Below are 57,671 nucleotides of genomic sequence, written 5' to 3'. Positions count from 1 at the left end.
ACACGGCCTTCGTCGCGGGTACGGCGGGCCTGCACGCCCTTGCGGATCCACACTTCTTCCTGGGCCAGCACCTTGTCGAACTTGGCGTTCTCGACTTCCTCGTTGGCCAGCAGCTCGGCCTTGCGTTCCTGGTACTTGCTGAAGTTGCCGGGGAAGGACAGCAGCTTGCCGCGGTCCAGTTCGACGATGCGGGTCGCCACGTTGTCGAGGAAGCGGCGGTCGTGGGTAATGAACAGCACGGAGCCGCGGAATTCGCGCAGCAAGCCTTCCAGCCACTGGATCGACGTGAAGTCGAGGTGGTTGGTCGGTTCGTCGAGCAGCAGCACGTCCGGCCCGGACACGAGGGCGACTGCGAGCGCCACGCGCTTCTGCATGCCGCCGGACAGGGTGCCCATTGCCGCCTCGCCCGCGAGGCCCAGGCGGCCCAGCGTCGTCTCGACCTTGTTGCCGAGGTTCCAGGCATCGGTGGCGTCGAGCTTGACCTGCAGCTCGTGCATTCGCTCCATCAGCGCATCGTCATTGCCCTGTCCAAACTGGCCCGTCAGCGACTCGTACTCGGCCAGCATCGCCTTCTGCTCGCCCATGCCGGCGGCAACGGCGTCGAACACGCTCATGGCGGGATCGAACACGGGCTCCTGCTCGACGTAGGCGATCTTGAGGCCCTGCTGCATGACGAGCAGGCCGTCGTCCAGCCTGGAGCGGCCGGAAATGATTTTCAGCAGCGAGGACTTGCCGGTACCGTTACGGCCGATGAGACCGACGCGTTCGCCCGTTTCCAGCGAAAAGTCCGCATGGTCGAGCAGCGCGACGTGGCCGAATGCCAGTTGCGCGGAAGAGAGGGAGATGACTGCCATGTTCTGTAAGCGAAGCCGCGGCGCGCGAGGGCGGCGGACGAAAGGGTCGAAGAAGCGAGCATTGTACCGACTGGGACGGCGTTCGACCCAGAGATCGCGGTAAAGCGCGGATGGAAATGCGTGCGGAATGCGGGAACGGGGGGAAGTGGTGTCGCCAGCAGGAATCGAACCTGCATCTAAGTCTTAGGAGGACCTTGTACTATCCATTGTACTATGGCGACACACGCATGTTGCAGCCAGGTATTCTACCCTACCGCCGTCGCGCCCACAATCGCGCGACGTCATCTCCGTCTCCCTCCCCACCCCGATCTTCCTCCGGCGCCGGCGCGTCTTCACCGGCGCGTGCCACTGCGCGCATCATCGTTTCCCGTCCATTTCCAGAACGATCAAATGCATTGGATCGAAGAAATCGCTCAACAAGAGAATGAAACTTTCTTATTTACAATTGTAATTTCCTTTACATTTTTTTGTAACAATCGTATGGCGCACTGCACAAAAGTTGCCATATGCATGCTATATTTTTTGCTCTCCGTATGTAAATCCGCGCAATAAACAATTGCGTAAAGCCGCCGCATTTTCTTTTATTTGATTCACCCCAATCAATAACGCCCCATCGCGAATTTATTGATGACATATCCATCCGCATGCTGATTTAATTGCCGACGTCACTCTTTTCGCATGAAGCGAAAGCGCCTCGGCATCCTTGTCGCCAACCGTCGTCCTCAAGCGAGAGCCCATGAATATGCATACCCTCAAGTACGATCTGCCCGCGGGCATGGTGGTCTTCCTCGTCGCCCTGCCCCTGTGCCTTGGCATTGCCCTGGCCTCGGGCGCGCCCCTGTTTTCCGGGATTATTTCCGGCATTATCGGCGGCATCGTCGTCGGCATGATCAGCGGTTCCCATACGAGCGTCAGCGGACCGGCGGCCGGCCTGGCCGCCGTCGTCCTCGCGTCCATCGGCAAACTGGGCGCATTCGATATCCTGCTGGTGGCGATTTCGATCGCCGGCGTTTTACAAGTGGCCATGGGCTGCCTGCGCGCCGGTTTCATTGCGAATTACGTGCCGTCGAATGTCATCAAGGGATTATTGGCGGCGATCGGCATACTATTAATTCTCAAGCAGATTCCGCACGCAATCGGCTATGACGCGAATAATGCCGACGAATTATCGTTCTGGCAGGCGAATGGCGAAAATACGCTGTCGGCGATCGCCAATGCATTCGCCGTGATCACGCCCGGCGCCGTCCTCATCACGCTGGTATCGATGCTGATCCTGGTCAATTGGGACAAGACGCCGCTGGCGCGGCTGAAATTGTTCCCGGCGCCCCTGTTCGTCGTGGCACTGGGCATCGGCATGAACCTGCTGTTCGCCCGTTACTTCCCGGCGCTGAGCGTGGAACCCATGCACCTCGTCGACATCCCGCCGCTGGACGTGGGCAACCTCGGCGCCTACGTGCAACTGCCCGACCTGGCCCACTTCGGCAACCACGACGTCTGGCTGGTCGCCTTCACCATCGCCGTCGTCGCCTCGCTGGAGACGCTCCTGAACGTCGAGGCGGTCGACAAGCTCGACCCGCACAAGCGCGAAACGCCGCCCAACCGCGAGCTGGTGGCGCAAGGCATCGGCAATATCTGCGCCGGCCTGCTGGGCGGACTGCCCGTCACGTCGGTGATCGTGCGCAGCTCCGTGAACGTCCAGTCCGGCAACCGCACCAAGGCCTCGGCCGTGCTGCACGGCGTGCTGCTGCTCGTCGCCGTGGTCGCGCTCAGCCCCCTGCTGAACCAGATCCCGCTGGCCGCGCTGGCCGCCATCCTCATCGTCACCGGCTACAAGCTGGCCAAGGTCTCGCTGTTCCGCGACATGTACCGCAAGGGCTGGTCGCAGTTCCTGCCGTTCGCGATCACCATCGCCGCCATCGTGTTCACCGACCTGCTGACCGGCGTGCTGGTGGGCCTGTTCGCCAGCCTGTTCTACCTGATGCGCAGCCACTTCCGCAATCCGTACTCGATCGAGCAGTACCGCATGCACATCGGCGACGTCATCAAGATGGAGCTGCCGAACCAGGTCTCGTTCCTGAACAAGGCCACGATCAAGAGCACGCTGTGGGAGATCCCGAACGGCGCCAACGTGCTGATCGACGCCAGCAATGCCGACTACATCGACAACGACGTGCTCGAGATCATCCACGACTTCCGCGTCGTCGCCGCCGAACGGGGCATCCGCCTGAACGTCGTCGGCCTGCGCGAACAATACCAGCTGAGCGATCCGATCCAGTTCGTGCCCGCCCTCGACAAGGAGACGCGCGACCGCCTGCATCCGCAAGATGTGCTGCACCTGCTGCGCGACGGCAATGAACGCTTCCGCGCCGGCCGTTTCACCAAGAAATACTACCTGGACCAGGTCGACGCGACGGCCTCCGGCCAGCATCCGATGGCGGTCGTCGTCAACTGCATCGACTCGCGCACGTCGCCGGAAATCATCTTCGACGCCGGCCTGGGCGACCTCCTGACGATCCGCATCGCCGGCAACGTCATCAACCGCGACATCATCGGCAGCCTGGAAATCGCCCACAAGCTGGGCGCCAAGCTGATCGTCGTGAAGGGCCATTCGCGCTGCGGCGCGGTCGGCCTGGCGCTGAAGGACGAGCAGGCGCACAGCGTCGGCGCCATAACCGGCAAGATCCAGAAGGCGGTCCGCCAGTGCAATTGCGGCGCCTCCCACGGCGACGCTGGCGACGCTGCCCTGCTGGAACAGGTGACGCGCCAGAACATCGAGAATTCGCTGGCCGACATCGTCGCCGGCAGCGAATTCCTGCGCGGCTGCATCGCGCGCGGCGAGATGGGCCTGGTCGGCGCTTACCACGACATCGCCGAGCGCACCGTGCACTTCGGCGAACTGGTCAAGCCCGACGCCATCGACGACTACCGCGTGCCCGTGCCCAGCGTCGCCGCCTGATCCGGGCCGGCCGCGCAACCCGGCGCCGCGGCTCGGCGGCGCCGGCTATGCTGTGGCCATTCCATCCGACGAGGCCCCGCATGTTCGACTTCATCACCGACTTACTGAAAGAGCACGGCTACCTGGGCCTGTTCGCGCTGATGGTGCTGGAAAACGTGTTCCCGCCGATCCCCTCGGAAGTGATCGTGCCCTTCGCCGGCTTCGTGGCGGCGCACGGCGAACTGCACCTGGCCGGCGTGCTGCTGGCCGGCACCCTCGGCTCCGTGGTCGGCGCCCTGCCCTGGTACTACGCCGCGCGCGCCTACGGGGCCACGCGCCTGAAGCGGGCGGCGGCGCGCCACGGCCGCTGGCTGGCGATGAGCTGCCAGGACATCGACAAGTCCCTGCATGCGTTCGAACGCCACGGCGGCAAGGCCGTGCTGTTCGGCCGCCTGGTGCCGGCGCTGCGCACGCTGGTGTCGCTGCCGGCCGGCGTCGCGGCCATGAAGCTGCCGACCTTCCTGCTGCTGTCGGCGCTCGGCTCGCTCGCCTGGACCGCCCTGCTGGCGTCCACCGGCTTCGTGCTGAAGGACCAGTACGAGCACGTGGCCGAGTTCGTCGATCCCGTGTCGAAGGCCGTGCTGGGCGTGCTGCTCAGTGCTTACCTGTACCGGGTCGTCACCTGGAAACCGCAACGCCAGCCGACGGGACGTTCCTGATACAGGATCGGGGTCTCGCAGGCGGTAGCCCTCCCGCCCACGGCATGCTTCGCCGTGCTCCTTCCCGACGGTCGAAATAATTCCTTAGCGCAATTAATGTACATACGCCACTACTTGATATGATGTGTGGCATTTCTATTATCAAACTTCCCGACGAGCCGTTTTCTGCTTAGCATTTGACATTTAGTCAACTCCCAGCAAGAAATGAAGGCTGATCCGCGCATCTCATACATCGACACCTGGCGCTTTCTGGCGATCCTGCTGGTACTGTGTTCGCACATCATCGAATACAGCCACCCGATCTACGAGACGGCGGTTCCCGGATTGTTCTGGCGTGCCCGCGGGCTCGGAACACTCGGCGTACAAGTTTTCTTCTGCATCAGTGGCTACGTCATCTGCCGCGGCATGATCCGCGAAAGCCAGCTGCATGGGGCCGTCAACATGCGCGGCTTTTACGTGCGTCGTGCATTCCGCATCTTGCCGCCGCTTGCCATCTATTGCGTGTTCATCCTGCTGCTGACAGCCGCGGGTGTCGCCTCCGTCACAGGCGCCCAGGTCGCGCAATCCGTCGCATTCCTCTGCAATTTCAGTTCGGTCGGACAATGCGGCTGGCTGCTCGGCCACACCTGGAGCCTTGCCTACGAAGAGCAGTTCTATCTCGTGTTCCCGCTCGTGTTCTCCGTACTGGCGCTCGGACGGCACCGCGCTCGCTTGCCGATCATCGTACTGGTACTGGCTGCGGCGGCCATTGCCCTGCACCTGCTCGACCGGCCGGCGCTGGCGACCTACTTGTCCACGTTCACCTTCATGGCGTGGGGGTGCGTGTTCGCGTTCTACGAGAAGGAGCTGCGGCCCCTGCTGGAACGCCTGCCGGTCGCCGCGTGGGCGGCGGTCGCGCTGCTGGTCCTGGCGGCGTACACGGCCGCGAAGTCGTACGGAGTCGCCACCATGGTCTATCCCACCGTTGCGCCGCTCGCCATCTGTATCGCCGTCTTCGGTACGCCGATGCGCAATCGCATCGTGGGCGCGGCGTTCGGTAACCAGCGCCTCGCGTACCTCGGCAAGATCTCGTATACGGTGTACCTGTGGCAGCAGGCAAGCACCGGCAACCTTGGCCTCGCATCGCCGCTTCCCACCTTCCTGTTGATCGTACTGGTCTTCGTCGTGGCGCACCTGTCGTATCGCCACATCGAACGCCCCCTCATCGCCATCGGTGCCGCATTGTCCGCACGCTGGACGAGGCCGGCCGCGACGGCGGCGGGACCGGTGGTGTCCGTGCCGGACGATCCGGAGGCGCCGCGCATTCACCTGTCGTAGCGCCGGAACGTGACCACCCACACCAGCGGATCGGCCTCCCAGCTGCCCGCTCCGTTGATGCCTTCCCACACGGCGCGGTAGGCCGCGACGGGATCGGCGGACGGCGCCACGCCTTCGGCCAGCGCATCGGCAGCGCTCACCTGCAGCAGGCGCTCGCTGCGCACGGCGACGATCTCCAGCAGGATGCGGCTGGCGGCGCGCGGCATGAACAGTGCCGGGCGCTTGTGCCAGCGCGGCGGCGCCGTGGCGTCGCGGGTGCCGTCCACGTCCGGCGCGTCATGGTCGAAGCGCCAGCGGCGACCCGTCGCCGGCGTCAGGTCGGCGAACGCCCATTCCTCGCGTTCCTTCGCGGGGTTCCAACGCCTCGTCCAATGGCCGAAGGCGGCGTACGTCTCGCGCACCCACAGGCGGTCGCCGGGCGCGCCGAAGGGATTGGAACGCGGATCGGGCTCCGCCGCCCCGTGGCCACGCACGGCGCGGCGGGTCTGGGTCTTGCGGCCGGCCAGCAGCGCCTCGACCATCGGCCGCGAGAACAGGATGCCGCGCTCGCGCACCCGCGCGCTCACGCGCCGATCCGGTGCGGGCCATGCGGGGTGGGCGGCATGTGCGGCACGTGCGGCATGTCCGGGAGATGCGGAATGTACGGCAGGTCGGGCTGCACGGGATCGGTGGACGCGGCCTGCGCCAGCATGGCGCACACCTTGTCGACCAGCGCGTGCATGGCGAACGGCTTGGTCAGCAATTCCATCTGCACGGGCAGCGTCTCGTTCTTCATCACGGTGCCCTCCGCGTAGCCCGTCACCAGCAGCACGGGCAGCTGCGGCCAGCGCACCCGCACCTGGTCGGCCAGCTGGCGGCCGTTCATGCCGTTGGGCAGGCCCACGTCGGTGACGAGCATGTCCGGCCGCACCTCGCCGCGCTGGTCCTGCAGCAGGCGCAGCGCCTGCGGCGCGTCGGCCGCGGCCAGCACCGTGTAGCCCTGCAGCTGCAGCACCTCGCTCATCACGGCGCGGATATCATCCTCGTCGTCGACCACCAGCACTAGGCCCTTGCGGTGGCCTTCCTGCAGCGTCGCGTCCTGGTCGGTACAGGCGGCCTGCTGCGGCTCGGCCACGTGGCGCGGCAGCAGCAGGCGCACCTCGGTGCCGTGGCCGGCGCGCGAGTCGATGCGTACATGGCCGCCCGACTGCTGCGCGAAGCCGTACACCATTGACAGGCCCAGGCCCGTGCCCTGCCCCATCGGCTTGGTGGTGAAGAAGGGGTCGAAGGCGCGCGCCGCCACGTCGGGCGGCATGCCGGCGCCGTTGTCGCGCACGATCACCTGCACGTAGTCGCCGGGACGCAGGTCGCCGTGGCGGCGCGCCTGCGCCGGCGTCAATGCCACGTTGCCCGTCTCGACGTCGATCAGGCCGCCCTCCGGCATGGCGTCGCGGGCATTGTTGGCCAGGTTCAGCAAGGCGCTTTCCAGCTGGTTGGGGTCGCACAGCGTCGTCCACACGGCCGGCTGCAGGCGCGTGCGCAGCGCGATCGACGGGCCGGCGGCGCGCTCGATCAGTTCCGTCATCGACATCACCAGCGCATTCACGCTGGTCGGCCTGGGGTCGAGCGCCTGGCGCCGCGAGAAGGCCAGCAGGCGGTGCGTCAGCGCCGCCGCGCGCTGGGTCACGCCGAGCGCCGCGTCGATGCGCGCCGGCAGGTCGCCGCTCTGGCCCATGCGCAGGCGCAGCTTCATGAGCTCCAGGTGGCCCGTGACGCCGGCCAGCATATTGTTGAAGTCGTGCGCCAGGCCGCCCGTCAGCTGGCCCACCGCCTCCATCTTCTGCGACTGGCGCAGCGCTTCCTCGGCCTGGCGCAGCGCGTCGGCCTGCTGCTTCTCGCTGCTCACGTCGCGCGCCACGCCGTACAGCAGCTCGCCCTCCGGCGAGATGGTCCAGGACAGCCAGCGCGGCGAGCCGTCGCGGTGCAGCATGCGCATCTCGTAGCCGACCAGCGGGGTACCGGCGGCCAGCATCTGCAGCTTTTCCAGCACGTCGGCGCAATCGTCCGGGTGGACCATCTGCATGAACGGGCGCACGGTCGCTTCGGCCGCGCTCCAGCCCAGCACGTCGGTGAACGCGGGATTCACGGTCAGGAACCGTCCCGTCGTCAGCGACGCCGCCGCCATCACGTCGCGCGAGATGCGCCACAGGCGGTCGCGGTCGATCGCATGCGTCGTCACCTGGTGCGACAGGATCTCGCCCAGGCGCTGCTGGCGCTGGTCGCGCCGGCGCAGGGCCGCCTGGGCGCGCACCTTGGCCGTGGTGTCCGTCATCGTGCACAGCACGCCCGCGACGGCGCCGGCGCCGTCGTGCACGGGGGTGCAGGAAAAGCTGTACCAGGCCGGTTCGGGATAGCCGTGGCGCTCCAGCAGCACGGGCACGTCGTCGGCGTGGCAGGCCACGCCGCCGCGGGCGCGCAGCACGAGCGGGCCGAGCGCGTTCCAGGCCGCGGGCCAGGCCTCCGGCAACGGGGTTCCGGGCGCGCGTTCGCCCAGCAGCGGCAGGCAGGCATCGTTGGGGAAGGCGGCCAGCTGGACGCCCCAGCACAGGATAGACGGGAAGCCGCAGCCGAGGGCGATGCCCAGCGCGCCGCGCAGGCAGTCCGGCCAGGCCGCGAGGGGCCCGAACCGGGTGGCGGACCAGTCATGCGCGCCGATGTGCGCCGCCATGCGGCCGCCGCAGGCAAGGAAGGCAGGCCCCGGGGCGGGGCCGGATGCGGCGCTGTAAGTGGGGCTGTAAGTGGGGCTGAAAGTCGGGTCGGAACCCAGCATCGTCGTCGTCATGTCCGCTCGCCATCCCTTGGCTGTCGTCCCTGCCGGGGCCCGCCATCCGCGGATGCCAAGTACCTTGCAAAGTCGACCATTTTAATGAGAATCGTCGTGCGGACGGCGCGCACTACGCGTACGAGAACGCGCCGGCGCGCTCCCGCACGGCGCGTCCGTTTCGATGCCGGGGGCGGCCGTCGGTTGGCGGCGTCCGGCGTGTGCGACCGGATCAGTATGCCAAAAACATGCCGTTCGCGATGGGTGGATTTACAACGTCGTAGCGGATCGCGCCTTGACAAGCGGACCGTCCTTTGGCGGCCGAGGGACGATCAGTGCAGCAGGCGGTGCGCGGCCTCGGTCTGGTGCTGCGTGGCGGCGCCGGCCGCGTCCAGTGCCCGCGCGACGGCGGCCCGCTCGAGCGTGGCGGCCGCCGCCTGCGCTTCCAGGCTGGCGCCGGCCCCTTCCAGCCCCAGCGTGCGGCAGCCTTCGGCCAGGCGCGCCAGGCGCAGGCGCGCCGCGTCGATGTCGCTGGCGGCCAGCAGGCGTTCCAGTTCGGGCGCCGCGTCGTGCAGCTGGCGCTGCAGGCCGCCCAGGTAGATGACGAGGCGGGCCACGTCGATGCCCAGGCGCCGCGTGACGGCGTCGGGCGGTTCGGCGCCGTGGTCGGGCGCCGCTGCAGCGTCCGAGCCGCGCGTCGGCAACACGTTGGCCAGGTGCTGCGCGACCTTGTCGCCGTCGAAGGGTTTCACAATGAAGCCGGCCGCGCCCAGGCCCAGCGCCTGCTCCATCGTGGCGGCATCGTTGGCGGCCGAGACCAGCACGAAGGGCAAGCCCGTGAAGCGCGCATCGGCCTTGACCCGGGCCAGCAATTCCATGCCGGACAGGCGCGGCATGCGCAGGTCGCAGAACAGGATGCTGGGCGCCAGGCCCGCTTCCAGCCGGCCCCAGGCGTCCTCGCCATCCTCCGCTTCCTGCACGTCGATGGCGGCGGCGCCCGCGGCCATGCCGGCGCCGTCGATCATGTGCATCAGCATCATGCGCGCTACCACATCGTCGTCGACTATCAGGACTTTCATTGCCGCTCCAGCAATCTTGTTAAATAGAAATTATACAGATTTTACGCTGGCGCACACGCTGCCGAATCCGGTTCACGCCGTCGCCGCATCGAAGCGCGCCAGCAGCGCCAGCAACTGCGGCAGGCGCTGGCGCACGGCATCCAGGCGGCCCGCGTCGGCGTCGGCCTCCAGCTCGCCGCACAGCGTGGACAGCACCGGCTCGTCCAGGTAGCCGGCACTGCCGCGCAGGCCATGCAGCAGGCGCCCCGCCGCTTCGGCGTCGGACGCGTCCAGCGCCGCCGCCAGTTCCGCGCGGCGGCGCGGCAGGTCGGCCGCGAAGGTATGGCGCAGCTTGTCCTTCAGGTCGCTTGCGCGCCGGCCCGCGTTCGGCGCCGCGGGCACGGCCGGGGCGCCCGTCAGCACGCCGAACATTGCATCGAGGTCGGCCGTGCTGGGGGCCGCCGCGGACACGGCCGGCGCCGTGCGCACGGGCATCGGCGGCAGCACGATGCCGCGTTGCAGCTGGCGCTCGATCGCGCGCGTCAGGTGGTAGTGCAGCTGGGTGTCGTCGATCGGCTTGGTGAGGAAGGCGTCCATGCCGCAGGCCAGGTAGCGGTTGCGGTCTTCCTCGCTGACGTTGGCGGTCAATGCGACGATCATCAGGTGCTGGTCCAGCACGGGCGCCTCCAGCGGGCCGCCGGCGCGGATCAGGCGCGTGGCGCTGGCGCCGTCCATCTCCGGCATGCGCCCGTCCATCAGGATCAGGTCGTAGCGGGTGCGCGCGCAGGCCGCCACGGCCAGCATGCCGTTTTCGACCACGTCGACCTGGTGGCCCAGTTCTTCCAGCAGCATGCGCACGATGATCTGGTTGGTCGGGTAGTCCTCGGCGCACAGCACGCGCAGGCGGTGCGTGTGCGGCTCGCGCGGGGCGTCCTGCACCACCGGCGGCTGCTCGCCGTCGGCCAGCGGCAGCACGAAGCTGAAGGTGGAGCCGACGTTCGGCGTGCTGGCGGCGGCGATGGTGCCGCCCATCAGCTCGACCAGCTGGCGGCAGATCGCCAGGCCCAGGCCCGTGCCGCCGTAGCGCCGCGTGGTGGTCGCGTCGGCCTGCTCGAACTGCTGGAACAGGCGCGGCAAGGCGTCCGGTTCGATGCCGATGCCCGTGTCCTCGACCGAGAAGCGGATCATGTTGCGGCCGTCGGCGTCGAGCTGGTCGGCGCGGCGGCGCTCCACGCGCACGGTGACGGTGCCGCTGTCGGTGAACTTGAAGGCGTTGCCGACCAGGTTGACGAGGACCTGGCGCAGGCGCGTGGGATCGCCCACCACGAAGCGCGGCAGGTCGTCGTCCAGGTGCACGGCGAAGCCCACGCTGTGGGCACCGGCCTGTTCCTCGAACAGCGTGACCACCTGCTCGATCGCGTCGTCCAGCGCGAAGTCGATGTTCTCGATGGTCAGCTTGCCCGCCTCGATCTTGGAAAAGTCGAGCAGGTCGTTGATGATGGCCAGCAGCGACTGGGCGTTCGCCTGGCCGCGCAGGATCTGCTCGCGCGTCGACTCCTTCAGCATGCCGTCGCGCAGCGCGAAGCCCAGCATGCCGATCACGCCGGCCAGCGGGGTGCGCATCTCGTGGCTCATGTTCGCCAGGAACTCGGACTTCTGGCGCGTCGCATCCTCGGCGCGCTGCTTGGCCTGGTACAGCCGCTCCTCGTTTTCCTGCAGCGCCGCGTTGGCCAGCGCCAGCTCGTCGGTGCGGCGCCGGACCTGGCGCTGCTGGTCGCGCAATTCCTCGGTCTGGCGCTCCAGCAGGCGGTTCTGCTGCTCGATCTTTTCCGTGCGCGCGCCAACCTGCTGTTCGAGCAGGTCCTTCTGGCGCCGCAGCCCGTCCACGCGCACGCGGAACAGGCCGTAGCCGATGCCCAGCACCAGCAGGCCGCACAGCGTGCGGAACCACCAGGTCTTCCAGTACGGCGGCAGCACGGTGACCTCCAGGCTGGCCGCGGAATCGCTCCACACGCCGTCCTTGTTGGCGGCCCGCACCTGGAAGGTGTACTTGCCCGGATCCAGGTTCGTGTAGGTGGCGAAGCGCTTGCCCGCGTCGACGCCGATCCAGTCCTGGTCGAAGCCGGCCAGGCGGTAGGCGAAGCGGTTGCGGCCCGGCGCGGCGAAGTGCAGCGCCGAGAATTCCAGCGAGAACACGGAATCGGCCGGCGTCAGCGTGATGCCGGACAGGCGCTCGATGGGGCCCGGCAGCAGGCCCGGATGCGCATCCTGCCACGGACGCCCGAAGATCTGCAGGCCCGTGATGACGGCGCGCGGCGCGATCAGGTTGTCGTGCAGCGCGCGCGGGTCGAACGCCGTCATGCCGTTGTTGCCGCCGAAGTACAGCGTGCCGTCCGGCGCGCGCAGCGCCGAGGCGTCGAAATAGGCGCCCTCGATGGTGCCGTCGGCCGAGTTGTAGTTGCGCCAGCCGCCGCTGGCCGGGTCGAGCCGGTGCAGGCCGCTGGAACTGCTGACCCAGATGAATCCGTCCGGGTCTTCCAGCATCGCCGCCACGGCGTCGTCGGCCAGGCCGTCGCGCGTCGTGTAGCGCTGGAAGCGCGGGGTGCCGTCCGGGCCGATGACCATCTTGTTCAAGCCCACGGCGGTGCCGACCCACAGCGTGCCGTTGCGGTCTTCCAGCAGGTAGTGGACCTCGTCGTGGCTCAGGCTGGCCGGGTCGGACGGATCGTGGCGGAAGTGGCGGAACTTGCCGGTGGCGCGGTCGAGCAGGTCGAGGCCGTCGAAGGTGCCGACCCAGAAGCGGCCGTGGCGGTCTTCCAGCATGGGCCGCACGATATTGTCGGCCAGGCTGGAGCTCGACGCCGGATCGTGGTGCCAGCTGGACAGCTTGCCGCTGGCCGGGTCGAGCCGGTGCAAGCCGCCGCGGGTGGCGATCCACAGCATGCCGTCGCGCGTGACGAACAGGTTGCGCACGAAGTTGGCATCGACATCGCCGGTGGGCGCGAGCACGCGCCGTTCGAGCTTGCCGCTGGCGGGATCGAGGCGCGCCAGGCCGTTGCGGGCGCCGACCCAGACGGTGCCGTCGCGGCCGCGCGCCACGGCGGTGGCCATGGCGTCGCCCGAGATCCCGCCCTCCACCGGCGCCAGCCGGTACGGTCGGTCGATCCCGCTGACGGGGTCGTAGTGGTGCAGGCCGCCATTGGTCGCCAGCCACAGCGCGCCGGCGCCGTCGCCGGCCATGCCGCGCACCTTGTTGTCTTCCACCGCGATCGCCGAATCGGATCCGCGCACGATGCGCGCGAAGCCGCCGCTGCCCATGTCCGCGCGCGACACCCCGCCGTACCAGGTGCCCACCCAGAACGTGCCGACGCGGTCGCCATACAGGGCCGAGACCTGGTTGTCGCCCAGGCTGTAGCCGTCCGTGATGCGGTGCGGATGGCTCTCGAAGCGGTTGCGCGACGGCATCCAGCGGTACAGGCCGCGGTCGTGCGAGCCCACCCAGACCTGGCGCTCGGCGTCCTGGTACAGCACGCTGATCTCGCCGGCGGGGATGCCCTCGGCCGGGCCGAAGCGGCGCAAGTCCCCCTTCTGGCCGATCGGCAGGCGTTCCAGTCCGGCCATGCTGCCGACCCACAGGTGCTCGCCGGCGTCGACCAGCAGCGCCTGGATCACGTCGAACTTGCCGCCCGTCGGCGACGGGTGGTGGCGGAAATGCATCAGGTCCGGATCGAGGCTGTCCAGGCCGGCCGCGGTGCCGACCCACAGGCGCCCGTCGCGCCCCAGCGCCAGCGCGTTGACCTTGTCCGAGGACAGGCTGTCGGCCACGCCCGGCACGTGGTGCCAGACGGCGAAGCGGCCCGTCTCGATGTCGAAGTGCTGCAGGCCGTCGGCGGTGGCCAGCCACAGCCCGTCCTTGCCGTCGTCGAGGATGGCGCGGATGTGGCGGTTGCCGTTGCCCCGCTTGACGGGCTCGTCGGGCAGGAAATGGGTGAAGGTGCCGCTGCTGGGCTCATAGCGGTCGAGGCCGCCGTCGGTGCCGATCCACAGCCGTCCCTTGCGGTCGACGTAGAGCACGCGCACCCAGTTGTTGGCCAGCGTGCGCGGATCGCCGACGGCGTTGCGGTAATTGGTGAAGCGGTAGCCGTCGTAGCGCGACAGGCCGGACTGGGTGCCGAACCACATGAAGCCGTCCGGATCCTGGACGATGGCCAGCACGGATTCCTGCGCCAGGCCGTCGTCCACCGACAGGTGCTCGAAGCGCAGCGTCGGGTTCGGCGCCGCCGCAGCCGGAAGCAGCGGGACCAGCGCGGCCAGCAGGCAGGCGAGCGCGAGCGAGCGCAGCAGCTGCAGCGCCGGCAAGAGCCGCCTCGTCCATGCGCCCGCTCCGGGGCCGGGGATTGCACCCCACGTACGTTCAATGTCCACGCGGCAAGATTAACAAATCCCGCCGCGCTTGGGTCGAATAATTACCCTTCGATCAACAACTTCGGCGCGTTTTAGTCGCCTTTTGCCACACCTTCGCGGCGCGGATCGGCGCCGCCGAACCACAGCGGCACGCCGCCCACCTCGATGCGTTCAATGCCCTGCAGGCCGGACGTCTGGTCGCCGATGCGGATCGTGTGGCCGCGCGCCTTCAGCGCCGCGATCTCGGACGCGGGGAAGCGGCCCGCTTCGAGCTCCGTCGGGCCGTTGCGGCTGCCGAAGTTCGGCAGCGCGATCGCCTGCTGCATGTTCAAGTCCCAGTCCAGCGTGCCGACCAGCACCTTGGCCACGTAGTTGATGATCAGGGGACCGCCCGGCGAACCGATCGCCTCGACGAACCGGCCCGTCTTCTTGTCGAACACGATCGTCGGGCTCATGGCGCTGCGCGGACGCTTGCCCGGCTCGACGCGGTTGGCGATGGGGCCGTTGGCATCCTGCGAATCGAACGAGAAGTCGGTCAGCTGGTTGTTCAGGATGAAGCCGTCGACCATCTGGCGCGAGCCGAACGCATCCTCGACGCTGGTCGTCATCGACAGGCCGGCGCCGTACCCGTCCACGGCCACCACGTGCGAGGTCGAATGGGCCTCGATCGAATTGTCCAAGCCCCAGTTCCAGGCCATGTCCACGCCCGGCGGATTGCCCGGCGGCGCCTTGCCCATCGAGCGGTCGTCCCTGACCAGGCTGGCGCGCTGGGCCAGGTAGGTCTTGTCGAGCAGCGCCGGCAGGCCGCGGCCCGGCAGCGGCACGAAGTCGGTGTCGGCGGCGTAGCGGTCGCGGTCGGCGTAGGCGAGGCGCCCCACCTCCGAGAACACGTGGACGGCGTCGGCGGACGGCACGCCGTTGGTCGGCGCCAGCGCCTTCATATTGCGCGTCTCGAACATGCCCAGCATCTGCGCCACGGCGATGCCGCCGGAGGACGGCGGCGGCATGCCGCAAATGACGTAGCTCCGGTAATCGCTGCAGACCGGATCCCGTTCCTTGGGCCGGTAGGCGGCGATGTCGGCGGCCGTCAGCAGGCCGGGATTGGTCGGGTGGCTCCTGACCTTGGCCTCGATGTCGCGCGCGATGCGGCCCGTGTAGAACACCTCGGCGCCGCCGTCGGCGATCTCGTGCAGCGTCTTCGCCAGTTCCGGGTTCTTCAGCAGGTGGCCGACGGGCCAGGGCTGGCCGTCCGGGCCGTAGAAATAGGCGCGCGCCGTCGGGTCCTTGCGGATGTGGGCATCGCCGGCCAGCAGGGCGTGCAGGCGCGGGCTGACCTTGAAGCCCCCCTCCGACAGGCGGATCGCCGGGGCGAACAGCGTCTTCCAGGGCAGCTTGCCGTGTTCCTTGTGGGCCAGCGCCAGCATGCGCAGCACGCCCGGCGCGCCCGTCGAGCGGCCGCCGACGACGCCTTCGGTACGCGACAGCGGCGTGCCGTCCGGATGCTGGAACAGGTGTTCGGTCGCCTTCGACGGCGCCGTCTCGCGGCCGTCGTAGGCATGGGTCTTCTTGCCGTCGTAGTAGACGAGGAAGGCGCCGCCGCCGATGCCGGACGATTGCGGCTCGACGAGGGTCAGCACCAGTTGCGTGGCGATGCCGGCATCGATCGCCGTGCCGCCGTGCTTGAGCATCTCGTAGCCCGCTTCCACCGCGAGGGGATTGGCGGCCGCCACCATGTACTTGCGCGCCGGCCATCCCGCCTTCTCGGTCCAGCCGCTCGCGCTTTCCGGTTGCTGCTGCAGGGCCGGACGTCCGGCGTCCTGGGCCGGCGCGGCGCCGCTCGCGAGGAGGCCGGCAAGCAGCAGGGACAGGGTCAGGCGGGGGGCGAACGGCGTGGACGTCATGGATTCTCCGGTAAATACGGGAGCGACCGGGCCGCTCCCTATGGCCAACGGGACATCGTACAGCAAATGGCCGAGGCATTCACGGCCGGCGCCCCGGACCGGCGGCAGCGCCGCGTGAGGCAATTGCGCAACGCTTTCCTCCCCCTGCCAGACGGCCAGGTGCCCTGGCGCGGGCGCACGTTTTCCGGGCACGGGCCGCGCCGGCCCGCACCCGCGGCGTGCCTCCCGCGCATCCGGCGCACCGGCGGCGGGCAGGCGCGACACATGCATACAAATTCACCAGACTTCATACAAACAGTTTCATAAATTCCACAATTAGGAAATTTTTAAGATTTTATGATGACCCTTGGTTTCATTTTTACAACACCAGGAGGTCGAAGATGGAAGGTTGGAGTCGTAGTAGACAAGTACCCGCAGCCGGCGTCGCAGGCCGCGGCGCGCGGCGCACGGCCCCGTGGCTGCTGGCCGCGGCACTGGGCCTCGGCGCCGCACCCGCGTTCGCGGACGTCATCCTGTCGTCGGTGGGCGAAGGCTGGGTCAACAGCCGGGGCGGCAGCAACGAGGCCGCTCCCGTCAACAACACGTTCACGGGCAACGAACTCGGCATGCGCTACAACAGCTGGGTGGCGTTCTACGTGCCGGCCGGGAGCTACACGTCGGCGACGCTGTCGATCACGCCGAGCTATTACGGCGAGCCGGGTCCGTCCGTGATCGGCCTGTTCGACGTCACCACGCCGTATTCCGGCTTCGCCAATACCTTCCACCCGGGCACCGACGTCTTCAAGGACCTCGGCAGCGGGCGCCAGTACGCCGCCGCCACGCTGTACGACCAGCCGCTCGACATCGCGCTGAACGGCCGCGCGCTGGCCGACGTCAACGGCGCCACCGACCACTTCTTCCTGATCGGCTTCACCAACCAGACGCTGAACGCCCTGCCGTCCACAGCGTCCTCCGACGGCATCTATATCAACGGCACCGGCCGCTCGCTGATGGAACTGACGCTCGGCACCGCCACGACCGCCAAGGCCGCCGACGTGCCCGAGCCGGCCAGCTGGATGAGCATGGGCGGTGGCCTGGCGCTGCTGGCCGGCGTGCTGCGCCGGCGCCGTCGTACCTGACCCTCCCGCCACGACCATTCATATATTTATTACAAGGAAGAGAGATGCACGGATTATCAGAAAAATATCGAGGAAACGCGCGGCAAGGCATGGGGATGTCCGGCTGGCGCCGCTGCCTGGCGGCGGCAAGCCTGGCCGTCGGCGCGGCGCTGGTGGGCCCGGCGGCACAAGCCGGCATCATCGACTTCGAGGGCCAGGCGCCCGGCTTCCTGATGGACGGGGACAGCGTCGCGCACGGCGGCTACCGCTTCACCGCCTCCTTCGGCGGCGATCCGGCCGACGGCGGCGGCCTCGTGGGTGCCGTGCTGGACGGCAGCGACACGGGCCTGTGCGCCAATTTCTCCTGCCCGACCAGCAACACGTCGACGTTCCTCGGCGCATTCGACGACGGCGTGGTGACCATGCGCGCCGGCGATGCCTCGCCGTTCTACCTGGCCGGTTTCGATGCCGCCTTCCTCGGCCATGACCTGCTGGGCGACGGCTATGTCGCCGGGTTGCTGCAGCTGACCGGCCTGCGTGCCGACGGCACCCAGCTCGACGTCGTGTTCGACCTGTTCGATCCGCTGTACGGCTTCCAGCACTACCTCACCGATGGCGAATTCGCCGCGAGCGCCTTCGTCTCCGTCCAGTTCCGCGGCTTTGCCTGCGACCTGACCGGGTTCTGCCGCCCGTCCGAAGCCAACCAGGGCCAGTTCGCCCTGGACGATGTGGTCGCCAGCGCCGACGCGCCGCCGTCCGGCGAAGTGCCGGAACCGGGCACCGCCCTCCTCTTCGGTCTCGGCTACGCGCTGCTGCGCGCCGGCCAGCGCCGCCGTTCCGCCTGAGCTTTTTCGGAGACCCCATGAAACGACATTCCATCGCGGCGGCGCTGGCGCTGCTGTGCCTCGCCGCGTGCGCGCAGGCGAACGCCGACGAGGCGCGCCGGCCCTACATCGTGCGCCTGCTCGACAAGCCGGTTGCTTCCTACACGGGCGGCGCGGGCGCGTTGCGCGCCACCCAGCCAGCGCCCGGCAAGATGCTCGACCTGCGCTCGGCCGACGTGCAGGCCTATGGCGCCTACCTCGACGGACGCCGCGCCCAGGCCCGTTCCCTGGTCGCCGCGGCGCCCGTGCAGTACGAATACCGGATCGTGTTCAACGGCTTCGCCGCCCTGCTCACGAGCGCCGAGGTCGCGCAGCTGAAGGCCAGCGGCACCGTGGCCGCCATCGTGCCGGACGTGCGCCGGCGCGTCCTCACCAGCTACACCCCGACCTTCCTCGGCCTGGACCAGCCCGGCGGCCTGTGGAGCCAGCTGGGCGGCAAGGAACACGCGGGCGAGAACGTCATCGTCGGCATCCTCGACACGGGCATCTGGCCGGAAGACCCGTCCTACGCCGACCGCGTCGACGCCAAGGGCGTGCCCGTGTTCGAAGGCGGGCAGCCGGCCTACGGCGCCCCGCCGGCCAAGTGGAAGGGCCAGTGCCAGACGGGCGAAGGCTTCACGGCCGCCATGTGCAACAACAAGCTGATCGGCGCGCGCTACTTCAACGAGGCCTTCCTCGCCTTCGACGGCCCGCTGCACTGGAGCGAGTTCCGCTCGGCGCGCGACTCGATCGCCGAGCCGGTCGGCCAGGGCGGCCACGGCACCCATACATCGACCACGGCGGCCGGCAACGGCAACGTGGCGGCGACGGTGAACGGCGTCGCGATGGGCGGCACCTCGGGCATCGCGCCGCGCGCCCGCATCGCCGCCTACAAGGTGTGCTGGACCGCCCAGCGCGACGACGACCCGGCCGGCAGCAACGGCTGCTACGGCGCCGACAGCGTGGCCGCGATCGAGCAGGCCGTGCAGGACGGCGTGGACGTGCTGAGCTACTCGATCGGCGGCGGCGAGACGCCCGACGACATGGTCGAGATGGCCTTCCTGAACGCCGCCAACGCGGGCGTGTTCGTGGCCGCCGCCGCCGGCAACGGCGGCCCGCAGCCGACCTTGAACCACGTCGGTCCCTGGCTGGCGACGGTGGCCGCGACGACCCACGACCGCCAGTACCTGGCCGACCTGACCCTGGCCAGCGGCGCCAAGTACAGCGGCGCCTCGCTGAATACCGACGTGCTGCCGGCCACGCCGCTGGTGCTGGCCCGCAACGCCGGCGTGGCCGGCGCCGACCCGGCCATGCTGGACGCCTGCTACGGCAAGGCGGACGCCGGCCAGGCCCTGCTCGATCCGGACAAGGTCGCCGGCAAGATCGTCGTGTGCGTGCGCGGCCTCACCCCGCGCATCGCCAAGAGCCTGGCCGTCAAGGAGGCCGGCGGCGCCGGCATGGTGCTGGTGGACGACGGCAACGGCCCCGTCGCGGAAGTGCACTCGGTGCCCACCGTGCACGTGAGCATGGAAGACGGCGCGCGCATCACCGCCTACGCGGCCCAGGCCGAGGCCCGCGGCGGCATCTCGGCGTTCGCCGCCGTCAAGGGACGGGTGGCGGCGCCCGTGGTCGCGGCCTTTTCCTCGCGCGGACCCAGCGTCGCCGAGCCGAGCCAGCTCAAGCCCGACCTGGCGGCGCCCGGCGTCGAGATCCTGGCCGGCGTCTCGCCCGTGCTGACACAGGAGCAGCGCGACGCCGTCGCCGGCGGCACCCTCGTGCCACCCGCGGCCTGGACCTTCATGCAGGGCACGTCGATGGCCACGCCGCACGTGGCCGGCCTCGCGGCCCTGCTGCGCCAGCGCCATCCGGACTGGTCGCCGGCGGCGATCAAGTCGGCGCTGATGACGACGGCGACCCAGACCCTGCCCGACAAGCTGCAGGGCGACACCGCCGGCACCATGCCCTGGGCCCAGGGCGCCGGCCAGGTCGCGCCGAATGCGGCGGCCGACCCGGGCCTGGTGTACGACATCGCCCCGGCCGACTACCTGAAGTACCTGTGCTTCCTGGGCCTTTCCGACGAATGCGGCAACGGCACGCTGTCCAGCGCCGACCTGAACCTGCCCACGATCACGCTCGCCAACGTGACGGGCAGCCAGACCGTCAAGCGCAGCGTGACCAACGTCGGCACGACCCGCGCCACCTACACGGCCAGGGCCGTCATCGACGGCGGCTACACGGTGCAGGTGACGCCGTCCACGCTGACGCTGGCGCCGGGCGAGAGCGGCGCGTTCAGCGTGACCCTGAAGCGCACGACCGCTTCCGTGCCCTGGCAGTACGGCACGCTCGAATGGCGCGACGGCGTGCACGTGGTGCGCAGCGCGCTGCAGGCACGTTCGCCCACGCCGATCCTGACGGCGCCGACCCAGGTCCAGGCCGAACGCGACAGCGGCATGCGCCTGATGAGCATCGCGGCCGGCTACAGCGGCAAGCTGCTGTCGACCCAGTCCGGCCTGAAGGAAATGGAGCGCACGGCGCTGCAGGTCGAGCAGGCTCCCGCGGGCACGGCGGACACGCTGGACCAGGCCAAGGCCGCCTGCCGCGCCGGGGCGCCGGGCACCACGCTGGTCGGCGTGACGGTGCCGGCCGGCACGCTGGCGGCGCGCTTCGAACTGCTCGACCGCGACGTCGCCGGCGGCGACACGGGCATGCAGGACCTCGATCTGGTGCTGATGAAGGACGCGACGCTGGTCGACTACAGCATGCACGTGGGCAGCAACGAGGCCATCGTGCTGGGCAGCCCGCCGGCGGGCAACTACCAGCTGTGCGTGATCGGCTACGACCTGGCCGGCGGCGCGCCCACCGGGGCGGTGCTGTCCTCGGCCCTGGTCGGTGCCGGCCAGGGATCCAACCTGAAAGTGGCGCTGCCCAGCAAGGTGTATGGCGGCAGCACGGCGACGGTGGGCCTGAGCTGGTCCGGCCTGCAGCAGGGCAAGCGCTACGTGGGCGGCGTGCGCCTGACCGACGACACGGGCGCCAACCCGGTCACGACGGTGCTCAGCGTGACGACCGACGGCATCGCGCCGGCCAATACGCAGGCGCTGCGCGCGGCGCGCAAGGTGGGCACGCTCTGACCTGGTTTGCCGGCCCCAAAGCCGTCGCCCCTGCGGAGGCAGGGGCCCAGGTGTGTACGCGTTGCGGCTACGCGTGCACATTGGCCCCTGCCGTCGCAGGGGCGACGCGCTGGTAGTGGACGGTAGTGGACTATCCGCTCACTTCGGCTGCATGCGGATCGCGCCGTCCAGACGGATCGTCTCGCCGTTCAGCATCACGTTCTCGATGATGGCCTTGGCCAGGTGCGCATACTCCATCGGCATGCCCAGGCGCGGCGGGAACGGCACCATCCTGCCGAGCGAGTCGCGCACTTCCTGCGGCATGTTCATCAGCATCGGCGTCTCGAAGATGCCGGGGGCGATCGTCATCACGCGGATGCCGCTGCGGGACAGGTCGCGCGCCATCGGCAGCGTCATGCCGGCCACGCCCGCCTTTGAGGCGGCATAGGCGGCCTGGCCGATCTGGCCGTCGAAGGCGGCCACCGAGGCCGTGTTGATGATGACGCCGCGCTCGCCGTGTTCCAGCGGGGCTTCCCGGCCCATCGCATCGGCCGCCAGGCGGCACATATTGAAGGTGCCGATCAGGTTGATGTCGATCGCGCGGCGGAACTGGTCGAGCGGGTGCGGGCCGTCCTTGCCGACGGTCTTGACGGCCGGCGCGATGCCGGCGCAGTTGACGAGGCCGCGCAGGCTGCCCATCTGCAGGGCCGCGGCGACCACGGCCTGGCCGTCGGCTTCCGACGTCACGTCGCACTTGACGAAGCGGACGGTGGCGCCGAACTGCGCGCCGAGCTCCTCGGCCAGCGCACGGCCGGCCTCCTCCTGCACGTCGGCCAGCACTGCCTTGCCGCCGGCGGCCACGATGGTGCGCGCGGTGGCGGCACCCAGGCCGGACGCGCCGCCCGTCACGATGAATACATTGTCCTGGAATTGCATGGTCTCCTCCGTTGTTGTGCTTGTTTACGTTTACGTTAACGTCAACATAGGAATTGTACCAATTTCGCTTCCCGCCCTCAAAAACATTGGACCGTCGCCCCGCTGCGCGTGCACAGCCGCCCGCTGCTGTTGACGCCCGCCGCGCCGGCGCCCGTCGAGAAACTGTTGCCGCCGGCATCCGTGCAGAAGCTGCCCTGGCAGCCGCGCACGGCCGTCGAGCTGGGCACGACCGGCTGCGGCGCTGCCGCGGGCGGCGGCACGGGCACGCCGGCCGGCGGCACGGCCTGCGGGGCGCGCAGCGGACGGGGCGCCATCGGGCCGGTGGCCTGTGCGCCTGGACGCCGGGGCGCGGGCGCCTGCGTCTTCTGTTGCGTCTTCTGCTGCGTGTTCTGCTGCGTGTTCGGCTGCGGCGGCGTGGCCTGCGGGTCCTGGCGCATCAGCGTATCGGCCTCGTCGTGCACCTCGGCCGGGTCCTTGCGTCCGGGCACCGCCTGGGCCGGCGCCTCGCGCGTGCCCGGCGCATCGCGCCGCGTCAGCACGGGGCCATAGGACGGGGCCGCCGGCTGCTTCGCCTGGGTTTCGTCCGCGACGGCGGCATCGCGCCGGGCCTGTTCCGCCTGGCGCGGACTGGCCGTCTGCGCCTGCGCGGCGGCGCAAAGCGGCAGCGCCAGGGTCAGCGCCAGCGCACTGGCGATTCGCTTCGTTTGCATGCTTCACCTCGTATCGACGACTCGTATCGGAACCGTTGTTTGAGTACCGATTATCGGCCGCGCCACAGGCTCCCGGCGCGCGGCTGCACGTCAAGCTGTTGTCAGCCTGGGTTCTTACGCTATGCTGGACAACAAAGGATCCGGCACAGACCAGGACCATGGACAACATCACGGAGACATCATGCAGACGATGCAGGAACTGTACCGGGCCCGGCGCACCAGCGCCGCCGGCGCCCTCGACCACGTGCGCAACGGGGACATGATCGTCGTTCCCACCGGCGTCGGCGAGCCGCCCACGCTGCTGGCCGCGCTGTCCGACCAATGCAAGCGCTTCACCGACGTCCAGGTCGCCCAGATCCTGGCCATGCGCAAGTACGGCTACTTCGACCAGGCCTGCCGTCCCCACGTGCGCCACGCGGCGCTGTTCTTCGGCGGCGCCTCCCGTGCCGGCGGCCAGGGCGGCTGGTGCGACTTCATCCCCAATTATTTTTCCGAGATCCCCACGCTGATCGAGCGCGGCCTGATGCCGGCCGACGTCGTGTTCGCGATGGCCTCGCCCATGAGCGCGTCCGGCCATTTCGCGCTGAGCCTGGGTACGGACTACACGATGGCGGCCGTGGCCAAGGCGCGCGCCGTGGTGCTGGAAGTGAATCCCAACGTGCCGTTCACGCACGGCCAGTGCCACGTGCACGTGTCGCAGGTAACGGCGCTGGTCGAGAGCGAGGAACCGATCCTGGAAGTGGGCCTGCCCGCGATCGGTCCCGTGCAGGAAGCGATCGGCCACCTGGTCGCCGAACGGATCGAGGACGGCTCGACGCTGCAGATCGGCTATGGCGGCATTCCCGATGCCGTGGTAATGCAATTGACGGGCAAGCGCGACCTCGGCATCCATACCGAGATGATCGGCGACGGCATCCTGACGCTGGTGGAATCGGGGGCGGTGAACAACAGCAGGAAGACGCTGCTGCCGGGGAAGATGGTCGCGACCTTCGCGCTGGGATCGCGCCGGCTGTACGAGTTCATGCATCAGAACCCGATGCTGGAGATGCATCCGTCGAATTTCACCAACGACCCGTACATCGCGGGCCAGAACGAAAAATTGGTGACGATCAATGCGAGCCTGCAGGTCGATTTGCTGGGCCAGTGCGGCAGCGAGAGCATCGGCCACCTGCCCTATTCCGGCACGGGAGGCCAGGTCGATTTCGTGCGGGCCGCGAACCGCTCGCGCGGCGGCCAATCCTTCATCGTGCTGCCTTCGACGGCCAAGGACGGCAGCATTTCGCGCATCGTGCCGACGCTGGCGCCGGGAACCCACGCCACCACCAGCAAGAACGACGTCAACTACGTCGTCACCGAATGGGGCGTGGCCCAGCTGCGCGGCAAGTCGGCGAAGCAGCGCGCGCAGGCGCTGATCGCCATCGCCCATCCGGATTTCCGCTCCTGGCTGCGCGAGGAGGCGGACCGGATGTGCGTGTTCAGCTAGCTGGCCTGCTCGGTATGCGCCGGCTTGCCGGCGGTACCGTAGATCAGCAGTTGACGTTGCAGTGCAGCAAGATCGGCATCGGCTTGCGCGGCCGGGCTGGCGCCCTGCTGCATCTGGACGCGATCCGGGGCGAGGATGCGGGCGTCGGCGCCCGCTTGTGCTTCGGTGTGGGACATGGTCATGCTCCGTTTGGTTGGTAAGATGGCGCGCCCGGTGCTGGCCGGCGCTGATGGTTGAACTCTACCGCAGTTGGCGCGATTGCGCTGCGGCGCACCACACATGCACGGGGAATATCAACAGTGGTTCCGGCGGTATTTCCTGCAGGGTTTTGCCAAGCTGAACCTTGCGGCACGAATGACGCCGCCATGCCATCATGGGTTCGACAGCGGCGCGGCAAGAACGGACAGGCGCCGCGCCCACCACAGGAGAACCCCATGCAGCAAGCAGCACAGATCGGCAAGGACGACCACGTGCGCGGCTCGGAAGATGCCGCGCTGACACTCATCGAATACGGCGACTTCCAATGCCCGTATTGCGCGCGGGCGCACCAGGCCCTGCAGGAACTGGAGGACGAAGTCGGCGGCATCCGGCTCGTGTTCCGCCACCTGCCCCTGTCGGACCTGCATCCGCTGGCCGAGCTGGCGGCCGAGACGGCGGAGTCGGCCGCCAGCCAGGGACGTTTCTGGGACATGCACGATGCGCTGTTCGAGAACCAGTTCGAGCTTATGGACGACGGCGACCTCGCCGACCTGGCCGAGGACCTGGAACTCGACGCCGAGCGCGTGCGCAGCGAACTCGCCGCGCGCCGCCACCGTCCGCGCGTGCAGGCCGACCTGGCCCGCGCCAGCGAGCACGGCGCCAGCCGCACGCCGACCTTCTTCATCAACGGCGTGCCCTACGAGGGCGATTCGGACCGCGATTCCCTGCGCGAGGCCTTGACGGCGGCGCTGCAGAAACGATAGACGCCACGCCGGTGCGCCAAGCGGCTGCGCGCCCGCGCACGACGGCGCGGGCGGCGCGCACGACGGCGCGGGCGGCGCGCATCACCGCGCAGGCGGCACTGGGGGCATGGTCGTTCCATCGGGGCCGGTGTTGCCTCCTCCCCCGCCGCCTGCCCTGCCATCGTCCGCCCGTTGCGCCGTCGTCTGCGGCGCCGGTGCGACCACGGCGTCCGGCGCGGACACGGCCAGCCAGCCGCCCGCGGGCAGCAGCGGCACGAGCAGCAAGGCCACGATATTGATGATCTTGATCAGGGGATTCACGGCGGGCCCGGCCGTGTCCTTGTACGGGTCGCCCACCGTATCGCCCGTGACGGCGGCCTTGTGCGCGTCCGATCCCTTGCCGCCGAACTTGCCGTCCTCGATGTATTTCTTGGCGTTGTCCCAGGCGCCGCCGCCCGTCGTCATCGAGATGGCGACGAACAGGCCCGTGACGATGGTACCCATCAGCATGCCGCCCAAGGCCGTCGGTCCCAGCAGCATGCCGACGACGATCGGCATCAGCACCGGCAGCAGCGAGGGCAGCACCATCTCGCGGATCGCCGACGCCGTCAGCATGTCCACCGCGCGGTCGTATTCCGGCCGGCCGGTGCCGGCCATGATGCCGGCGATGTCGCGGAACTGGCGCCGCACCTCGACCACGACGGCGCCCGCCGCCCGCCCCACCGCTTCCATGGCCAGCGCCCCGAACAGGTAGGGCACGAGGCCGCCGATGAACAGGCCGACGATCACCATCGGGTCGGACAACTCGAAGCGCATGCCCTTGCCGGCCGCCTCCAGCGCGTGGGCGTAGTCGGCGAACAGCACCAGCGCGGCCAGGCCCGCCGAGCCGATCGCATAGCCCTTGGTGACGGCCTTGGTCGTGTTGCCCACGGCGTCCAGCGGATCGGTGACGGCGCGCACGCCGTCGGGCATCCCGCTCATCTCGGCGATGCCGCCGGCGTTGTCGGTGATGGGCCCGTAGGCGTCGAGCGCGACGATGATGCCGGCCATCGACAGCATCGCCGTCGCCGCGATCGCCAGGCCGTACAGGCCGCCCAGCGCATAGGCGAGCAGGATCGCCGCGCACACGGCCAGCACCGGATAGGCCGTCGACTTCATCGACACGCCGAGGCCGGCGATGATGTTGGTGCCGTGGCCCGTGGTCGACGCCTCGGCGATGCGGCGCACGGGCTTGAATTCCGTGCCCGTGTAGTACTCGGTGATATGGACCATCAGCGCGGTGAGCCCGATGCCGACGGCGGCGCAGCCCAGCATGCGCCAGCGCATGCCGGCGTCGCTCCAGGCCAGCCAGGTGACGACGGCGAAGCCGGCCAGCGACAGGCCGGCCGACCACCACAGGCCCGTGTACAGGGCCGCCATGATCTTGCGGCCCGGGCGCGCCTTGACGAGCGAGCAGCCGACGATGGACGCGATGATGGAAACGCCGCCCAGCAGCAGCGGATAGGCGGCGCCCGCACCGCTCCCCGTCCCGGGCAGGACCAGGGCGCCCAGCAGCATCGTCGCCACCAGCGTGACCACGTAGGTCTCGAACAGGTCGGCGGCCATGCCGGCGCAATCGCCGACGTTGTCGCCCACGTTGTCGGCGATGACGGCGGGGTTGCGCGGATCGTCCTCCGGAATGCCGGCCTCGACCTTGCCGACGAGGTCGGCGCCGACGTCGGCGCCCTTGGTGAAGATGCCGCCGCCCAGGCGCGCGAAGATCGAGATCAGGGATGCGCCGAAGGCCAGGCCCACGAGCGGGCGCAGCCGGTCGTGCAGGGACAGCGCGGGATCGCCCGTGGCCAGCAGGTAGGAGTGAAAGAGCGCCACGCCCAGGAGGCCCAGGCCGACCACCAGCATGCCCGTGATGGCGCCGCCGCGGAAGGCGACGTGCAGCGCCTCGGCCAGCCCGCGCGTGGCGGCCTGGGCGGTGCGCACGTTGGCGCGCACCGAGACGTTCATGCCGATGAAGCCGCACACGCCGGACAGCACGGCCCCGACCAGGAAGCCGGCCGCCATGATGCTGCCGAGGAGGAACCAGATGAGCGCCAGCAGGACGATGCCGACGATGCCGATGGTGCGGTACTGGCGCGCCAGGTAGGCCGAGGGCCCCTGCTGGATGGCCAGCGAGATGTCCTGCATGCGGCCGCTGCCGGCATCCTGTTGCAGGATCCAGCTGCGCGACCACATGCCGTAGCCGACTGCGACGATGCCGCACGCGACGGCGAAGATGAGCTGCGCGGATGCCATGTCGTCCCTCCTCGTCTTCGGATCAAGTCACACCACAGGCTGAACGGCCGCCGGAGCGGCCTTGCTGCATGCTGCTGAACGTCGATCTGGAAAACTGGACGGATGGCGCTGACATCCGGAGCCACGGGACGCGGCAAGCGCCCCGGCATTTCTTATTCCAACATTACTCCGACAGCGCCGCGAACGCCGCGTCGCGTACCTGCTCGACCGGGCCCACGCCCGAGATCTTGCGGTACTTCGGCGCGCCCGGCAGGCCGGACTTGGCCCACTTGCCGTAGTAGTCCAGCAACACTTCGGTCTGGTTGTGGTACACGGCCAGGCGTTTCTTGACGGTTTCTTCCTTGTCGTCGTCACGCTGCACCAGCGGCTCGCCGGTGACATCGTCGACGCCTTCGGTCTTGGGCGGGTTGAACTTCACGTGGTAGACGCGGCCGGACTGCTGGTGCGTGCGGCGGCCCGTCATGCGCTCGAGGATCATCTCGTCCGGCACGTCGATTTCCAGCACGTAGTCGATGGCGACGCCGCTGTCCTTCATGGCGTCGGCCTGCGCCACGGTGCGCGGGAAGCCGTCGAACAGGTAGCCGTTGGCGCAGTCCGCATCCTTCAGGCGCTCCTTCACCAGGCCGATGATGATGTCGTCCGACACCAGCTGACCCGCGTCCATCACTTGTTTCGCCGCCAGGCCGAGTTCGGTGCCGGCCTTGATCGCCGCGCGCAGCATGTCGCCGGTGGAGATCTGGGGGATGTTGTACTTTTCTTTGATGAAGTTGGCCTGAGTGCCTTTGCCGGCGCCGGGGGCTCCTAACAGAATGAGACGCATGAAGGATTTTCCTAATAGTTTTGAAGACGGCCACCGCCTTCGAGATGCCTTGTGCAGATGGCCGAGATTGATGCAAATATAATTAAGTCGATACGAAACTTACCACAAAAGCTGCGCCAGACGCCACTTCGTGGGGACGTTCTATCAGCCTATTGACTTTGCGCAGACGGCGTATGAGACCGTTTCCGTATGGATCAAGACGCGTAGTAAAGTTGTACTCGTGCCAGGTCTTCCGGGGTATCCACGCCCGCTTGCGGCGCCTCGTCGGTCACGTGCACGGCGATCGGATAGCCGTGCCAGAGCACGCGCAGCTGTTCCAGCGCTTCGATGGACTCCAGCGGCGACGCCTCCAGCCGCGGGTAGCGCTGCAGGAAGTCGTTACGGTAGGCGTACAGGCCGATATGGCGCAGCGGGACATACCCTTCTGGCAACTTCGAGCGGTCGTGCGCAAAACCGTCGCGATGCCAGGGAATGGTGGCACGCGAAAAATACAATGCCCGTCCACTCTTGTCGAGGGACAATTTGACCACGTTGGGGTTGAACGCGTCCTCGGCACTGTGCAGCGGATGGGCGCAGGTGGCCATCGGCACGTCGGCGCCGATGCGCGCCGCGCAGGCCGACAGCAGCGCCGGGTCGATCAGCGGCTCGTCGCCCTGCAGGTTGACGACCACGGCGTCGTCCGCCAGGCCCAGCACCTGCGCCACTTCCGCGATGCGGTCGGTGCCGGATGGGTGGTCGGCGCGCGTCATGCAGGCTTCGACGCCGTGCGCGGCGCAGGCCGCCAGGATGTCGGCATGGTCGGTGGCCACGATGACGCGGGCGGCGCCGGATGCGCGCGCGCGCTCGGCGACGCGCACGACCATCGGCTTGCCGCCCAGGTCGGCCAGCGGCTTGTTCGGCAGCCGGGTCGAGGCCAGGCGCGCGGGGATGATGACGACGAAGCTCATGCGCCGGTCACAGCGTCGGCTCGACCTTGCGGGCCTGGTCGGCCCACATGATCGGGATGCCGTCGCGGATCGGGTAAGCGAGCCGGTCCGGGCGGCAGGTCAGTTCCTGCGCCTTTTTGTCATAGTCGAGCGGTCCCTTGCACAGCGGGCAGACCAGGATATCAAGCAGTCGGGCGTCCACGACATTTCTCCACGATAGTTGCGGCCAGCGCGGCATCGATCTGCGCGCTGACCGGGACGACCCACACGCGTGGATCGCCGTTGATGTTTTCAAGTTGCCGACATTTTACTGCATCCTTCTCCGTGACCAGGATGACATCGGCCTCGACGCCCTGGAACGGGTCGTCGCGGAAGTCGTGGTGGTCCGGCAGCGGCATTTCCATGACGTCCAGGCCGGCGTCGCGCAGCATGGCGAAGAAGCGGCCCGGATTGCCGATGCCGGCCGCGGCCAGGATGCGTCGGCCGGCGAAGGCGGCCAGCGGCAGGCGCTCGGCGCCGTCCATCAGGCGCTCGGCCACGTCGCCCGCGAGGCGCATCTGCCGGGGCCTGCCGCCGACCGCCTGCGCCAGCGCGGGCGTGAGCTCGGGCGTATTCACCACGGTGACGTCGCGGCGCCGCGACGGCGGTTCGCGCAGCGGCCCGGCCGGCAGCGTGAAGCCGTTGCCCACGCCGCGCCCGTCGAACAACAGGATCTCGACGTCGCGCTGCAAGGCATAGTGCTGCAGGCCGTCGTCGGCGATGAGCACGTCCACGCTCGGGTGCAGCGCCAGCAGGTGGCGGCCCGCCTGCGCGCGGCGCCGGCCCACGACGACCGGGCAGCCGGCGCGCGCCGCGATCAACAGGGGTTCGTCGCCCACGTCGCGCGCGCTCGAGCTGCTGAGCACTTCACGCGGCGCCTCTTCCGCCCCGCCGTGGCCGCGCGAGATCACGCCGGGACGCAGCCCGGCCGCGCGCAACTGCTGGGCCAGCCAGATCGTCAGCGGCGTCTTGCCGGTACCGCCGATGAAGATATTGCCGACCACCACGACGGGCACGGGCAGGCGTTCCGACTTCAGCAGGCCGAGGCGGAAGCAGGCGCGCCGCAGCGCGGCCAGCAGGCGGAACGGCACGGACACGGGCCACAACGCCAGCGCCAGGGGACCGCGCGCCAGCCAGGCGCGGGTCAGGATCGATTCGAGGGAGGCACTCAAGGAAGGATTGCTGCCGGCTTATTTCTGCCCGCCGCCGGTCTGGGCCGCGAAGGTGAGCTTGTCGTAGCCGGCCACGCGCGCCGCTTCCAGCACGTTGATCACCATCTGGTGCATCGCGAACTGGTCGGCATTGACGATGATGACGGGATCGGCGACCGGGGTCGCCAGGCGCTGGCCGTCGGGTCCGGTGCTGGCCGCGCGCTTGAGGTCGTCGGCCAGGCCGGCCACGCCGTGGAAGGACACGGGCACGTTGTTGACCGTGTAGTTGCCTTTCGCATCGACCGTGACGTTGATCTCGAACGGCTTGTCCAGCGCCTTCTCGGCATCGGCCGTCGGCAGCGTGATCTGCAGCTCCGTGAACTTGCTGTAGGTGGTGGACACCATCAGGAAGATCAGCACCACCAGCAGCACGTCGATGAACGGGATCAGGTTGATTTCCGGATCCTCGCGTTTCTGGCCGCGGCGGAAGTTCATCATTTGCGTGCTCCGTGGACGACGTCGACGAATTTCACGGCCTGCAGTTCCATGTCGATGATGAAGCTGTCGACGAGGGCGCGGAAGTGACGGTAGGCCACCAGCGCGGGCATCGCGATCGCCAGGCCGAAGCCCGTGTTGTACAGCGCCACCGAGATGCCGTGCGCGAGCTGGGCCGGGTTGGTGCCGCTGGCATTCTGGGCGCCGAAGATCTCGATCATGCCGACCACGGTACCGAACAGGCCCATCAGCGGAGCCAGCGAGGCGATTGTCCCCAGCGTGGTGAGGAAGCGCTCCAGCTGGTGGGCGACGCCCCTGCCCGCTTCCTCGATCGATTCCTTCATCACGTCGCGCGGCGCGTCGACGTTCTTCAGCGCGGACGCCAGGACGGCGCCAAGCGGAGAATTGGTTTGCAGTTTGTCGATGATGTCAGGAGTGACCTTGCCGCCGCGATAGACCTGGATGACTTCGTCGAGCAACTGGCGTGGCAGGATCTTTTCACGGCGCAAGTAGATCAGGCGTTCGATGATCAGCGCCAGTGCGATGATCGAGGCAATCAACAACAGCCAGATGGGCCAGCCGGCAGCTTGGAGAATGGCGAGCAAATGGAACTCCTGGATAGGTAAAAAACAACATGACAAGGGAATTGCGCAATGTAACGTGTTGCCAAGATTGCGGCAAGTGGAGTTCTACACACTTTCTGTGGATAAAAATGTGCGCAATCCGACGTATGCATGTGAAGGACGTTGATTCTTAAGAGAAATTTCCGATTGCCCAAAAGAATGGCAGGCATCCCCCGACATCCGCCCCCGTCGAACCGTTTGCAAGCTCGCCCCAGAGTTGCTCACAATTTCTGTGGATAAAATTGTGTCCAAACCTTTCTGATGTCGACAAGCCCTTGATTTTTAAAGAATAAATTTTGAAGATGAAAAATGAGGCAGCGGGATACGCTGTGACAGCCCGGTCGGCTCCCTGGCTTCTGCACATTTTGTGTGGACAAAATTGTGCGCAAACGCACGCAGCGTATGCAAGTCGCTTGATTTATAAGGGAAAACCTCTCCTGCACTAATTTTAAGCATCCAGCGTCGATATGACGTACAGGCCGTGGTCGCCAGTTGCTGCGCGACTTTGCACACAAACTGTGGAAAACAATGTGTGCAAACTGCGCACCGGGGATCCAAGTCATTGATTTCATTGGCAACAGCAATGCAAGCCTAAATTTTAAGCAAGCCGGGCCACTATGGCGCGCCCTCCTCCCGCGGCAACGCGCCAGGCACCCGGCGTTGCGCTTGCGGTATAGTCTTGCCCTCGATGCCATGGCAGGGCTGGCTCGGCGTGCCTGCGTTTCTTCACAGATTGTGTGGAAAAGATTGTGAGCAAGGCCGTTTCGGAATAGCGAAGTCCTTGATCGGCAAGGGAAAAAAGTCCATGCGGCTTTTTTGGGCAGTCTGGTGCCTGGCTGACCGGCTGTGCACACAAACTGTGGAAAACAATGTGCGCAAGCTTTAGCCATGCTCAACAAGTTGTTGATTCCTTTGAGAAAAGTTCTTCATGACTAATTTTTGAGCAGGTTTTTCGAGCAAACGAACCTGCAGGAACGACTTGTCCACTTCCTCACAGTTTCTGTGGATAAGATTGTGGCCAACTACCCTCCATGCATCGGAAGTGTTTGATCTGTAAGGAAATTTTATTTCTGCATCGAAATCAGGCAACGCTAAATTTCGTTAAGAATCAGGCGCTTACCATCGAGACTTGCTAGTTTGGGAGAGCTGTTTTTTACGCAGCTCGCATAACCTTTTTTGTGGACAGATTGTCCAGCTCATCCATATGTTCGACACCGACGCCGCCGACCCGGCCTATGCCGCGCCCCCTGTCCTGACCGTCACGGCCCTCAACCAGCAGGTCGCGCGCCTGCTGGAACGCAGTTTCCCCCTGGTCTGGATCGGCGGCGAGATCTCGAACTTCACCCGCGCCGCCTCCGGCCACTGGTATTTCACGCTGAAGGACAATGCGGCCCAGGTGCGCGCCGTCATGTTCCGCGGCCGTGCCCAATACGCGGGCTTCGTGCCGCGCGAAGGCGACAAGGTCGAGGTGCGTGCCCTCGTCACGCTGTACGGCGCGCGCGGCGACTACCAGATCAACGTCGAGGCGATCCGGCGTGCCGGCGTGGGCCAGTTGTACGAAGCCTTCATGCGCCTGAAGGAAAAACTGGGCGCGGAGGGCCTGTTCGACGAGGACCGCAAGCGTCCCCTGCCGCTGTTCGCCCGCACCATCGGCATCGTCACGAGCCCGCAGGCGGCGGCGCTGCGCGACGTGCTGACGGCGCTGCGGCGGCGCGTGCCGCACGTGCGCGTGGTGCTGTATCCGGCGCCCGTGCAGGGCCAGGCCGCCGCCGAGCGCATCGCCGACGCGATCGCCACGGCATCGCGCCGTGCCGAGGCGGACGTGCTGCTCGTGTGCCGCGGCGGCGGCTCGATCGAAGACCTGTGGAGCTTCAACGAGGAAATCGTCGCGCGCGCCATCGCCGCCTGTTCGATGCCCGTGATCTCCGGCGTCGGCCACGAGACCGACTTCACCATCGCCGACTTCGCCGCCGACCTGCGCGCCGCCACGCCGACCGCCGCCGCCGAGCTGGCCGCCACGCCGCGCGCCGACTGGCTCGCTTCCCTGCGCGCGGACAGCACCGACCTGCGCCGGGCGATGGCGCGCATCCTGTCCGACGCCAGCCAGGGATTGGACGGCCTGAGCCGCCGCCTGCAAAGCCCGTCGAGCCAACTTGCCCATCAGCGCCTGAAACTTCTGGGCATGGCCAGCGGTCTGACCCATGCAGTCCGCGCGCCCATCAACCGCAACGGCGTGCTGCTGGCCCAGCTGCAGCAGCGCTGGGCGCGCCACCGCCCGGACGTACGCTCGCTGCACGCCCGGCTGGCGTCCGAGCAGCGCCACCTGGTGGCCAGCATGCTGGGCCAGTTGCGCGGACGGCGCGAAGCCCTGGGCGCGCTGGCCGCCCAGCTCGAACTGCTGAACCCGCAGCGCACGCTGGAACGCGGCTATGCGATCGTCAGCAATGCCAAGGGCAAGGCGTTGACGTCCCCTGGCCAGATCAAGCCGCGCGACGTCCTGCGCGTACGCCTGGCCGAAGGCAGCGTCGAAGTGAACGTGAATGGCGTCCAGGATTTGCTGGAATAAGGCTGGAATACGTTGGCGGAATGCGCATCTTGCCGTTTTCGCAAAGGATGAGCAGCATCCTTTGTTCCGGATTACAATAGCGGCCGTTTTGCAAGATTCATCTCGTTGCCAACCCATAAAGGAAACAAGACATGGAACACACCCTGCCCCCGCTGCCGTACGCCAAGGATGCCCTGCAGCCGCATATCTCGGCCGAGACCCTGGAATACCACTACGGCAAGCACCACCAGGCCTACGTGACGAACCTGAACAACCTGATCAAGGGTACCGAGTTCGAAAACATGCCGCTGGAAGACATCATCAAGAAGTCCCAGGGTGGCGTGTTCAATAACTCGGCCCAGGTCTGGAACCACACCTTCTTCTGGAACTGCATGAGCCCGAACGGCGGCGGCGCGCCGACCGGCCCGGTCGCCGACGCGATCAATGCCAAATGGGGTTCGTTCGACAAGTTCAAGGAAGAATTCCAGAAGTCGGCCGTCGGCAACTTCGGTTCGGGCTGGACCTGGCTGGTGAAAAAGCCGGACGGCACCGTCGACATCGCCAACACCTCGAACGCCGGCACCCCGCTGACCACCGAGAACAAGGCCCTGCTGACCTGCGACGTCTGGGAGCACGCCTACTACATCGACTACCGCAATGCCCGTCCGAAGTTCGTCGAGGCATGGTGGAACACCGTCAACTGGGACTTCGTGAACCAGAACTTCGCGTAATACCCCGTTCCGGCAGGTCCGGAACGCCCCGGCAAACGGCCCGCATGCGGGCCGTTTGCTTTTGTCCCGTGCCTAGCGGGGACCGAGCTGCCTGGCCAGGAATGCCTCCACGCGCGTCCAGAAATCGATCCGCGTGCGCTCGTAGCGCCAGCCGTGGCCTTCGTCCTCGTACTCGATCCACTCGACCTGCGGATTGGTGCGTTTGACCGCCGCGTAGAACTTCCTTCCCTGCTCGATGGGCACCGTGCGGTCCTTGCCGCCATAGGCCAGCAGCAGGGGCTGGGTGACGGCGGTGGCGTTCTCCAGCGGCGACACGGCTTTCAGCATGGCCGCGTCCTTTTCCTGGTCGCCGACCAGCACCGGCAAGGTGTAGGTCTTGGCGTCCTGGGACGTGCTGGTAAATCGTTCGTCGTAGATCAGGTTGATGTCCGTGACGCCGGCCCAGTCGACGCCGCAGCGGAACAGCGCGGGGTCGCGGATCAGGCCCATCAGCGTGGCATAGCCGCCGTAACTGGCGCCGGCGATGCACACGCGCTTCGCGTCCGCCACGCCCTGGCCGATGGCCCAGCGCGCCGCGTCTGCCACATCGTCCTGCATCGCCCTGCCCCATTGCTTCCAGCCGGCCATGAAGTGGTCGTAGCCATAACCTTCGCTACCGCGGAATTCCGGCTGCAGCACGGCGTAGCCGCGCGTGGCGAGGAATTGCACTTGCGGGTTCCAGGCGAAGTGCCCGCCGCGCATCCACGGTCCGCCGTGCACCAGCACGACCATCGGCAGGTTCTTGCGTTCTCCACGCGGCAGCGTCAGGTAGGCCGGCACGTCGCGGCCGTCGCGCGCCTTGATGTGCACGAAGGAGGTTTCGCCCATCTGCAAGGGATTGATTTGCGGCATGCTGGTTCCCAGCGGGGTCAGCTTGCCGCTGCCGATGTGGTACAGCTGCCAGAAGCCGGGCTCGGTATCGGAATACGAGCGCACCACGACGGCATCCGCCACAGCGTCGGCGGCCACCTGCAGTTCGTTGATCGTGGACGGCAGCAAGGCGTCGACCCGCTGCTGCACCTGCTGCATGCCCTCGTCCGCCCAGGCCGTCATGGGTTCGCTCGTCTCGTAGCGTACGCCCAGCACGCGGTCGTGGTCAGGCGCGAGGATCAGGGTGCCGTCGAAGTCGAAGTTCTTCAGCCCCACCATCGGTTCCGGATCGAGCTTGCCGGTGCGGGTATCGAGGCGGTACAGGCCCACCGTGTTGCGGCCGTTGCGGCTGCTGACATAGACCTCGCCCGAGCGCGTCACGAAGCGCGGCGTCAGCGTCGTCGGCGCGTTGCCCGGATAGGCCACCAGCTCGCGCCAGGCCTTGGTCGCGGGGTCGTTGATCATCAGCTGCACCTGCCCCGCTTCGCGCCGGGCGGCCACGCGTGGCACCCCGCCGGCGTCGATCAGGACGCTGGAGACGCCGTTGGGCGCGTCGACGGCGGTCAGGTTGACGGTGTGCGTATTCAGCCGAAACAGCCGGTAGCCCTTGAAGTCCTCGTCGAAAACGTTGTAGCGCACCACGTAGACGTCGTCCGACCCATCGTGCGTGCTGCTCAGGAAATGCGTGTTCGGCGGCAAGGCGGGATCGCGCGTCTGCGTGTTCAAGGCATGGCCGACCAGCAGCACGTGCTTGCTACCGTCGAGGTTCACGGCATGCAGCCCCGGGCTGCGCGCGCGCTCGTCGTCCTCCAGGTCCGGACGGACGGCCGAGTACACGAGGCGCCGGTCGTTGATCCAGTGGACGCCGACCACGTCCATGCCGCGCACGCCGGCGATGACGTGCGCCGGGCCGCCGGCCGCCGACATGTTCGCCAGGACGATATTGCCTTCCGGCCCACGGAGCAGCAAGGCGACGTTCCTGCCGTCCGGCGACAGGAGGGCGCCGGCGAACCGTGGCGATGTGAAGAAATCCTTGACGGGAGGCGGCACGGGCTGGGAAGCCGCCGCGATGGAAGGGAGGGGCACGGCCCACGCCAGGCAGGCAGTGGCCAATAGAGTCGAAATACGGAGCATGGCGGCAGGATCCTGATATCGAAGATTCGATATCATACTTACCAGACAGAAATAAAATCTCTCGGATACTAACACCAGCGGGAGCAGCTCTTCCATTTGTCGTGAAAGTGTAGGATTTTGTCACCTTTACCCAGCCAACATGCTGCTTTGTCGCCCCCTCTTATAGAATGTCGGCCTCAAGGAGAAATTCATGTATCGCGTACTGCTGGTGGAAGACGATCCGCGCCTCGCGGATCTCGTGACGGAATATTTGTCGGGCTACGAATTCTCGGTCGACCTCGTGACGCGGGGCGATGCCGCGCTGGAGCACTTCAAGGCCAATCCTCCCGATATCGTGGTGCTGGACCTGATGTTGCCGGGCATGGACGGGATGGTGGTGTGCCGGCAGATCCGCGACGTGTCCGAGGTGCCGATCCTGATCCTGACGGCGCGCGAGGATACCTATGACGAGGTGTCGGGCCTGGAACAGGGTGCGGACGACTTCGTCAACAAGCCCGTCCAGCCGCGCGTGCTGCTGGCCCGCCTGCGCGCCCTGCTGCGCCGCACCCAGACCAAGGCCGCGCCCGATACCCGCATGCTCGAGTTCGGCCAGCTGCGCATCATGACCAACGACCGCAGCGTGACCTGGCGCGGCCAGCCTTGCGTGCTCAGCAATACCGAATACAAGCTGCTGCTGGTGCTGGCCGAAGCATCGGGGCGGGTGCTGTCGCGCGACGAACTGCTCAAGAAGATGCGCGGCATCGAATTCGACGGCCTCGACCGCAGCATCGACAACTGCATCTCCAAGCTGCGCCGCAAGTTCGACGATACGCTGTCGGAAAAGATCAAGACGGTGTGGGGGGAAGGTTATCTGTTCTCGCCGTCGGCGTGGAACTAAACAACCGCTAATGCAAAGACCGTCGTCCCTGCGCAGGCAGGGACCCGATTTCGCGTGCGTTGCGGCGGCGCGAACACCTTGGGTCCCTGCCTGCGCAGGGACGACGTCGTTTTTGCTTCCTGATTAATCGAACACCGGCACGATCGCCAGCGGCGCGTGATACGTGGTCACCTGCGCCCGTTCGCTGCCGAAGCGCCAGGTCGCGACCGGCAAGCCATCTTCCGCATCGCCCGCCGCCACCGGCAGCGCCACTTCCTGGCCGTCCGCGCGGCGCACCCGCACGCCCGACTGCTCCCGTTTCGCGAACACGAAGCGCACGCCCGCGCATTGCTGGGACTGGCGCGACGCATCGAGCCAGCGCGCGAAGCCCAGCGCCTGGCCGCAGGCGATGCGCAGCTCGGTGCTGTCGTACTGGCCGTCCGGGCGCAGCGCGATCGTCACCAGCGGGCGCACGCTGAACGGCACCTTGCGGTTCAGCTGCAGCACGGCATTCTCGTCGTAGGACGATTTCTGCAGCGGGAATACGGTGCGGCCCAGCGCGTCGAGCGGCAGGTTCAGCTGGGTGGTCTTGCCGCTCACGGTCAGCTGGGCGCCCTCGCCCAGCGCGCCGCGCTCGCCCGCCTGTACCTGCAGCTGGCTCACGAGCAGGTTCTTCGGCCCGCCGAATTTCTCGAAGCGGACCATGGCGCGATACGCGTCGCGGTAGCTCGCCCACTCGCCATCGCGCACCTGTGCGCCGGCCGGAATGGCCGCCAGCAGCAGGGCGATGTGGATGAGGAAGGGGCGAACCGGGCGCATCGTCAGAACCGGAGGGCGATGGCGGTCGAAACCGTCGTGTCGGTGGACCGCTCGACGAGCGGGCTATGGCGCGCGCTGCCGAGCAGGCGCGTCGTCTGTACATTGGTCGTCAGCATCCAGGACGGCGACAGCGCCCAGTTCCAGCGCACGCCGGCGTGGGCGTCATGCAAGCCGCCGGCCGCCTCGTAGGCGGGGAAGCGGCTGCGCAGCGATTCCTCGAGCGAGACGCCGAGATAGCTGTCGTCGTAGCGACGGTTCACGACCGTCACCCCGGCAGACAGCGACATGCGGTGGCGCGCGTTGTCGACGACGCCCAGGCGCTGCACGCCCAGTTCGAGGCGCGCGCCGTCGCGCTCCTTGCCGGCGCCGAACAGCACGCTGCTGGTCACGCGCCAGCGCGGATTCAGGTAGTAATTGGCAAAGGCGCCCGCCTGCAGGCGCGCGCCGATCCGGTCCATGCCGCTCAGCGGCGCGGCGGGGAGCTGGCGCTTGTCGATGGGCGATGGAATGCCGCTGGCGAAATCGGTGACGCCGACGCCGCCGATCTCGGTGCCGGCACCCTCGTCGTCGCGGCTCGGATGCACGGCCACCAGCGGGCCGACCTCGAAGGTCGGATCATCCGTCAGGTGCCAGCCTGCGCTCATCCCCGAAATAAAAAGGCCGTTGCTCCATTGGACCTGGAGCACCGGCAGTGCTGACACCTTGTGGCTATCCGCCCCCTCGTAGCGCGGTGCCGATTGCACGCCCAGCCCGACGTACATGTCGCGGCTGCCGTCCGGCATCGGATTGGTCGCCGGCGTCTGCGCCCAGGCAGCGCCGCAGCCGGCGGTCAACGCGAGGAAGAGAAGCTTGTTCATGGTCGGGCGGATGATTCGGAAAACCAACATTCTACGTGCATGGTTTCCCTCCTCTCAATACTTCCTTACGGCGTTGTCGTTTCCATGGTGAATCGACCAAGGTCGGGGCGGGTCAGCGTGGCGGGCGGACGGGGAGGCGTCCCGGCGATCAAAAAAGGCCCACCATCGCTCGCGCATCAGGTGGGCCAAACGGAAAACCTGATGCCATGTATCGTACGCACGGGACACAAGTCTTTCATCCTCTACATGTCGCCCATTTGTCGTCAATTTGTAAAACCCGGTTCTCCGGCGCTGACGTCCTATACAATTTCATACATGCAAGATCTGACGACCATCCACCAGTAAGCCGGGAGCGACGTGAACCGTTTGTTCTTCCGCTTCTTCGTCCTGGTGATGCTGTCGATCACGGCGGCGACGTTCGTCATCTATTTCGTGTTCGCGCGCCTGTTCGGCGATCCCCTCGATGACATCGCGCGGCGCCAGGCTTCGGCCCAGATCTTCCTGCTCCAGCAATACGTGGACCAGGCCCCGGCCGACGAATGGCTGGGCCGCCTGAACAAGGTGCGCGAGGTCTCCGAGGCGCGCTTCGACCTGATTTCCCTGGCCCAGGCCAGGAGCGCCCTGCCCGGCCGCCAGCGCGCCGCGCTCGATGCGGGGCGGCTGGTCCTCGATCCGGCCAACAAGGCGTTCTACCGGCGCGTCGACCTGACGGGCGAGCGCTATATCGGCAGCGACGAAGAGGTGATCCGTGCCGAGCGATTGCCGATCGACCTCGGCCAGGCCCTGTTGATGGAAGTGGTGCGCTACGTGGTGGTGGCGCTGGCGCTGCTGGTGCCGATCGCCCTGTGGTCGCGCAAGCACTGGCAGGCGCTGCAGACGCTGTCGCGCGTGGCCGACGACTTCGGCGCCGGCCAGCTGTCGGCGCGCGCCCGCCTGGCGCCCACGGATGCCGTGTATCCGCTGGCCGAACGCATCAATGCGATGGCCGGGCGCATCCAGGACTTGCTGGAAGCGCAGAAGAACCTGCTGCACTCCGTATCGCACGAGCTGCGCACGCCGATCGCGCGCCTCGAGTTCGCGCTGGAACTGCTGGCCGACCGCGCCGCCGGGCCGGAGATCGACGGCGCCGCCCTCGTCAAGCGCATCGCGGCGATGGAAGGCGACGTCATCGAGCTGAACGAGCTCGTCAACGAGCTGCTGTCGATGAGCAAGCTGGACAACGCGAAGGAACCGCAGCGCGTGCCGTTCGACGTCGAGCCGCTGCTGCGCGAGTGCGCCGACGGCCTGCATCCGCGTCCGCAGCACCTGGTGCTGGACCTGGGCGAACGCCTGGGCAGCGTCGACGGCGACCGCCGCCTGCTGGGGCGCGCCGTCGGCAACCTGCTGCGCAATGCGCAGAAATACGCGGCCGCCCGCGTGGCGCTGCACGCGCACCGCAACGGCGGCCGGCTCGAGATCGCCATCGAGGACGACGGTCCCGGCATCCCCGACGAGGACCGCGAGCGCATCTTCGAACCGTTCTTCCGCCTCGACCGCAGCCGCGACCGCGCCACCGGCGGCTTCGGCCTGGGCCTGTCGATCGCGCGCAAGGCGGTCGCCCTGCACGGCGGCACGCTGGTCGCCGAACGCGCGTCCATGGGCGGGGCGCGCTTCGTGATCAGCCTGCCGGACGGCGCGATCGGCTGATCACTTCGCCTTGGCGGCCTGGTCGACCAGCTTGCTCGCCACCTCGAGCGTGGCATTGAACAGCGTGTTGCGGTCGCTCGTCTTGAGGTCCTTGTTGACGATGGACGGCGAGGTCACGTAGCGGCCGTCGATGACCAGCGTCGGTGCCGAATCGATCTTGTAGTCCGCCACGATCTTGGACAACTGGCGCAGCTTCATCGTCACGCCAAAGGAATTCCAGGCGCTCAGGAAGGCGGCGCGGTCGATGCCGTTCTTGCTGGCCCAGTCGATGATGGCGGCATCCGTGTTCAGGCGCACGCGGTCGACGTGCACGGCCTTGAACACCTTGGCGTGCATCTGGTCGAGCTTGCCGAGCGCTTCCAGCGTCAGGTACAGGCGGGCTTCCGGATCGGCCGGTCCCGTGAACGGGAAGTGGACGCGGCGCAGCACGATGCGGTCGCCCTGCTGGCGCACCCAGACCTCCAGTCCCGGCTCCAGCGCATTGCACACCGGGCAGTGGTACATGAAGAATTCGATGACCTCGACCTTCTTGCCGGCCGCCTGCACGGGCTGCGGCTGGGCCAGCGTGACGTAGTCGACGCCGTTCTGGGGCGCGCTCGGCGACGCCAGCGCGAGGATGGAGAGGGACAGGCAGGCGCCGAGGACGGCGGTACGCAGCAGACGCATGGGGTTCCTTCGGATTCTTGTAGGAACCCGAAGCGTACCATTCACTACGGGAAATATTACTTAAGCAATCTTTAAGGCTGGGCCCGAGGCTGGCCCTGTGGCCGCGTCTGTGGCTGCGTCTGCTGCTGCGCCGGTGCCCTGCGGCGGTCGTAGCGGTGGCCCGCATTCGGATCGTCCGGCCTCACGTGGGTGAAGCCGTACCACAGGTGCTCCCACCAGTGCTCGCGCGATTGCACGGTGAGCAGGCACTGGCGGTCGATCTCGGCCTTGAACAGCGGATCCCGGCACTGCTTCGACGCCAGCGCATTGCGCTGGTTCTCCGCATTGATGAGCGCAATGGCCAGCCAGAACACCAGGCCGGCGAGCACCACCACGAGGCCCCAGGCCACATGGTTGACATGGCTGGACTCGTACAAGTCCTCGTCTTCCGGCTTGGACTTGTCGTAGATCCTCAGGATCTTGCCTTCGATATCGCTCATTCGATCGTTTCGCTCATTACTTCGTTTTTGCAGCCTTGGCGACGAGCGCGTCCATGACCTGCAGGGTTTCCTGGAACAGCTGCTGCTCGTTGCCGGACTTGGTGGAGTTGTACACCTGCGCCGGCGAGGTCTGGTACTTGCCGTCGATGACGATGGTCGGCGCGCCGTCGACCTTGTAGTCGGTGGTGAGCTGCTGCAGGCGGCGCAGCTTGGTCGTCACGCCGAACGAGTTCCAGGCGTCGGTAAAGGCCTTGCGGTCCAGGCCGTTCTTGGCGGCCCAGTCGATGATCGTGTCGTCGCGGTTCAGGCGCACGCGGTCGACGTGGATCGCCTTGAACACCTTGGCATGCATCTGGTCGACCTTGCCCATTGCCTCGAGCGTCAGGTACAGGTGCGCTTCCGGATCGGCGGGACCGCCGGCCGGGATGTGGATGCGGCGCAGCACGATATTGTCACCCTGCTTTTTGACCCACTGTTCGAACATCGGTTCCAGCGCATTGCAGTGCGGGCAGTGGTACATGAAGAACTCGATCACCTCGACCTTCTTGCCGCTGGCCTGCACCGGTTGCGGCTGGGCGAGCGTCACGTACTCGACGCCGTTCGTCGGCGCCGTCGGCGAGGCAAACGCGGTGCTGGCGACGAGGCTGGCGGCAATCAGGGCAAAACGCAGGGAACGCATAGTTATCCTTCTAGGGTGAGTTGATCGAACGACCGGAGATTACCACTTTTTCGCGGCCCAGCCTTAGCCGGGGCTTATTTTTGCATTTGCTTACCGAAGTAACCAACATTCGGGGTCAGAGCACATTTCTGGCCAAATTCGGGGTCAGAGCACATTTTTGGACAATAGTTCTGTGGCCACTTTCGTATCGCCGTTCGATTCCTGATATGCCATCAGCGGACGGGCAGCCAACCAAGTCGCAAGATGCAACCTTTAGCTTAAAGTGCTCTGACCCCGAATTTTCCCGATATTGTGCTCTGACCCCGAATTAGGGGTTAGAAGTCGTAGCGCGCCGACAGTTTCAGCTGGCGGCCGTCGCTCGGGTAGATGCCGGAGCGGCAGCCGAAGGCGTTGCTGAAGTAGTGGCGGTCGGCCAGGTTCAGCCCCGCCGCCGCCAGTTCCCAGGCGCCCAGCTTGATCGCGTAGCGCGCGTCGACGGTGGCGTAGGACGGGATGCGTGCGGCGCAGGCGTTGGTGAAGTCGCTGCCGTAGCGCTGGCTGTCGACCCACTGCACGCCGGCATCGGCCGACTGGCCATTGCCCGGCACCCAGGAAACGCGTGCCGTCAGCACGTTCTTCGGCACCAGCACCAGCTCGCGGCCCGCGTTCGGACCGTCGGTGAACTTGGCGACCACGTGCTGCAGGTGGGCGCTGGCGCGCCAGTCGCGGGCGATGGCGGCCTCGGCGTCGATCTCGACGCCTTCGCGGCGGGTCGGGTCGAGGTTGGTGTTGGCGCCCCAGCCGCCCAGCAGCGTCGGGTCGTAGAAGATCTCGTTGTTCAGCTTGTGGCGGAAGGCGCGCGCCGTCAGCTTGCGCCGGGCGTCGCCCAGGGTCGCGCCGAATTCCAGGTCGTGCGAGGTCTGCGCCTCGAGGATGTCGGCGCTGTCGCGGTAGCCGTTCTCGTCGACGTTGGCCACGCGGTAGCTCTGCCCCGCCTTGACATACAGTTCCAGCAGCGGCTGCACGCGGTAGCTGGCCTGCGCTTCCCAGGCGTTCTGCGACTGCGAGCGGTCTTCCGCCGCCGCGCCCGCCAGCACGTCGGCGTAGTCCTTGTCGAAGGTCTCGTGGCGCGCGCCGATGGCGATGCGGCCGTCGTGGGCCGGGTCGAAGCGCAGCTCGTTGCGGAAGTACACGGCCTTCGAGGTCTGGCTCGCGTCCGCGCTGGAGAAGTCGGATGTCGTCTCGCGCTTCCAGCGGATCGCGTCGACGCCGACCACCAGCTCGTCGAGCATGCCGCCGACGGCGCCGACCCAGCGCGCGCGCGGCGAGAACTGGTCCTGGCGGCCGTCGTAGGCGCTGATCGAGGTGTAGTCGGTGAGGTAGTTGGAACGCACCCTGCGCTCGCGATGCGACAGTTCGGCGGCCAGGTCGACGTTGCCGATGCGGTATTCGCCGAAGGCGCTGACGCGGTCGGTGTCGAGCGAGCCGAAGTCCTTCTGCGTCAGCGACTGACGCGGATTGTCGTCGAACTGTTCCAGCGTCAGCGAGCCCGGCAGGCGCGAATCCTGGCGCGCGCTTTCCACGCGCAGGCCGGCGCGGCCGCCGTCGAAGCGGGTCTGCACGCCCAGCGAGAACGTGGTCTGGTCGAAGTCGCTGTTGTCGCGGTAGTTATTGCTGCCCTGGCGCGCGATGCTCAGGTCGGCGCCGACGGGGCCGGTGACGGCCGACAGCGAGGCGCGTACGTCGTGCTCGCGGAACTGCCCGGCCTCGGCGAACACGGAACCGTGCAAGCCCTGCTCGCGCGCGCGGCGCGTATGGATCTGGATCACGCCGCCGGTGGCGCCTTCGCCGTACAGCACGCTGCCGCCGCCGCGCACGATCTCGATGCGTTCGACGGTGTCGATGGGAATCGTCGACAGCACGGTATTGGCGAGTTCGTTCTCGTTCAGGCGCACGCCGTCGACCATGATCACCATGTTCTGCGCGCTGTTGGTGCCGAAGCCGCGCAGGTCGAGCGCGAAGTCGGGCGAGGAATCCAGGCTCTGGCGGCCGAACACGCCGCCGATCTTGCGGATGGCGGCATTGACGTCGTTGACGCCGGCGCGGCGGATGTCGTCCTGGGTGATGACGGTGGCGCCGATCGGCTGGAGCTGGTCGACGCTCGGGAAGCGGGCGCCCGTGATGACGACGGTGGACGGATCGGACTGGGCCATGGCGGAGGCGCCCAGCAGGGCGGACAGGGCGAAGGCGCAGGCCAGCGCGAGCGGCTTGACGGCCGGCGCGCTACCGGAGGAGGCAGCTTGGTTCATTGAGTATTGTTCGAATTCGGTCGTTTGCACCGGCGCGCGTCCCCGCACGCCGGCAAGCATGGAAGCGGCGGCGCACGGCCGGCTTCCCCCTCGTCTGGCCGGTATCCGGGCTGGCAAGACGGACCGCCCCGCCTTCCCGTGCGCGCGGCGCGGTGGCTGTCGGGGTGGCTTGTCGCGGCATGGGGCCATGCGGCGATGCTTGCTTACCGTTGCGGGGGCAGCACAGGTTGGCGCGTCGCCGGGGGCGGACGCGCTCCATGTTTCCCGTTTAACTTGCGCGAGACGCGCGGGAGCACCAGAACCGGCGAATTATACCTGCCCATTCGCCGTCCTCCCATGCATTCCAGCCAGGGTTTCGCGCATTCCATCGCAAAAACCGCCTGTTCGCCCGGCAACTCCTCTATAGTCGTCACAACAACATGATACGAAGGGGTTCTTGCATGCGTTTGCGTTTCAACCCGACGCCCGGAGGCTGGCTGCGCGCCGGCGCCATCGGCGTATTGCTGGCAGCGGGCGCCGTGGGCGTCACCATCGCCGCCAACCACCTGGCCGCGCCCGCGACACCATCGGCCGCGTCCGCCGCCGTTCCCGCGGCGCCGGCCCCGTCCGCCGACGGCATCGCGCTGGCCGCACCGGACGCCGCCGCCGTGCGTGTGGCGAGCAGCCCGGATGCCTGGGGCGGGATCCGCACGGGCACGGAAGCGACGCTGTCCGACCGCGTCGTCCACTACGACATCGACGCCACCCTCGACCCGGACAAGCACACGGTGACAGGCCGCCAGAAGCTCACCTGGCGCAACCGGAGCCAGGTGGCCGTGAAAAGCGTTTACCTGCACCTGTACATGAATGCCTTCGAAGGCAGCGGCAGCACCTTCTTCACCGAGAAGCTGCAGCGCGACGCCGCGTTCCGCTCCGGCGTCGACATCAAGGAAGGCGAATGGGGCCACATCGCGCTGCAATCGGTGGCCCAGGCCGGCGCCAGGGTGCCCTGGACCTTCGTCCACCCGGACAACGGCCCCGCCACCGACCACACCGTCGTGCGCTTCGACCTGCCCGCCGCCGTGGCGCCGGGCGCGTCCACGACGCTGGACATCGACTTCCTAACCAAGCTGCCGCGCGTGATGGCGCGCACCGGCTACTTCGGCAGTTTCCACCTGGTGGGCCAGTGGTTCCCGAAGATCGGCGTGCTGGAACTGCCGGGCGAACGGGGCGCCACCGCGCCGCGCTGGAACGTCCACGAGTTCCACCTGAATTCCGAGTTCTACGCCGACTTCGGCAGCTACGACGTGCGCATCACGGCGCCCAAGGCCTATACCGTCGGCGCCACCGGCGAACGCCAGGGCGCGCCGGTGGAAAAGAACGGCATGCTGACCCATCGCTACGTGCAGGGCGACGTCCATGACTTCGCCTGGACGGCCGACAAGCGCACCGCGAAACCGCTGGTCGACACCTGGACCGGTCCGGGCAGCCCGCCCGTGACCATCACCGTGCTCTATCCGCCCGAATACGAGGCGAGCGCGAAACCGGCGCTGAAGGCGTCCAAGGATTCGCTGACCTATTTCTCGAACACGCTGGGGCCCTATCCGTACAAGACGCTGACCGTCGTGATCCCGCCGCACAACGCCGAGGAAGCGGGCGGCATGGAATACCCGACCTTCTTCACGGCCGAGGGCTACGCCAACGTCGATCCCGGCACCATCAACCAGTACGGCCTGGACTTCGTCACCATCCACGAATTCGGCCACGGCTATTTCTACGGCATCCTGGCCTCGAACGAATTCGAGGAACCGATGCTGGACGAAGGCCTGAACGAATTCTGGGACGACCGCATGCTGCGCGACCGTGGCCAGGCGATCTTCGCCACCACGCCGCGCCTGCGCAAGCTGGGCTTCGCGCCGAGCTTCCCCGTGTTCGACGTCGAGCGCCTGGCCGCGCCGCGCAACGACCCGGCCGACCCCGTCGGCCAGAACGCCTACGACCGCCTGCAGGACATCGGCCCCGTCTACACGCGCACCGCCATCCTGATGCGCGACCTGGAAGCGCGGATCGGCAAGGAAGCCACCGAACGCGCCTTCAAGGAATACTACCGGCGCTGGAAGTTCCGCCACCCGAGCGCGGCCGACCTGCGCGAGACGCTGGCCGAGGTGACGGGCCAGCGCGCCGCCATCGACGCCATGTTCGACCAGCAGGTGTATGCGAGCGCGCGGATCGACGACCGCATCGGCGAACTCACGAGCCGCGAAGTGCTGCCGGTCCCGGGCACGCGCCAGGCCGGCGCCAACTGGGTCGAGGACAAGCAGGCCGACCTCGACAAGCGCATCGAAGACACCCGCGCGCAATGGAAGAAGGCGCATCCGAAGGCCAGGGAAGGCACGGGCCCCTACCCCTACCGCACCGAGGTGCTGGTGCGCCGCTACGGCGCCGCCGTGCCGCAGACGCTGGTCGTGAAATTCGCCGACGGCAGCAGCGAGACGGTGCGCTGGGACGCCAACGAAAAATGGCACAAGTTCAGCTGGACCAGGCCGACCAGGGCCGTCTCGGCCGAGCTCGACCCGCAGCGCGTCCACTACCTCGACACGAGCAAGCTGGACGACAGCCGCACCATCGAGGCCGACGGCAGCGCCAGCCGGCGCTGGAGCATGGATGTCGCCAGCGTCGTCCAGTACCTTCTTTCCCTGGTCGCGAACGTATGATGAGCACCCATTCGACCCTGGAAGCCCCTTCGCTGGCCTCCCACCACGCCACGCTGCCGCGCCGCGCCGGCTTCGCCACCGCCCTGCGCAGCACGGGCGCCGCCCTGCAATGGCGCCTGCTGCTGTGGTGGGCGATCCTGCTGCTGCTGCCGACCATCGTGGCCGCCCTGCCCCTGTGGCAGTTGCTGTCCGCCAGCCTCGACCACTCGGTCCACGCCGCGCGCCTGGCCGAGAAGCTCGACATGCTGGCCATCTCGGACCTGCTGGTGGTCGGCCGCGAACGCCACGGCGCCGCGCTGGGCAGCGGCGGCATCGTCGCGCTGGCGCTGACGCTGCTGCTGTCCCCGCTGCTGACGGGCATGACCATGGCCGCCGTACAGGCCCAGCAACAGGCACCACAGCGCCTGCGCTTCGTACCCTTGCTGTCCGCCGGCGCCGCCCACTACGGCCGCCTGCTGCGCATGCTGGTGTGGGCCGTGGTGCCGCTGGGGATCGCGGGTGCCGTCGCCGGCATGGCCTTCAATGCCGCCGGCAAGACGGCCGAGACGGCGATCCTGGAAGCGGACGCCAGCCACGCCTCGCACCTGGCCATGGTGGCGACCGTGATCCTGCTGGTCCTCGTCCACGCCAGCATCGATGCCGGCCGCGCCATCCTCGGCAACGCGCCGCAGCGCCGCTCCGCGTTCCTGGCCTGGTGGGGCGGCGTGAAGCTGCTGCTGCGCCGCCCCGTGTCCGTGCTGGGCAGCTACGTCGTCGTCACGGCCATCGGCCTGGCCGTCGCCGCCGCGCTGCTGCTGGCCCGCATGCACGTGCCGGCGCTGGGCGCGGGCGGCACCGTGGCGGCCTTCCTGCTGACGCAGCTGGGCGTGGTCGTGCTGGGATGCATGCGCGGCGCGCGCCTGGCGGCGCTGATGGCACTGGCGCGTTAGGAAGCTCGACCGAAAAACCGTCGCCCCCGCGCAGGCGGGGGCCCAATTTCCTCCCGCGGCCCCGTAGGATGGGCATCACATGCCCACCGCCCAACGCACGCCCCGCGGATCGGCTACCATGGACGCTTTCAAGCCGTCGAAGGAGCCGCCATGTCCCACCTGCCCACCTATTTCGTCTCGCACGGAGGCGGCCCGTGGCCATGGATGAAGGAGCAGTACGGCCCCACCTACGACAAGCTGGCCGCCTCCCTGGTCGACATCCGCCGCCAGGTCGGCCAGCGCCCGAAGGCGATCCTCGTCGTGACGGCGCACTGGGAAACGGAGGGCGGGTTCAAGGTCTCGTCCGGCGCCGCGCCCGGCATGATCTACGACTACGGCGGCTTCCCGCCGCACACCTACGAGATCCGCTACCCGGCGCCGGGCGACCCGCAACTGGCGGCGCGCGTGGCGCAATTGCTGAACGACGCCGGCCAGCCGACCACGCTCGACGCCGAGCGCGGTTTCGACCACGGCACCTTCTCGATGCTGGCCCCGATCTATCCGGATGCGGACGTCCCCGTCGTGCAGCTGTCGATCCGCCGCGACTACGACCCCGCCACCCACCTGGCCGTCGGCCGCGCCCTGGCGCCGCTGCGCGACGAGGGCGTGCTGATCCTGGGCAGCGGCCTGTCCTTCCACAACCTGCGCCTGTTCGGCCAGGGCGGCGCCCTCGCCTCCAGCGCCTTCGACACCTGGCTGCAGCACGTGCTGCTGGAATTGTCGCCCGAGGACCGCGAGCAGGCCCTGCTGCACTGGAGCGAGGCCCCGTACGCCCGCCACGCGCATCCGCGCGAGGATCACCTGGTGCCGCTGTGGGTGGTGCTGGGTGCCGCCGAACGGGAAGAGACGGCGTGCGTGTACCACGAAGAGCATTTCTTCGGCGGATTGACGGTGTCGAGTTTCAGGTTCGGGGCAGCGCCGGAGAAATGAGGTACGGTGCCCGGAGCCGGCGACGAACCGGCACCCGGGATATCAAGTGCCGCGCTTGCCGCGCGCCGCTTCCTCGGCCTTGCGCGCCGCCTTCTCCGCCGCGATGCGCGCCTTTTCTTCCATCTCGATGCGGTGGCGTTCCAGCGCCTCGGCGCGGCTGCTCGGGGTTTCCAGGCTGATGCGGCCCAGCGCGCCGCTGCGGTAGTCGACCAGCAGCGTGTGCGCCGCCTTTTCATAGTCGTAGTCGCCGCCGCGCACGCGGAAGGCGCGCTTCTGGGCCACGCCTTCGATCACGCCGAAGCCGTCCAGGCCCTCGGTCTTGAAGCCGTAGCGGGCGGTCAGCAGCTGCGGATAGCGCTCGAGCAGGAAGCCGCCCAGGAATTCCGCCACTTCTTCCTCGATCACGGCATTGGTGCCGACGGCGTGGCTGGCGGCCAGCATCAGGCCGTCGCTCTCCATCGCGATCTTCGGCCACAGCATGCCCGGGGTGTCGACCAGCACCGTGTTCTTGTCCAGGTAGAGCTTTTGCTGGGCCTTGGTGACGGCCGGCTCGTCGCCGACCTTGGCCACGCGCTTCTTCAGCAGGGCGTTCATCAGCGTCGACTTGCCCACGTTGGGAATGCCCATGATCATGATGCGCAGCGGCTTGGTCGGCACGCCGCGGTGTGGCGCCAGCGCCTTGCACAACTCGGGAATCTTCGCCACGTCGGCCGGCTTCTTGGTCGTCATCGGATACGCGGTGACGCCGTCCTGGGCGTCGTACCAGGCGGCCCAGGCGGCGGTGGCGGCGGGGTCGGCCAGGTCGGTCTTGTTCAATACCTTCAGGCAGGGCTTGTTGCGGAACTTGCGCAGTTCCTCGACCATCGGGTTGCTGCTCGCCTGCGGCAGGCGCGCATCCAGTACCTCGATGACCACATCGGTGTTTTCCATCTGCTCCGCGGCCTGCTTGCGGGCGGCGGCCATGTGGCCCGGGAACCATTGTATCGACATGCTTGATCTCTAAAATTCTGCTTCAAACCGCTATTTTACGCTGGCGCGAGACAATGAACGGCGGCAGATGGCGGGAAAGCACGGTCGACGGGACGGGAAACAACGGCGCCGGGCGGCCACCGTGGGACCACTGTGCGACCACTGTGCGGCATCGTCAAGGCGATGCGCAGGCGCTCGGCGGCAGGGGCGCGGTGGGGTCGAAGGCGGCCAGACGGGAACGTGTCTCCTTGAGTTCGCGGGCGAACTCGGTGAGATAGCGCGTCCTTTCCTCGCTCTGCCATTCGGCGTCGGACAGGCCGCCGGGATCGCGCACGGTCCCCGTCGCCACCCTGCCCTGCAGGCGCGGCAGCAGCGCGCGGTCCGGGTCGCGGTCTTCCCTGAGCAGGTAGCCTTCCACGTCGCGCAGCGTGAGCGGCAGCGCGGCCTGGCCGTCGCGCACCAGCTTGCCGAACGCGGGCAGCAGGACCTCGTTCGGCCCCGGGCCCAGCACCTCGTTGAAGGTCAGGAGCGCGAATGGCCGGCCGAGCGCGTCGTCGACGCGGCCGCTGACGATGTAGCGGCCGGCCTGGCGCACGTCCAGCGGCAGGCGGAAGGCCAGCGCGCCGTCTTCGACCACCTCGCGCGCGGGGCCCGTCCACACGGCCGGCAGCTGCGGCGAATACACGACGTCGAACTGCACCACGCCGCTCCTGCCGCCGGCGTTGAAGCGCACCTCGGTGCGGATGGTGCCGTCGAACCCAGCCAGCGGCCCGTGGCCCGGCGCCAGCATGCCCGTGAAGACGCCGTCCTCCGCCCTCGCATCGGGCGCCGCGCCGTCGTCGGCGAACGGGATCGCCAACTGGCCGTTCGGACGCGTGCCGACGATCGTGACACCCTGCGCCACGGCACGGGTGACCACCAGCGGCAGCACGTTGCCGCCTGCGTCGGCGGCCTGCAGCGCGAGCGTGGCCGATTCGCCGCTGGCCAGGTAGACGCGCGACTGCGACGTGCGCACCTGCACGCGCTCGTCGGCGCCGCCGCCGTCCAGCCGCAGCGCGCCCGCCGACATCACCGGGTCGTTGGGCCGGTCCTGGTCCGCGCGCTCGGCGATGGGGCGCGATTCCGGCGGATAGCGGGTCGCCGCCGCATAGCTGCAATACGTGCGGTCGGCCAGCTGCCATTGCGCCAGCAGGCGGCGGCGCTGAGCGTCGCGTGCCTCGGGCACCTGAGGCGCGGGCGGAATCGGCGACAGCGGCGTGGCCGGCGGTGCGGCCGGCGCGCGCGCCTGGGCCGCTCCGGCGGAAGGCGCGTCGCGGTCCGCCGTCAGCCACAGCGCCGCGCCCAGCGCCAGCGCCGCGGCGACGAGGGGTCTAGCGCGCACTGTCGACCATCGCCTCCCTGACCAGGGACACGACGCCGCCCCAGTTGCCTTCCGTGTAGTGGCGGTAGTCCTCGCCGTCGTCGCGGAAGACGACCTCGTGGTAGGCCCACTTGGCGCGGCCGCCCTGGTTCGGCCCTGCGCCCAGCGTAAGGTCGTTGCAGAACCAGTCGCCCGGGTTGCAGAAGGCCGCGCCCGACCTGCCCGACACGCCGCCGGCGCTGTGGTAGGCCTCGACCTCGTCGTCCTGGCCCGGCAGGATGCTCGAGTACACCGTCCCCCGGGCACCCGCATACATGTAGAACCAGATGCCGCGCGTGGCGTTGTGGTCGTACATCGCGCGCGCGGTCGTCGTGCGCAGGTCCTGCACGAGCGATTCGGACGTCGTCCAGGAACCGATGTCGGCCAGCTCGGAGCCGCCGCCGGAGCCGGCCGCCGCGCGCACCCACCTGATGTTCCAGCCTGTCTGCGTGCTGCCGTCCAGGTTGCCGCAGACGCCGGCGCCGTTCGCCACCGCGTTCTTCTTCACGCGCGTGGAGCCGCCATAGTTCGCGAGCGTGTAGCCGAACAGCAGGTCGCCGGCGCTGTGCGTGGCGACATAGCACCAGTTGGCGCCCGTGCAGAAGCAGTCGAGGGCGTCGCGGATGCGCGGGCTGGCCGCCGCGATGCTGCTGCGCCCGTCCCAGTTGACGGCCTTCTTGTTGACGCCGGCCGGCGTCGAGGCCGGGCCCCAGTAGGTGAAGCTGTCGTAGTTGCCGACGATGCCGCCGCCCGTGCGGCCGTTGATCCACAGCGTGTAGTTGGTCGCCGACGCCAGCCCCGCAGCCGCGAGCAGGCAGAGCGCGGCGAACGCGCGCAGCAGTCCCATATCCCCTCCTCCATCGCCCCATGCCAGCGTTGGACGGCGCCGGAGCGCGGTGGTTCGCGCCCGAGGGCACATCGGAAAGAAGGCTTGATCCTGCTCGTGGTCCGGCAGCGCGGGACCGGCCGAGCCCGTCAGTCGAGCTCGGCCAGCGCCTTGACGTGGGCCACGACGCTGCGGCCCAGCGCGGACAGGGCGTAGCCGCCCTCGAGCACGCTGACGATGCGGCCCTCTGCATACTGCTTCGCGATCTCGATCGCCTTGTGCGTCATCCACACGTAGTCCGCCTCGACCAGGGCCATGCCGCCCATGTCGTCTTCCTTGTGGGCGTCGAAGCCGGCCGAGATGAACACCATCTGCGGGCGGAAGGCGTGCAGCGCCGGCATCCACTGCTCGTCGACCAGCTTCCTCACAACGTCGCTGCCGCTGTAGGCCGGCACGGGGATGTTGACGCTGGTGGCGGTCACGGCTTCCGGCTCGCAATACGGGTAGAACGGGTGGCGGAAGAAGCTGGCCATCAGCACGCGCGGGTCGTCGCGGAAGGATTCCGCCGTGCCGTTGCCGTGGTGGACGTCGAAATCGATGATGGCGACCCGCTCCAGGCCGTGCACGTCGAGCGCGTGGCGGGCCGCGATGGCGACGTTGTTGAACAGGCAGAAGCCCATCGGCTCGTTCGGACGCGCATGGTGGCCGGGCGGGCGCACGGAACAGAAGGCGTTGTCGATGGTGCCCGCGATGACGGCGTCGGTGGCGGCCACGGCGGCGCCGGCCGCGCGCAGGGCGGCGCGGTAGCTGTCCTTGCACAGCAGCGTGTCGCCGTCGAGCGGGTAATGTTCGCCGGCGGCGGCGGGCAGGTTGTCGCGCACCAGGTCGATGGCGCCCTGGCTGTGGTTGCGCAGGATGGCGGCTTCGTCGGCCAGCGGGGCACTGACGTGTTCGACGAGGCCGTCCAGGCGCGCCGAGATCAGCTGGTCCTCGATGGCGCGCAGCCGCGCGGGCGATTCCGGATGCCAGTCGCCCATCTCGTGCAGCGAACAGTCCGGGTGGCTGTAGATCGCTGTGCTCATGCTCGTCCGCTCTGTAGTTCGCTTCGTGGTTCGCTTCGTAGTTCGCTTCGTGCTGCGCTCATCCGTCAAGTCCCCAGCCATGCCGTTCTCGCTTAGAATCGCGCAGACGCATGGTATTCGAATAAAGATTACCGATGACGCTAATCTACCATGTGCACCCGCTCCGCGCACCTGCGGGCGCCGAACCAGACAGGAAGCTTTCCATGTTCAAGCAATTGCATGCCGCAGCGCGCCAGGTCAGCCAGGTCGTGGTCGGCAAGGACCAGCAGGTGCGCCTGGCGCTGACCTGCCTGCTGGCCGGCGGCCACCTCCTCATCGACGACGTCCCCGGCGTCGGCAAGACCACGCTGGCCCATGCGCTGGCTCTCACGCTGGGCCTGAAGTTCAACCGCGTGCAATTCACCAGCGATTTGCTGCCCGCCGACGTGGCCGGCATCTCCGTCTACGAGCGCGAAAAGAACGGCTTTTCCTTCCACCCCGGCCCCATCTTCACCCAGGTATTGCTGGCCGACGAGATCAACCGCGCCACGCCCAAGACCCAGTCCGGCCTGCTGGAAGCGATGGAGGAGCGCCAGGTCACGGCCGACGGCGTCACCCGGCCGCTGCCGGAACCGTTCTTCGTCATCGCCACCCAGAACCCGGCGCACCAGGTCGGCACCTTTCCCCTGCCCGAGTCCCAGCTCGACCGCTTCCTGATGTGCCTGTCGCTGGGCTACCCGGATGCCGCCGCCGAGCGGGCGCTGCTGATGGGAGAAGACCGCCGTGCGATGCTCAAGACGCTGCAGCCCGTCATGCAGCCGGACCAGCTGATGGAAGCCCGGCAGGCGCTGCGCGCGATCCACGCGTCCGGCGCCCTCGTCGACTACCTGCAGGCGCTGGCGCAGGCCTCGCGCTCGGGCAAGCTGTTCGCCGAAGGCCTGTCGCCGCGCGCCACGCTGGCGCTGCTGCAGGCGGCCAGGGCCTGGGCCGCGCTGGAAGGCCGCGACCACGTGATCCCGGAAGACATCCAGGCGCTGCTGGTCCCCGTGTGCGCGCACCGGCTGCGGCCGCTGAAGTCCGTGCACGGCACGGCGGTCGCCAGCCGCGACCTCGTGCTGCAGCTGCAGAAATCGGTCCCCGTCTAGCGATGGCCGACGCCGCTGCCGACACGGGAACCGGCTGGCTCGGGCGCCGCCGCAGCGCCTGGCGCGCCAGGGCCACGGCGCGCGACCGCGGCGACGTGCTGCTGGGCCAGCGCCGCGTCTACATCCTGCCCACGCGCGCGGGGCTGGGCTTCGGCGTGCTGCTGCTGGTCCTGCTGATCGGCTCCGTCAACTACAACCTCGGGCTGGGCTTCGGCCTGACGTTCGTCGCGGCCGGCTGCGCCGTGGCGGACATGCTGGCCACCTGGCGCAACCTGGCCGGCCTCACCCTGCGCGCGGGCCGCGCCCCGGACGTGTTCGCGGGCGAGGAAGCGCCGTTCGAGCTGCACGTGCTGAACGGCTCGCGCCTGGACCGCTACGCCGTCTGGATCGACTTCGAAGATGCGGCCACGCCGCGCCATGCGATCGACGTCGACGCGGGCGGCAGCGCGGCCGTCGTGCTGGGCGCGGCGAGCACCAAGCGCGGCTGGCTGGCGGCGCCGCGCGTGCGCGTCTCCACGCAATTCCCGCTCGGCCTGTTCCGCGCCTGGAGCTGGTGGCAGCCGGACAGCCGCGCCCTCGTCTATCCGTATCCGGAAGCCGATGCGCCGCCGCTGCCCGCCGACGGCCGTCCCGGGCCGGAAGGCAGCGGCAGCGCGGGCAGCGACGATTTCGCCGGCGTGCGCAGCTACCAGGCCGGCGATCCGCTGCGCCGCCTGGCCTGGCGCCAGATCGCGCGCCTCGATCCGGCGCTGGGCGGCCAGCTCCTCACCAAGCATTTCGAAGGCGGCAGCGCGGACGAACTGCTGCTCGACTTCGATGCCTTGCCGACCCGCCTGGACGTGGAGCTGCGCCTGTCGCGCCTGGCGCGCTGGGTGCTGGAAGCGGAAGGCCGCCCCCTCCCCTACGCGCTGCGGGCCGGCCGCAGCGAGATCGAACCCGCGCTCGGCGCCGCCCACCAGGCCGCGTGCCTGCGCGCGTTGGCCCTGTACGGCACGCCGGAGGCGCCATGAAGGCCGCCTTCGGCACGCAGTTCGCCACCCAGTTCGCCACGCTATCGCGCGACAAGCGCGATACCCTGCTCTTGATCGCCAGCAGCCTGCTGGTGCTGGCCCCGCACGCGCTGCACCTGCCCCTGTGGGTCAGCCTGGTGTGCGGCGCCATCCTGGCCTGGCGCGCCGCGCTGACGGTGCTGGGCCGGCGCCTGCCGCGCAACCTGGTGCTGGTGCCCATCGCCGCCGTCGCGATGGCCGGGGTGCAGCAGAGCTACGCCACGGTGCTGGGGCGCGACGCGGGCGTCGCGATGCTCGTGCTGCTGGTCGCCTTCAAGATGCTGGAGATGCATGCGCGGCGCGACCTGTTCGTGGTCGTGTTCCTGTGCTTCTTCCTCGTGCTGACCAATTTCTTCTATTCGCAGGGCATCGGCACGGCCATCCTGATGCTCGTCTCGATCGGGTTCCTGCTGGCCACGCAGATGTCATTCCAGCTCACGGGCAAGGTGCCGCCGCTGTCAGCGCGGCTGGCGAAGAGCGCGCGCATGCTGGCGTTCGCGGTGCCGCTGGCGGCGGCCGCCTTCGTCCTGTTTCCCCGTGTGGAAGGGCCGCTGTGGGGCTTGCCGGACGATGCGCGCAGCGGCAAGACAGGCCTGTCCGACACGATGGCGCCGGGCCAGATGGCCGACCTCGCCCAATCCGAAGACGTCGCGTTCCGCGTCAAGTTCGACGGCCCGCCGCCGCCCCAGCCCCAGCTGTACTGGCGCGGCCCCGTGCTGGGCAGCTACGACGGCAGGACCTGGACCCGCGTGCATCCGCTGCCGCCCCGCGACCGGGCGCAGCCGCTGGCCATCTCGGTGGCCGGCGCGCCGCTGCGCTACCAGGTCACGCAGGAGCCGTCGAATGCGCGCTGGCTGTTCGCGCTGGAAGTGCCGCGCGCGCTGCCGCAGCTGCCGGACCGCCCCGTCGGCGTGAGCGGCGAACTGGAGATCCAGGCTGCCGCGCCCATCACCGAGCGCGTGCGCTACGAGCTGGCGTCCTTCGTGCGCTACCGGCTGCAGGGGGCCGCCAGCCTGCCCGACAGCGAACGCTGGCTGCTGCTGCCCTGGGGCCGCAATCCGCGCGCGCTGGCCGAGGGCCGGCGCCTGCGCGACCGGCTGGACCCGGCCGGCCGCGTGCGCGCCGTGCTGGAGACTTTTTCAAAGGGCAGCTACGTCTACACGCTGCAACCGCCGCTGCTGCCCGGTCCCCATTCCATCGACGATTTCCTGTACGGCAGCCGCGCGGGCTTCTGCGAGCACTACGCGGGCGCCTTCGTGTTCCTGATGCGCGCGGCCGGCGTGCCGGCGCGCGTCGTGACGGGCTACCAGGGCGGCGACATGAACCCGCTCGACGGCTGGCTGACGGTGCGCCAGTCCGATGCCCATGCCTGGGCCGAGGTCTGGCTGGCCGAACGGGGCTGGGTGCGCGTCGACCCGACGGCGATGGTGGCGCCGGAACGCGTGCAGCGCAGCCTGGCGCGCGCGCTGCCCCCGCCGGCGCCCTTCGGCCTGGCGGGCCTGGGCCGCTTC

Annotated in this window: 45 protein-coding genes, 1 tRNA gene and 1 riboswitch (2 of these 47 cut by a window edge); of the genes, 18 read left to right on the top strand and 28 right to left on the bottom strand. The window is 68.2% G+C overall.

Going from position 1 to position 57,671, the window contains the following annotated elements; translation table 11 throughout:
* Window positions 1-854 carry the start of an ATP-binding cassette domain-containing protein gene (locus tag ACI1V7_RS12515; protein ID WP_404532079.1) on the bottom strand. Its footprint begins 1,078 nt before the window's first position, so 854 of the gene's 1,932 nt are visible here — the first part of the coding sequence; the start codon lies at window positions 852-854; its stop codon lies off the left edge, out of view.
* A gap of 146 nt (window positions 855-1,000) precedes the next feature.
* A tRNA-Arg gene (locus tag ACI1V7_RS12510) sits at window positions 1,001-1,075 on the bottom strand.
* Window positions 1,076-1,590: 515 nt separating this feature from the next.
* Between ACI1V7_RS12510 and ACI1V7_RS12505 the strand changes: the two genes are divergently transcribed.
* The 3 genes from ACI1V7_RS12505 to ACI1V7_RS12495 all read left to right on the top strand — a co-directional run bounded on the left by ACI1V7_RS12505 (window position 1,591) and on the right by ACI1V7_RS12495 (window position 5,825).
* Window positions 1,591-3,810 carry a bifunctional SulP family inorganic anion transporter/carbonic anhydrase gene (locus tag ACI1V7_RS12505; protein ID WP_404532078.1) on the top strand — a complete coding sequence of 740 codons (2,220 nt, stop codon included), beginning with the start codon at window positions 1,591-1,593 and terminating at the stop codon, window positions 3,808-3,810.
* 80 nt (window positions 3,811-3,890) lie between these two features.
* Window positions 3,891-4,508: a DedA family protein gene (locus ACI1V7_RS12500; RefSeq protein WP_404532077.1), complete on the top strand. Its 618-nt coding sequence runs from the start codon at window positions 3,891-3,893 to the stop codon at window positions 4,506-4,508.
* Between the two features lie 204 nt (window positions 4,509-4,712).
* A complete protein-coding gene (locus ACI1V7_RS12495) occupies window positions 4,713-5,825 on the top strand; it encodes an acyltransferase family protein (protein WP_404532076.1) in 1,113 nt (370 codons plus the stop codon).
* On the opposite strand, the gene ACI1V7_RS12490 is transcribed toward ACI1V7_RS12495, so the two are convergent.
* The 5 genes from ACI1V7_RS12490 to ACI1V7_RS12470 form a co-directional block, all read right to left on the bottom strand.
* Window positions 5,813-6,391, bottom strand: coding sequence for a hypothetical protein (locus tag ACI1V7_RS12490; protein WP_404532075.1), 579 nt, complete (start codon window positions 6,389-6,391; stop codon window positions 5,813-5,815). The two genes, ACI1V7_RS12495 and ACI1V7_RS12490, sit on opposite strands and share 13 nt — an antisense overlap.
* Window positions 6,388-8,646 (bottom strand): ATP-binding protein, encoded by a 2,259-nt coding sequence (locus ACI1V7_RS12485; protein ID WP_404532074.1) that lies wholly within the window; start codon window positions 8,644-8,646, stop codon window positions 6,388-6,390. The genes ACI1V7_RS12490 and ACI1V7_RS12485 overlap by 4 nt, the downstream gene beginning before the upstream one ends.
* Window positions 8,647-8,957: 311 nt before the next feature.
* Window positions 8,958-9,704, bottom strand: a complete 747-nt coding sequence (locus ACI1V7_RS12480) for a response regulator (protein WP_404532073.1) — start codon at window positions 9,702-9,704, stop codon at window positions 8,958-8,960.
* 72 nt (window positions 9,705-9,776) lie between these two features.
* Window positions 9,777-14,042, bottom strand: a complete 4,266-nt coding sequence (locus tag ACI1V7_RS12475) for a two-component regulator propeller domain-containing protein (protein ID WP_404532072.1) — start codon at window positions 14,040-14,042, stop codon at window positions 9,777-9,779.
* A gap of 137 nt (window positions 14,043-14,179) precedes the next feature.
* Window positions 14,180-15,988 carry a gamma-glutamyltransferase family protein gene (locus ACI1V7_RS12470; protein ID WP_404532071.1) on the bottom strand — a complete coding sequence of 603 codons (1,809 nt, stop codon included), beginning with the start codon at window positions 15,986-15,988 and terminating at the stop codon, window positions 14,180-14,182.
* A 380-nt stretch (window positions 15,989-16,368) separates the two neighbouring features.
* On the opposite strand from ACI1V7_RS12470, the gene ACI1V7_RS12465 reads away from it, so the two are divergent.
* The 3 genes from ACI1V7_RS12465 (at window position 16,369) to ACI1V7_RS12455 (ending at window position 21,079) form a co-directional block, all read left to right on the top strand.
* Entirely contained in the window at window positions 16,369-17,106 is a 738-nt protein-coding gene (locus ACI1V7_RS12465; protein WP_404532070.1) for a PEP-CTERM sorting domain-containing protein, read from the top strand.
* A 95-nt stretch (window positions 17,107-17,201) separates the two neighbouring features.
* Window positions 17,202-17,930 (top strand): NF038120 family PEP-CTERM protein, encoded by a 729-nt coding sequence (locus ACI1V7_RS12460; protein WP_404532069.1) that lies wholly within the window; start codon window positions 17,202-17,204, stop codon window positions 17,928-17,930.
* 17 nt (window positions 17,931-17,947) lie between these two features.
* A complete protein-coding gene (locus tag ACI1V7_RS12455) occupies window positions 17,948-21,079 on the top strand; it encodes a S8 family peptidase (RefSeq protein ID WP_404532068.1) in 3,132 nt (1,043 codons plus the stop codon).
* 138 nt (window positions 21,080-21,217) lie between these two features.
* Here ACI1V7_RS12455 and ACI1V7_RS12450 read toward each other — a convergent pair whose 3' ends face one another.
* The gene (locus ACI1V7_RS12450; RefSeq protein WP_404532067.1) at window positions 21,218-21,994 is read right to left on the bottom strand and encodes a 3-hydroxyacyl-CoA dehydrogenase; all 777 of its coding nucleotides are present in this window, start codon (window positions 21,992-21,994) and stop codon (window positions 21,218-21,220) included.
* A 77-nt stretch (window positions 21,995-22,071) separates the two neighbouring features.
* On the bottom strand, window positions 22,072-22,704 hold the full coding sequence (locus ACI1V7_RS12445; RefSeq protein WP_404532066.1) for a hypothetical protein: 633 nt from the start codon (window positions 22,702-22,704) through the stop codon (window positions 22,072-22,074).
* 181 nt (window positions 22,705-22,885) lie between these two features.
* On the opposite strand from ACI1V7_RS12445, the gene ACI1V7_RS12440 reads away from it, so the two are divergent.
* A complete protein-coding gene (locus ACI1V7_RS12440; RefSeq protein WP_404532065.1) occupies window positions 22,886-24,187 on the top strand; it encodes an acetyl-CoA hydrolase/transferase family protein in 1,302 nt (433 codons plus the stop codon).
* Here ACI1V7_RS12440 and ACI1V7_RS12435 read toward each other — a convergent pair.
* Entirely contained in the window at window positions 24,184-24,363 is a 180-nt protein-coding gene (locus tag ACI1V7_RS12435) for a hypothetical protein (protein WP_404532064.1), read from the bottom strand. The two genes, ACI1V7_RS12440 and ACI1V7_RS12435, sit on opposite strands and share 4 nt — an antisense overlap.
* 258 nt (window positions 24,364-24,621) lie before the next feature.
* Between ACI1V7_RS12435 and ACI1V7_RS12430 the strand changes: the two genes are divergently transcribed.
* Window positions 24,622-25,149, top strand: coding sequence for a DsbA family protein (locus ACI1V7_RS12430; protein ID WP_404532063.1), 528 nt, complete (start codon window positions 24,622-24,624; stop codon window positions 25,147-25,149).
* 81 nt (window positions 25,150-25,230) lie between these two features.
* Here ACI1V7_RS12430 and ACI1V7_RS12425 read toward each other — a convergent pair whose 3' ends face one another.
* The 7 genes from ACI1V7_RS12425 to ACI1V7_RS12395 form a co-directional block, all read right to left on the bottom strand.
* A complete protein-coding gene (locus ACI1V7_RS12425; protein WP_404532062.1) occupies window positions 25,231-27,417 on the bottom strand; it encodes a sodium-translocating pyrophosphatase in 2,187 nt (728 codons plus the stop codon).
* Between the two features lie 163 nt (window positions 27,418-27,580).
* Entirely contained in the window at window positions 27,581-28,237 is a 657-nt protein-coding gene (adk, locus tag ACI1V7_RS12420) for an adenylate kinase (RefSeq protein ID WP_404532061.1), read from the bottom strand.
* 194 nt (window positions 28,238-28,431) lie between these two features.
* Window positions 28,432-29,184, bottom strand: a complete 753-nt coding sequence (kdsB, locus tag ACI1V7_RS12415) for a 3-deoxy-manno-octulosonate cytidylyltransferase (RefSeq protein WP_404532060.1) — start codon at window positions 29,182-29,184, stop codon at window positions 28,432-28,434.
* Window positions 29,185-29,191: 7 nt separating this feature from the next.
* Window positions 29,192-29,365: a Trm112 family protein gene (locus ACI1V7_RS12410; RefSeq protein ID WP_404532059.1), complete on the bottom strand. Its 174-nt coding sequence runs from the start codon at window positions 29,363-29,365 to the stop codon at window positions 29,192-29,194.
* Window positions 29,346-30,374, bottom strand: a complete 1,029-nt coding sequence (gene lpxK / locus ACI1V7_RS12405) for a tetraacyldisaccharide 4'-kinase (RefSeq protein ID WP_404532058.1) — start codon at window positions 30,372-30,374, stop codon at window positions 29,346-29,348. The genes ACI1V7_RS12410 and lpxK overlap by 20 nt, the downstream gene beginning before the upstream one ends.
* 18 nt (window positions 30,375-30,392) lie before the next feature.
* Complete coding sequence (locus tag ACI1V7_RS12400) at window positions 30,393-30,848, bottom strand: ExbD/TolR family protein (protein WP_404532524.1); 456 nt, start codon at window positions 30,846-30,848, stop codon at window positions 30,393-30,395.
* Window positions 30,848-31,453 (bottom strand): MotA/TolQ/ExbB proton channel family protein, encoded by a 606-nt coding sequence (locus ACI1V7_RS12395; RefSeq protein WP_404532057.1) that lies wholly within the window; start codon window positions 31,451-31,453, stop codon window positions 30,848-30,850. Before ACI1V7_RS12395 ends, ACI1V7_RS12400 begins: the two co-directional genes overlap by 1 nt.
* A 1,222-nt stretch (window positions 31,454-32,675) precedes the next feature.
* Between ACI1V7_RS12395 and xseA the strand changes: the two genes are divergently transcribed.
* Together xseA and ACI1V7_RS12385 are read left to right on the top strand one after the other, a co-directional pair.
* Window positions 32,676-34,037 carry an exodeoxyribonuclease VII large subunit gene (xseA, locus tag ACI1V7_RS12390; protein ID WP_404532056.1) on the top strand — a complete coding sequence of 454 codons (1,362 nt, stop codon included), beginning with the start codon at window positions 32,676-32,678 and terminating at the stop codon, window positions 34,035-34,037.
* A 131-nt stretch (window positions 34,038-34,168) separates the two neighbouring features.
* Window positions 34,169-34,747: a superoxide dismutase gene (locus ACI1V7_RS12385; RefSeq protein WP_404532055.1), complete on the top strand. Its 579-nt coding sequence runs from the start codon at window positions 34,169-34,171 to the stop codon at window positions 34,745-34,747.
* Window positions 34,748-34,819: 72 nt separating this feature from the next.
* On the opposite strand, the gene ACI1V7_RS12380 is transcribed toward ACI1V7_RS12385, so the two are convergent.
* Window positions 34,820-36,742, bottom strand: coding sequence for an alpha/beta hydrolase family protein (locus tag ACI1V7_RS12380; RefSeq protein WP_404532054.1), 1,923 nt, complete (start codon window positions 36,740-36,742; stop codon window positions 34,820-34,822).
* A gap of 238 nt (window positions 36,743-36,980) precedes the next feature.
* Between ACI1V7_RS12380 and ACI1V7_RS12375 the strand changes: the two genes are divergently transcribed.
* Entirely contained in the window at window positions 36,981-37,667 is a 687-nt protein-coding gene (locus ACI1V7_RS12375) for a response regulator (protein ID WP_404532053.1), read from the top strand.
* 123 nt (window positions 37,668-37,790) lie between these two features.
* Here the strand turns inward: ACI1V7_RS12375 and ACI1V7_RS12370 are convergent, their stop codons facing one another.
* Window positions 37,791-38,465, bottom strand: a complete 675-nt coding sequence (locus ACI1V7_RS12370; protein ID WP_404532052.1) for a hypothetical protein — start codon at window positions 38,463-38,465, stop codon at window positions 37,791-37,793.
* Between the two features lie 2 nt (window positions 38,466-38,467).
* Entirely contained in the window at window positions 38,468-39,322 is an 855-nt protein-coding gene (locus ACI1V7_RS12365; RefSeq protein WP_404532051.1) for a MipA/OmpV family protein, read from the bottom strand.
* 357 nt (window positions 39,323-39,679) lie between these two features.
* On the opposite strand from ACI1V7_RS12365, the gene ACI1V7_RS12360 reads away from it, so the two are divergent.
* Window positions 39,680-41,008, top strand: coding sequence for an ATP-binding protein (locus ACI1V7_RS12360; protein ID WP_404532050.1), 1,329 nt, complete (start codon window positions 39,680-39,682; stop codon window positions 41,006-41,008).
* Here the strand turns inward: ACI1V7_RS12360 and ACI1V7_RS12355 are convergent, their stop codons facing one another.
* The 4 genes from ACI1V7_RS12355 to ACI1V7_RS12340 form a co-directional block, all read right to left on the bottom strand.
* Window positions 41,009-41,674 carry a thiol:disulfide interchange protein DsbA/DsbL gene (locus ACI1V7_RS12355; RefSeq protein ID WP_404532049.1) on the bottom strand — a complete coding sequence of 222 codons (666 nt, stop codon included), beginning with the start codon at window positions 41,672-41,674 and terminating at the stop codon, window positions 41,009-41,011. It abuts the gene before it with no gap.
* A 71-nt stretch (window positions 41,675-41,745) separates the two neighbouring features.
* On the bottom strand, window positions 41,746-42,153 hold the full coding sequence (locus ACI1V7_RS12350) for a hypothetical protein (RefSeq protein ID WP_404532048.1): 408 nt from the start codon (window positions 42,151-42,153) through the stop codon (window positions 41,746-41,748).
* Between the two features lie 16 nt (window positions 42,154-42,169).
* The gene (locus ACI1V7_RS12345; protein ID WP_404532047.1) at window positions 42,170-42,832 is read right to left on the bottom strand and encodes a thiol:disulfide interchange protein DsbA/DsbL; all 663 of its coding nucleotides are present in this window, start codon (window positions 42,830-42,832) and stop codon (window positions 42,170-42,172) included.
* A gap of 314 nt (window positions 42,833-43,146) precedes the next feature.
* Window positions 43,147-45,120: a TonB-dependent receptor family protein gene (locus tag ACI1V7_RS12340; RefSeq protein ID WP_404532046.1), complete on the bottom strand. Its 1,974-nt coding sequence runs from the start codon at window positions 45,118-45,120 to the stop codon at window positions 43,147-43,149.
* Window positions 45,121-45,199: 79 nt separating this feature from the next.
* A riboswitch (cobalamin riboswitch) is annotated at window positions 45,200-45,435 on the bottom strand.
* 125 nt (window positions 45,436-45,560) lie between these two features.
* On the opposite strand from ACI1V7_RS12340, the gene ACI1V7_RS12335 reads away from it, so the two are divergent.
* The 3 genes from ACI1V7_RS12335 (at window position 45,561) to ACI1V7_RS12325 (ending at window position 49,711) form a co-directional block, all read left to right on the top strand.
* Window positions 45,561-47,813 (top strand): M1 family metallopeptidase, encoded by a 2,253-nt coding sequence (locus ACI1V7_RS12335; protein ID WP_404532045.1) that lies wholly within the window; start codon window positions 45,561-45,563, stop codon window positions 47,811-47,813.
* The gene (locus tag ACI1V7_RS12330) at window positions 47,810-48,742 is read left to right on the top strand and encodes a hypothetical protein (protein ID WP_404532044.1); all 933 of its coding nucleotides are present in this window, start codon (window positions 47,810-47,812) and stop codon (window positions 48,740-48,742) included. The genes ACI1V7_RS12335 and ACI1V7_RS12330 overlap by 4 nt, the downstream gene beginning before the upstream one ends.
* Before the next feature lie 150 nt (window positions 48,743-48,892).
* Window positions 48,893-49,711, top strand: a complete 819-nt coding sequence (locus ACI1V7_RS12325; protein WP_404532043.1) for a DODA-type extradiol aromatic ring-opening family dioxygenase — start codon at window positions 48,893-48,895, stop codon at window positions 49,709-49,711.
* A gap of 42 nt (window positions 49,712-49,753) precedes the next feature.
* Here ACI1V7_RS12325 and ylqF read toward each other — a convergent pair whose 3' ends face one another.
* From ylqF to ACI1V7_RS12305, 4 genes are all read right to left on the bottom strand, one after another.
* A complete protein-coding gene (ylqF, locus tag ACI1V7_RS12320; protein ID WP_404532042.1) occupies window positions 49,754-50,701 on the bottom strand; it encodes a ribosome biogenesis GTPase YlqF in 948 nt (315 codons plus the stop codon).
* 154 nt (window positions 50,702-50,855) lie between these two features.
* A complete protein-coding gene (locus ACI1V7_RS12315) occupies window positions 50,856-52,061 on the bottom strand; it encodes a choice-of-anchor X domain-containing protein (protein WP_404532041.1) in 1,206 nt (401 codons plus the stop codon).
* The gene (locus ACI1V7_RS12310; RefSeq protein ID WP_404532040.1) at window positions 52,051-52,926 is read right to left on the bottom strand and encodes a hypothetical protein; all 876 of its coding nucleotides are present in this window, start codon (window positions 52,924-52,926) and stop codon (window positions 52,051-52,053) included. The genes ACI1V7_RS12315 and ACI1V7_RS12310 overlap by 11 nt, the downstream gene beginning before the upstream one ends.
* A 128-nt stretch (window positions 52,927-53,054) precedes the next feature.
* Window positions 53,055-53,987 (bottom strand): histone deacetylase family protein, encoded by a 933-nt coding sequence (locus tag ACI1V7_RS12305; RefSeq protein ID WP_404532039.1) that lies wholly within the window; start codon window positions 53,985-53,987, stop codon window positions 53,055-53,057.
* 203 nt (window positions 53,988-54,190) lie between these two features.
* Between ACI1V7_RS12305 and ACI1V7_RS12300 the strand changes: the two genes are divergently transcribed.
* The 3 genes in view from ACI1V7_RS12300 to ACI1V7_RS12290 are tightly spaced (at most 2 nt apart) and all read left to right on the top strand, a layout consistent with a single transcriptional unit that may run on beyond the window.
* Window positions 54,191-55,111 (top strand): AAA family ATPase, encoded by a 921-nt coding sequence (locus ACI1V7_RS12300; protein ID WP_404532038.1) that lies wholly within the window; start codon window positions 54,191-54,193, stop codon window positions 55,109-55,111.
* Window positions 55,112-55,113: 2 nt separating this feature from the next.
* Entirely contained in the window at window positions 55,114-56,121 is a 1,008-nt protein-coding gene (locus ACI1V7_RS12295; protein WP_404532037.1) for a DUF58 domain-containing protein, read from the top strand.
* Window positions 56,118-57,671: the 5' portion of a transglutaminase TgpA family protein gene (locus tag ACI1V7_RS12290; RefSeq protein WP_404532036.1), read on the top strand. The gene runs 474 nt beyond the window's last position; 1,554 of the gene's 2,028 nt are visible here — the first part of the coding sequence; the start codon lies at window positions 56,118-56,120; the stop codon falls past the right edge of the window. Before ACI1V7_RS12295 ends, ACI1V7_RS12290 begins: the two co-directional genes overlap by 4 nt.

Source organism: Massilia paldalensis (assembly GCF_044901715.1).
Lineage (GTDB): Bacteria > Pseudomonadota > Gammaproteobacteria > Burkholderiales > Burkholderiaceae_D > Telluria > Telluria paldalensis.
Note: the sequence above shows the minus strand (reverse complement) of the source record. Positions and strands in the feature narration are given on the sequence as shown.

Excerpts from the sequence above, each read along its gene's own strand:
- ACI1V7_RS12505 (WP_404532078.1), top strand. The coding sequence starts at position 1,591 with ATGAATATGCATACCCTCAAGTACGATCTGCCCGCGGGCATGGTGGTC.
- ACI1V7_RS12500 (WP_404532077.1), top strand. The coding sequence starts at position 3,891 with ATGTTCGACTTCATCACCGACTTACTGAAAGAGCACGGCTACCTGGGC.
- ACI1V7_RS12495 (WP_404532076.1), top strand. The coding sequence starts at position 4,713 with ATGAAGGCTGATCCGCGCATCTCATACATCGACACCTGGCGCTTTCTG.
- ACI1V7_RS12485 (WP_404532074.1), bottom strand. The coding sequence starts at position 8,646 with ATGACGACGACGATGCTGGGTTCCGACCCGACTTTCAGCCCCACTTAC.
- ACI1V7_RS12480 (WP_404532073.1), bottom strand. The coding sequence starts at position 9,704 with ATGAAAGTCCTGATAGTCGACGACGATGTGGTAGCGCGCATGATGCTG.
- ACI1V7_RS12470 (WP_404532071.1), bottom strand. The coding sequence starts at position 15,988 with ATGACGTCCACGCCGTTCGCCCCCCGCCTGACCCTGTCCCTGCTGCTT.
- ACI1V7_RS12465 (WP_404532070.1), top strand. The coding sequence starts at position 16,369 with ATGGAAGGTTGGAGTCGTAGTAGACAAGTACCCGCAGCCGGCGTCGCA.
- ACI1V7_RS12460 (WP_404532069.1), top strand. The coding sequence starts at position 17,202 with ATGTCCGGCTGGCGCCGCTGCCTGGCGGCGGCAAGCCTGGCCGTCGGC.
- ACI1V7_RS12455 (WP_404532068.1), top strand. The coding sequence starts at position 17,948 with ATGAAACGACATTCCATCGCGGCGGCGCTGGCGCTGCTGTGCCTCGCC.
- ACI1V7_RS12450 (WP_404532067.1), bottom strand. The coding sequence starts at position 21,994 with ATGCAATTCCAGGACAATGTATTCATCGTGACGGGCGGCGCGTCCGGC.
- ACI1V7_RS12445 (WP_404532066.1), bottom strand. The coding sequence starts at position 22,704 with ATGCAAACGAAGCGAATCGCCAGTGCGCTGGCGCTGACCCTGGCGCTG.
- ACI1V7_RS12440 (WP_404532065.1), top strand. The coding sequence starts at position 22,886 with ATGCAGACGATGCAGGAACTGTACCGGGCCCGGCGCACCAGCGCCGCC.
- ACI1V7_RS12435 (WP_404532064.1), bottom strand. The coding sequence starts at position 24,363 with ATGTCCCACACCGAAGCACAAGCGGGCGCCGACGCCCGCATCCTCGCC.
- ACI1V7_RS12430 (WP_404532063.1), top strand. The coding sequence starts at position 24,622 with ATGCAGCAAGCAGCACAGATCGGCAAGGACGACCACGTGCGCGGCTCG.
- ACI1V7_RS12425 (WP_404532062.1), bottom strand. The coding sequence starts at position 27,417 with ATGGCATCCGCGCAGCTCATCTTCGCCGTCGCGTGCGGCATCGTCGCA.
- adk (WP_404532061.1), bottom strand. The coding sequence starts at position 28,237 with ATGCGTCTCATTCTGTTAGGAGCCCCCGGCGCCGGCAAAGGCACTCAG.
- kdsB (WP_404532060.1), bottom strand. The coding sequence starts at position 29,184 with ATGAGCTTCGTCGTCATCATCCCCGCGCGCCTGGCCTCGACCCGGCTG.
- ACI1V7_RS12400 (WP_404532524.1), bottom strand. The coding sequence starts at position 30,848 with ATGAACTTCCGCCGCGGCCAGAAACGCGAGGATCCGGAAATCAACCTG.
- xseA (WP_404532056.1), top strand. The coding sequence starts at position 32,676 with ATGTTCGACACCGACGCCGCCGACCCGGCCTATGCCGCGCCCCCTGTC.
- ACI1V7_RS12385 (WP_404532055.1), top strand. The coding sequence starts at position 34,169 with ATGGAACACACCCTGCCCCCGCTGCCGTACGCCAAGGATGCCCTGCAG.
- ACI1V7_RS12375 (WP_404532053.1), top strand. The coding sequence starts at position 36,981 with ATGTATCGCGTACTGCTGGTGGAAGACGATCCGCGCCTCGCGGATCTC.
- ACI1V7_RS12370 (WP_404532052.1), bottom strand. The coding sequence starts at position 38,465 with ATGCGCCCGGTTCGCCCCTTCCTCATCCACATCGCCCTGCTGCTGGCG.
- ACI1V7_RS12365 (WP_404532051.1), bottom strand. The coding sequence starts at position 39,322 with ATGAACAAGCTTCTCTTCCTCGCGTTGACCGCCGGCTGCGGCGCTGCC.
- ACI1V7_RS12355 (WP_404532049.1), bottom strand. The coding sequence starts at position 41,674 with ATGCGTCTGCTGCGTACCGCCGTCCTCGGCGCCTGCCTGTCCCTCTCC.
- ACI1V7_RS12350 (WP_404532048.1), bottom strand. The coding sequence starts at position 42,153 with ATGAGCGATATCGAAGGCAAGATCCTGAGGATCTACGACAAGTCCAAG.
- ACI1V7_RS12345 (WP_404532047.1), bottom strand. The coding sequence starts at position 42,832 with ATGCGTTCCCTGCGTTTTGCCCTGATTGCCGCCAGCCTCGTCGCCAGC.
- ACI1V7_RS12340 (WP_404532046.1), bottom strand. The coding sequence starts at position 45,120 with ATGAACCAAGCTGCCTCCTCCGGTAGCGCGCCGGCCGTCAAGCCGCTC.
- ACI1V7_RS12335 (WP_404532045.1), top strand. The coding sequence starts at position 45,561 with ATGCGTTTGCGTTTCAACCCGACGCCCGGAGGCTGGCTGCGCGCCGGC.
- ACI1V7_RS12330 (WP_404532044.1), top strand. The coding sequence starts at position 47,810 with ATGATGAGCACCCATTCGACCCTGGAAGCCCCTTCGCTGGCCTCCCAC.
- ACI1V7_RS12325 (WP_404532043.1), top strand. The coding sequence starts at position 48,893 with ATGTCCCACCTGCCCACCTATTTCGTCTCGCACGGAGGCGGCCCGTGG.
- ylqF (WP_404532042.1), bottom strand. The coding sequence starts at position 50,701 with ATGTCGATACAATGGTTCCCGGGCCACATGGCCGCCGCCCGCAAGCAG.
- ACI1V7_RS12310 (WP_404532040.1), bottom strand. The coding sequence starts at position 52,926 with ATGGGACTGCTGCGCGCGTTCGCCGCGCTCTGCCTGCTCGCGGCTGCG.
- ACI1V7_RS12305 (WP_404532039.1), bottom strand. The coding sequence starts at position 53,987 with ATGAGCACAGCGATCTACAGCCACCCGGACTGTTCGCTGCACGAGATG.
- ACI1V7_RS12300 (WP_404532038.1), top strand. The coding sequence starts at position 54,191 with ATGTTCAAGCAATTGCATGCCGCAGCGCGCCAGGTCAGCCAGGTCGTG.
- ACI1V7_RS12295 (WP_404532037.1), top strand. The coding sequence starts at position 55,114 with ATGGCCGACGCCGCTGCCGACACGGGAACCGGCTGGCTCGGGCGCCGC.